We start from the raw sequence: 57,182 nt of genomic DNA on the forward strand, positions 1-57,182 counted from the left end.
GCTTTCGGCACGTGCGACGGCCACAGCACTCGGCGCGCTGAGCGATCCCGGGAGCAGCACCTGCCCCAGCGAACGCGCGTCGAGCCGGTCGCCGACGCGCGCGGCCAGGCGCTGCGCCACTTCGACGCGGCGCACCAGCGCATCGGGCGCGGCCCAGCTTGCAGCAATATCGTCGTAACCGGCAGGCGAGCCCGGCCGCCACACGGGTTGACCGAGCTGCGCCAGGATGGGCGCAGCCTGCTGATTACCAAGGTCTTGCCAGCCGAGCCCGCGCATCGAAGAGATCGCCCATTCCCACGGCGTCTTGAACTTGACAGCGACGGGCGACCACGCTTGCGGCATATCGAGCAATGCACGGTAGACGGACGGCAGATCGCCGCCGCTGCGCTCGAGAACGCCCGCAAGCCCCTCGCTCACGCCTGCCGGCGGATTGTCGGCAATGAAATGACGGGCCAGTTTCGAGCCGATGTGCTGCGCTGTTGCGGGCGCGCTGGCGAGATCATGCAAGATTGCAAGCGCCTGCTGTTCGCCAGGCTGATCGTAACGGCGGCCCATGATGGTTCGTGAGCCGGGTTCATGCAACGCGTCGCGAAACACGAAGCTGCCCGGCGCCGAGGCTTCTTGCATCGGACGGCTTGCCTGCATGCCTGCACTGGCTGAACTGCCGGCGTTGGCGATATTCCCGGGATTCCGAAATCCGGTAGCGAGACTCCAACCGGTCAGCGCGCGGGCGAATTCGGTCACGTCCTCCTGGTTATAGCCACTGCGCACACCTAGCGTATGTAGCTCCATGATTTCGCGCGCGAGATTTTCGTTGAGGCCGCGCTTGCTCTGGGGATTTCGCTGCGCCGCCCGCATCGCCGCGACGCTGTCCGGCCCTACCGAGCGCGTCTGATCGAGAAACAGCTGCATGGCCGGATGACGTTCGACCGCGACCAGCATGTCCTCGAAGCGGCCCAGCACATGTGGACGGATCGCTTCAGCTTCGAATGAGCCGGCGAGCGCCGCCACAGCGGGCTTTTCCGTCGACACTGCGAAATGGTTAGACCAGAAATGAACCAGCCGCTCGACAAAGGGCGTCTGTGTCGTCAGTGCGCTCACCACCCGCGCATTCACGGACGATCGATAGTTGTCGCGTATTTCCGCACGAATCGCCTTTCGTTCGGCTTCCTTATCTTTTTTCGTGTCGCTTTGCGATGCCGCCTGCTCGCTTGTCTGAGCATTTGTTTGTGCGGGCATGCTCGCGCCGCCCGGATTGCGCTGAGCCTGCATACGCAACTGCATGCGCTGCTGCTCCAGTTCGCCCGATATTGCCAGCGAATCCGGCTGGCTCGCCCACGCAGCCGGCTTCGCCTGATACTGATCGAACTGCGCGAGTAGCCAGGCCTTCGGATCGGCGGGCGGCGTATCGTCGGCGCGGGCGCCCAGGCCGAAGCGGTTCAGCGCAATTGCAGCGGCGGTAAGGTTCGGTTGCGCAGCCATGCGATCCTCTTCGGCGTTAGATACAGCTTGAACGTGCGGTGCGAGAGATATCCGTCGCGCCAGTCTGATTTTTAATCGCCCGAAGATGCCGGACTCGCCGGCCTCGCGACGCTGGCGCCGGGCTGCGGCTCGCGCCACTGTCCGCGCAAGCGGAGGCTGTCGGCAAACTTGACGCGCTCCTCAGGCGACAACCCCGACGCGAAATCCGCCACACTGCTTTCCACTTGCGCGCGCAGGTTGCTGTCGGCGGCGCGCGTGCGAGCGAGGGCGGCGTCGAGTGCCGGGCGATCGAGCTGCGGAGCGGCCAGCAGACGCAACACCTCGCGCCGCCCTTCACGTGCCTCGCGCGCGAACTGTCGCGCCTCGCGGCGCCCGTTCTTCAGGCTGTCAGCAAACTCTTTTTGCCGCTCGGTTGAAAGCGTCTGCGCGGCAAAGCGCAACGCGCGCTGTTGCGCGACGAGCGGCGTCGTGGCACCGCGCGCCGCAAACCACTGATAGGCGCCACCGGCAATCGCGCCCAGCAGGAACACATTGAGCACCAGCGAGGCCACCAGAACGATTTTCCATGTCCGGCTGTTCATTCGCCGCTCCAGTCGGCGGATGAACCACCGAAACTCGACGTTAGATATGACGACTCGTGCATCGGCGGAACCGTTTCGGTCAATACAAAAAACGACACGGCCAAAGCGCCGGCCGCGCCGCCGAGCAAGCCGACACCCGCGACCGCTGCGCCTGACCACCACCATGCGCGCCGCTGCGCAACAGGCCGCCGCCGCGGCGCGCTGCCGATAATGCGCTGCTGCAGTGCCGCGTCCGGCGGCGCAACGTGGTCGGCAGCGAGCCACGTGTCGAGCTCGGCGGCTTCAGCCAGGTACGCATCCGCTTGCGCGCGATGCGCGTCCGCCCAGCCCTGCGCCGCTGCCCGCTCCTGTTGCGGCCAGCGGCGCGGATCGGCGCCATAGGCTTCGACGATCTGGTGGAATCTTTCCGGCGTCATGACTTGTCCTTGCTAAGGCCGCTGTCGGCCAGTTGAGCGCGCAGATTGCGGCGTGCGCGGGCCAGCAGACTTTCCAGCGCATCGACGGTGACGCCCATCAGTGCTGCGGCGTCGGTGTTCGACATCTCCTGGTAATAAGTGAGCACCAGTGCCTCGCGTTGTCGCACGGGCAAGGCGGCGAGTGCTTCGCGAACGCGCTCGCCGCGGGCGCGCGCTTCGAGCCGTGCATCCGGCGGCGGGGCGGGATCGACCTCGTCGGGCAGGTCGTCGCCAGGATCTTCGCGCCGGCCGCGCAGGCGGTCATAGCAAAGATTGAGTGCGACGCGATGAATCCACGTGTCGAATTTCGCCTCGCCTTCTCGCCAGCGCGTGGCCTGTTTCCAGATCCGCACGAACACTTCCTGCGCGACGTCTTCCGCTTCCATGCGGTCGCCCAGCATGCGCGTGGCGACCGCGAGCAGACGCGGCAGCTTGCGTGCAACCAGCGTGCGCACGGCGGCCGGATCTTGCCGGCCGACCTGCTCCAGCAATTCCGCGTCGGGATCGCGTTCGCTCAAGAGGCCGCACCCTTCGACACACGTGCGATGCGCTTCACGTCGGCTTTATCCTCGTAGGTTCGTTGCGCGTGCATTATCCGGGCGCGGTTTTTCAAGCGGTCGTTCAAGCGGTCGTTCACGCCGTTGTTCAATACACGACGACTGCCGGACGATAGTAGACCGACCGCGCCGGGTAGACCACACAACCGCCGAGCGACGCCACGAGCAGCAATATCAACAGTGTTTTCATGGCAGCTTGCCTCCTTGAGTCATGTGAGGCCTTCACGCCCAATGGCCTTCGACCCAGCGCCAGTTCGGACCGCGCTGCACCCAATGTCCCGGCACCCAGTGATAACCGGCGCGAACCGGCTGCCAATGGCCCGGCGCCCACTCGTAACGACCGTGGTGCCAACGCCAGCGGCCCTGGTCCCACACATAGCCCGCTCGCGGCGCGGGCAAGACTTCGACGCGGGGCGGCGGTGGCGCGACAGGCGCGATGATCACGGCTTGGGCGATGGCAGGTGCCGCGGTCAGCGCGGCGGCGCAGGTCGCCGCGACGGCGAGCACGTTGCGTCCGAAGTGAAACGGCGTTTTCGATGTCATGTCGGTTTCTCCCATTCATTCAGTATCGAAGCGCGGCAGGGCTTCGTTTCTTCTTAAACGCGGCAGCGGGAAAAATCCGTCGAATGCTTCGAATATTTATTTGCTTCGCAGCGACAATCTTCGCTGCGACGGGCCGGAGCGGGTGCAAATCATGACTGTCCGTGCTGGTTGTTCTCCGCCCGACGCCAGTCGGCGGGCGTCATGCCCAGATGTTGGGTGAATGCCCGACGGAACGCCGCGACGGATTGATAGCCGACCGTCTCGGCTACGACTTCGGTGGACACGCCTGGCTTTTTCAACTCATTGGCGGCCAATGCCATCCGGACATCTGTCAGGAGTTCATTGGGCGAGCGTCCCACCTTGTCCTGAAAGTGGCGGAGCAACGTCGCGCGCGACATGCTGCAAAGTTCGGACAGTTCGGACAGGGTCCACGGATAGGCCGGATCGTTGAATATGGCTGCAAGCGCCGGGGCGAGGCGCGGATGTCCCGCGAGAGCCAGCAAGCCTGTCGGCGCCTCGTCAGACTCGCCGGACATACGCAGCGCAAGCGCGAACAACGCCGTAGACAACGCGTTCAGCATTGCATAGCCGCCCAGCCTGTCCGCACTCGATTCCGCCTGCATGAGCGCCATCAGCCCTTTCAGTTGTGCAAGCGTCTCAGCGCTGGACGAAGCCCCTGCGGCCGACGTCCGCACAACGAGCCGAGGAGGCAGATATGCGCGGATCAGGCGGTCATGCGGCGGCGCCAGCACGATTCGACCGCAAAGCATTTCAAGGCGCTGACCACTGCCTTTATTTTCGCTGACGGTCAGGTTCAACGTCTGGCGCTGGCGCGCAGGTTTCGGGCGCGCGCCGCTGCCGTCGTGAAGAATATGGGCCGAACCGTGCGTCAACATCACGATGTCGCCAGCACCCAGATCTTGCGGTTTGCCCTCGCCCGGCGTCTCCAGAATGGCCGATCCGCCAAGCACGATGTGATACGGCATTTCCCCGGCAGCGGAATCGTCGTAGATGACTTGCCACGGAGCGCCGTACGAGCATCGGAGTTCGAGCTGCCCGCGCACCGTCATCATGCCGAGCAGACGGCTCAGCCAATCGAGCGTGAGTGACATACCTACCTCGGTTGATACTTTTGAGCATGATATTGGCAATCCAGAGGCTCAACAAGATCATTTCGCGACCCTAAAGTGGAGGCTCCTAACCACCACCGCATGAGGTCGATCATGAGTCGCATTGCAATCCCCGCAGTTTCGAACGCCACGGGCGCCACCGCCGAAGTCTATGCACGGGTACGGAAGATCGCAGGCGGCAGCGTGCCGAACCTGTTCGCGACGGTCGGTCACCTCGCACCCGCGACATTGAACGCCGTGCTCGATGCGGAAGGCGCGCTCGCGTCCAGCAGTCTCAGCAAACAGGATCTGGAAACCATCAAGCTGCTCGTCAGCGAGCAGACGGGTTGTGATTACTGCGTGGCCGCTCACGTGATGTTGGGAAAGATGACCGGCCTCTCGCCCGAGACGCTCCGTCAGATTCGCGCGGGCAAGGCGACGGGCGATGCGAAGCGTGACGCCCTCGTCCACTTCGTGCTGACCCTGCAGAGCACGCGGGGCACGATCGATGAAAGCGAGTTCACCGCCATTCGCGCCGCCGGTTACAGCGACACGCAGCTGGCTGAGATTTCGCTGGCAATCGCCATGACGATCTTCACGAATACATTCAATCGCATTAACGACACTGACGTCGATTTCCCGCCGGTCAAATAACACGTGCGTAATCGGGCGGACTCGTCACGCGGTGACGTGCCGCTCGCCGCATCGTTGTGATCCGGCGGAAAGCCGGATCGCTGCCGCACTGGCCACACTCACTCGCAGGTGTACTGGAGGATTTCATGTCTCAAGTTGAACATTTCGATACGTTGATTCTCGGCAGCGGCCAGGGCGGCAAGCTTCTGGCGTGGCATCTGGGACGATCCGGACAACGGGTCGCCGTAGTCGAACGGCAGTGGGTCGGTGGGTCATGCCCCGCGGTGGCTTGCCTGCCGAGCAAGAATGAAATATGGAGCGCGCGGGTCGCGCATCTGGCGCGGCATGCCGGCGACTTCGGCACGACGACCGGTCCGATCGCCGTCGACATGGCGAAGGTCCGCGAACGCAAGCGCGGCATGATCGAGAGAGAGGCGGCGTTTCACGTTCAGGCGTATGCGTCGAGCGGCGCCGAGTTGATCATGGGCTCCGGCCGTTTCATCGGACCGAAGACGATCGCAGTGCAACTGAACGACGGCGGCACGCGCACGCTCGCCGGCGATCAGGTGGTCGTGAATGTCGGCACGCACGCTGCAATTCCCGATGTGCCCGGACTGCTGGCCGCCGGACCGCTGACGCATATCGGCGCGCTCGATCTCGACTACGCTCCAGCGCATCTGGTCGTGCTGGGCGGCGGTTATATCGGCATCGAGATGGCACAGGCTTATCGCCGCTTCGGAAGTCGCGTGACGATTGTCGAGCGCGGCGCCCGCCTGATGGCTCGCGAAGACGTGGACATCAGCGAAGAGATGCGTGGGATTCTGACCAACGAAGGAATCGATATCGTGACGAGTGCTGAAACGGTCCGTGTCGAAGGTCGCTCCGGTACGCAGGTTCGCGTCGTGCTGCGAACCGCTTCGGGGGAACGGGTGATTGAAGGCAGTGACATCCTCGTTGCGGCAGGACGGGTTCCCAATACGGCCGGCATTGGGCTGGAGCAGGCAGGCATCGAACTCGACGAACGCGGATACATTCGCGTCAACGACAGGTTGCAGGCATCGGCACCCGGCGTATGGGCAATCGGCGAAGTCGCGGGCAGTCCGCAGTTCACGCATGTTTCGGTAGACGATTTCAGGATAGTGCGCGACAACCTCGCGGGCACAGATCGAACGACAACCGGCCGCCTGGTTCCGTACACGCTATTCACTGATCCGCCGCTCGCACGCGTGGGTCTGAACGAACGCGATGCACTTCGCGACGGTATTGCGGTTCGCGTCGCGACACTCCCAATGAGCAATGTGCTGCGAACTGAAGCGACCGACGAAACTCAGGGATTCATGAAGGTTCTCGTCGACGCCAAAGACGATCGTATCCTGGGATTCTCGATGATCGGACCGGAGGCAGGAGAGGTCATGGCTTCGGTGCAGACGGCAATGATCGCAGAGCTTCCGTACCCGAAACTGCGCGATGCTGTCATCTCGCATCTGACGTTCGCCGAAGGTTTGGGGCCGCTTCTGTCGAAGGTTCCTGCAAGGGCGGCTTAACAGGCGACCGGCGCATGGGCGCGGACTGAGCGAGTCCGTTGAATCTGGCGGGCTCGCTCGTTACTTGCGCAATCTGCCCGCGCCCGGACATGGTCCATAGCCAGAGAAACGAGCGTTGCGGCAGTCTGTATTCCGGATGCCCCCTATCGGACCATTGCAAATGATTGTCCCGGTTCGTCCTTGCATCGACTGCTGTTGAATGACAATCAGCCGGACTGAGGTCGCTGGCACTCGGTCTGGAACCAGTAGTCGACGAGGCGCTGCGCCGCCTGGAGGTCGTCCGGATAGTACGGGTCATACCACGGGGACGGGTCGTAGCCCGCCTTTCTCAGAGCACCGAGTTCGCTCTGGTGCTGCGCCATGGTCGGCGGCGCGTTTGTTCTTAGTGCCGCGAGGTCGCGGCACTCTGTCGGGGTAAGGTGCGGTCCGGTGTACGGCATAACGGGAGCCACGCAACCGGCGACCAGAATCGTCACGGCGAAAAGCGTCGACCAGTTTGTCAGCAGTCTGCTCATGGTGAGTGTCCTTCGGTGCGAGCGAAACAGGGGCGACGCCATGCCGGCGCGGCTGGCGTGTTTCCTCGGGTTGTTCGTCTTTCGAGTGATGATTCCGTTGCTGTGCGATAACGCCTCCTCACGGAGGCGACAGAAACTACGAGCAATCCCCACGCCTGGTTTCTCAAGCTCCGCTCAGATTTCCCGCCGCAACAAACAAGTGTTCGTGTCATGCCGACTTTCGCATGAATCCGTGTTGGCGACGCGACGACAGTTTATCGAATTCGTCGCGCCCGGCAATGTCCGAATCACCGGTAAACAAGGCTTGCAGCGATATGGCATGGACTCTGCAATACACCGCGTCCAGCCGTAGCGCGAGCCACCGTGCATCCCACCGGATGCTGTTGCGTCGCGCCCCGTTCGCGCTGATACTGAATCGACCAGGTCGTCGACCGGAGGGCATCATGTTCATCTATCTGTTTCTCTTGCTGCAAGAGCTGCTCGACCGCGCTGAACACAGCCGTCGGGACGCGTACCTCGCATCTGCTGTGGACATGTGCGAGCTTGAACGTCGCATGCACTCGCTCGATATCGACGGCTGACCTCGCTCAACGCGGCACTGTCCGTCGATCAGTTCGGATGGCAGAGCAAATCTTCCGGCGTCTCGAGCATAGCCAGGCGGCGGCGTCGCACCGATAGTAGAGACTCCCCGGCACGGCGTCCGTGCTCCCGACTCCGCGACTACCCGACTCCTCAGGAACGACATGAATAACGCCATCGCATCGCGAATCTGCTCATCTCCAACGACCGTCATCGCTCTGCATTGCTCGGGCTCCGGTGCGACGCAATGGCGCAAGCTCGGCGAGGCGCTTGGATCGCACCATTCGTTCGTCGCGCCGGAGCACTACGGCTGCGACAGCACCGGCCCATGGAGCGGCGAGCGCGCGTTCACGCTTGCCGACGAGGCGGCGAGGACGGTCGGCATCATCGACGCCGCCTGTGGCAAGGTGCATCTCGTCGGCCACTCGTATGGCGGTGGCGTGGCGTTGCGCGCGGCTGTCGAGCGGCCCGAGCGCATTGCGAGCCTGACGCTGTACGAACCGTCGGCGTTTCACCTGCTGAAGGCGATGGGCACCTACGGAGTCGAAGCGCTTTCGGAAATCGTCGCGATCTCGAAGCGCACCGCCGACGGAGTCAGCTGCGGCGACTATCGCGGTGCGGCGGCTTCGTTCGTCGACTACTGGAGTGGACGCGGCGCATGGGAAGCGCTGCGGCCCTCGGTGCAGGCCGCGCTCACGCGCTGGGCGCCGAAGGCGCCGCTCGACTTTCGCGCGCTTCTCGATGAACGCACGCCCGCCAGCGCTTACACAAGCCTGCACGTGCCGGCGCTCATCATGCGCGGCGAACACGCGCCGGTTCCGACGCGGGCGATCGCCGAGCGGTTGCCCATGCTGCTGCCTGCCGCACGCCTTGCAATCGTCGAGGGCGCGGGACACATGGGGCCGCTCACGCACGCCGATCAGGTCAATGCGACGATCGCGCGGCATATCGCCGAGTCGGAAGCGGCGCATTGATGAGGCAATAGTCGAACGCAGTTAGTTTGGGAAATGCGGGTTACGCGAGCGTCATTCCATTGAAGCGACAACTTCGTCGGTGGTCACCACGCCGTGCGCGAGAAACGCGTAATTGACCATTGCCGCTTTATATCCATCGCCCCAAACGGGGTGACGTGGTCCCGCAGTCGCATCGCTCACGACGTGGACCTCGAATCCCTGTTCGAGCAGGTCGCGCAGATGCGATTCCACGCACATATTGGCGAGCATGCCGCCCAGTACCACCTTGCTCACGCCACGCTTGCGCAGTTGAAGGACGAGATCGTTGGTTTGCGGTCCGAAGACCTTATGTGGGCTCACAACAACCGTCTCGCCGTCGTTGATGTAGGGCTTGAATTCGTCGAGCCAGTCAGCGCCCGATCCGTCGAAACCTTCGAGATTCAACTGACCGCTACGCGCAAACGTCCCGGTAGCGAATTCATCGGACTCCAACGGTCCGTTGAATTTCCACAGGCGATCGGTCGGGAAAAAGTAATGTGGCGATATAAAGACGGGAAATTTCGCGGTCTTTGCCGCCTTGAAGATTCGCAGCATGTTTTCGACCGTCCTGTTCTCCGTCACGCTTGCTCCCACCGCGCCCCAATTCTTACCCGACTTGCTCAGGACATCGACTTGCGGGTCGATGAATACTACGGCTGTCTCCGTACGATCAAAGGACACTTCGGACCTCCAGGAAATCGCGTGACGGCTCACCGGCCTCTCCGACCGGAGCCTCCCGACCAGATTAGGAAACGAAGACCTGGAAAGCAACGACGCATTGATGCGGCATCCGGTTTTGCATGCGAGCGCCGGATGACAGGGCGCTGGATGCGTCCGCAGATCGACCCCGCGTGCATGCTTTTAACAAGGCGATGAGTAAGACTCCCACGCGCTTGTTGGAATTCGGCATGCAAATACGGTTTTCCCGACATGCCCGTGCGTTTGTTTTTGAACGTGCGCGGGTCGCTCAGGTCGGCGACACGGCGGCCAACGCCCGAGACGAGCGTGGCCGCGCTGCCTCACGGTTACATCGCTTTAGTTCCTGAACGCTGATCGACGTCTCCGATTCTCGCGCCTTCGTCAACCGTCGAAGGCGGTTCGGCCGACGTCTTGCTGTCGGACGCCTGAGCGCAGCTGAACAGCAGAACGCGAGGGTCATTGCGGTTGTCGTCGGCTTCGCGAACGCGGTCGATCCGTTCGATCGGCTGTACAGACTTGTCGCCGCAGATGTGTTGCGCCACTTTCGTGCAGGTCGCCGCGCTTTCCAGGAGGCCGTGGCACTCGGCCCGGTATGTCCTTACGCCGTTGCTTGCGTCGACGGAATAGGCGTTAAAGGATGGACCACTCGCTGCCGTGCATCCGCTCACGAGAAGGACGCCGGTCGTAAATAGGCTTGCAAGAAAAAGTCGGTTCATCAGGTGCTCCCATAGACTGTATGTGGCGGAAAACGCGGAATACGCAGAGAACGCGGGACACGCGGCTGCGGTCCCGTACTCACGACTTACCATTGCATTGCGGCGCCGACGCCGACGGTCGTGCCGCCTGGGCTCATGCCCACGCCGGCCTTCATTTTCAGATTCTCCGCGAGGCGCGCGGTACCGCCGATCGCGACCGCCTGGTAACCGCGGAAGCCCGCCGTGCCGATACCGAGCGACAAGGTCTTGTCCTTGTCCACTTCGGGAATCATCGTCAACGCAGTCGCTGCAGCGATGCCGGAGTACGCGTTGCGCGCCGTCGAATTGATGCCGTTCTGCAGTTCGTTCACGCGGGCGTCCGTGTATGCGTTTGCCTGCGACAACGCCGCGTTCAGTTGTTGAACGTTCACCGCGTCGGTAGGCGCGGTGCCGGCCGCCACGTTGATCACCTGCCGGGTGGACTCGCTGGAACCGACCGCCACCACATTCGCACGTCCGCCGTCGTTACTGTTCGCGCCGAGCGCCGTCGAGCCGCTGCCCGTGGATGTCGCGCCGGCTCCTACGGCTGTGGAACCGCTGCCCGACGCCGTCGAGCCGTTACCCACCGCCGAACTGTTGTTGCCCGAAGCCACGGCGCCCTGCCCGCCCGCCGACGAGTTCGATCCCGAAGGTGTCGGGGGCGTGGGCGTGCCGGGCGATGACGAGAAGCTGCCGCCGTTATTGGTGGTCTGCTGGTTGATGAGCGTCGTCAACCGGTTGGTCACTGCATCGAGCTGCGATACGTTCACGGCGTCCGTGCCGGCTTTGCCCGCAGCGAGACCGGTAATCTGCCGGTTGCCGACGTTGACCTCGCCCGCCGACGACTGCGGACTGCTCAGTCCGTAAGCGATGTAGTTGCTCAACGCGCCGACCGTCGTCACCGATCCGGCTCCGAGCGCCACACTGTTGGCGAACGTCGCGCTCGCGCCGGCCCCGAGCGAAAGCGCGTCGATTGCACTGCTGTGCGCGCCTGAACCGATTGCAACGGATCCGGCGTTTGCGGCACTCGCATTCGCGCCTTGAGCGATCGACTGCGCGCCGCTCGCCACAGAGCCGCTGCCCACCGCAATCGCGTCCGCCTGCGCGGAATTCGCGGCCTGGCCGATCGCGACGCCGCCGGGCGCGGTTGCGTCGACGATCGCCCCGTTACCCATGCCCACACCGTTGTCGCCGTTGACGACCGTGGTCGGTCCCACGGCGATCGACTCCGCGCCGACCGCGAGCGAGTCCGCCGCCGTCGAATTCGCATGGAAGTACATCTGGCCAGTCACCGCAAACGACGACAGTGCGCCTGCCAGCTGGCGGATGGTGACGGCGTCGTGCTGCTGCGTACCGTCGGCGACGTTCGTCAACTGCCGATAGGTGTTGCCGCTTGCGCTGCCGAAGGACACCGCGCCGAGCAACGTCTGATCGCTGGTATCGAACGGAATCGCATGCGAGCCGTTGGCGATCGAGCCGACGCCCGAGAGCACCGCCCGGTCGGACACCGAACCGGCACCGATTGCAACGGCACCCGCGACCGACGCACTCGACAGCGAACCTAGCGCAACGGCGTTATTGGCCAGTGCCGAAGCGCCGTTGCCGCCCGCGAAGCTGCTCGCGCCGCTCGCCGTCGCCGCGACGCCCGCGGCCAGCGCATTGAGGCCAGTGGCGCCGTCGTTGTTGTAGTTGCCGCCGTGCGTGCCGCCGTCGTTGACGCTGTAGTAGTGCTTCGCATTCGCCGTCACGACACTGGCGAGGTTATCCACTGCCTGATCGGTGGCGTAAAGCTGCGAGCCGTTCACTGCATCGGTACTGTTCGCGTTGACACGGCCCGCGGCCACGTTCGTCACGGTGCGCTCGTGACCGAGGCTGCCGACACTCACCGTGCTCGTGGGCGAAGTGCCGGCATACGCATATGCAGTGCCGTTGATGGTGTCGCCAGTGGTCGCCACGGCCACGTCGGTCGTCGAGCCGCTGCCGAGCGCCACGTCGTTTGCATTGTTCGCCGTCGCGCCCTGACCCATCGCGGTGCTGCCCGCGCCGGCAGCGACGGTTCCCACGCCTGCCGCCAACGCGTTGACGCCCGTGGCACCGTCGTTGTTGTAATTGCCGCCTTGCGTGCCGCCGTCGTTGACGCTGAAGTAGTGAGTCTTGTCAGTCGCGACGGTCGCCGCAAGAGCGTCGATCGCCTGATTGCTCTGGTACAACTGCGAACCGTTCACGGCGTCGGTGCTCGTCGCGCTAAGACGGCCCGCCGCCACGTTCTGGATCTGGCGCTCCGTGCCTGCCACGCCCACGCTCACCACGCTGGTCGGCGCGGTGCCGGCGAAGTTGTAGACCGTACCGTTGATGGTCGTGCTCGCGGTCGGCGTTGCGGTGCCGGTCTGGGAGCCCGAGCCGAGCGCCACGCTGTTCGCGTTGCCGGCCGACGCGCCGGCGCCGAGTGCAATCGCGCCGGCCTGGTTCGCGACTGCTGTATCGCCGAATGCGAGCGCACTCGCGCCGCTCGCGTTGCTGGCGTTGCCCAGGGCGACCGCACCCTGACCATTCGCGATGTTGCCGTTGCCTTGGGCGATCGCTCCGTTGCCGTTCGCCGTGTTATCCGCGCCGACCGCAATCGCGCCATTGCCGGTCGCGCTATTCGGGTCGCCGATGGCGACGGCGCCATTGCCGCTGACCGTCTGCGCCTGGCCGAGCGCGACAGCGCCCGTCCCGCTCAGCACCTGAGAGTTCTGGCCGCCCGCTATGGAACCGGCGCCGGCCGCTGCGGCAACCTTGTTGCTATCGCCGATCGCAACCGTCGATGCCGCGAGGGCTTGCGAAGAAGAGCCAACCGCCGTCGCGTTTGCGTTGCTCGCAACGGTCTGGTTGCCCAACGCGACAGCGCTGCTTCCCGAGGCCGTCGCCGTCGTGCCCATCGCAATGGCATTGGCATTGGTACCCGTCGAAGCCGAATCGCCTATCGCAATGGACGAGGCCCCGCCCGAACTCGCGCCTGAGCCGATCGCAACCGCACGAATGCCCGACGCTGCGGCGCCCGCGACTGCCGCCGGTGCGGACGACCCGCCTTCGGCGACGGAATCCGCTCCACCCAACGCGATCGAATTGGCGCCACTGGCGCTGGAGCCGTTCATCATGCCGAGCGAGTTGAGTCCCGACGCGGCGGCTCCCGCCCCCAAGGCCACGGCATTCTGGGCAGTGGCGGCGGCCACCGTGCCCGCAGCCAGCGAAGAGGGACCCGAAGCTCGCACATCGGTGCCGATACCAATCGCTCCCGCCGCCGTTGCGCCCGTGCCCGCGACGGTACGCGCTCCCAGATACACGGAGTTGAGGCCGCTCGCGATCGACTGAAAGCCGACGGCCACGGCATGCGTGCCCGAGCTGTCGGCGATATAGCCCATTGCAACAGCTGCGGCTCCGCTCCCCACCGACTGGAAGCCGAAGGCGGCAGCATAGTCGCCGGTAGCGGTGACGTCAGTACCGATCGCAATCGACGATTGTCCGGACGAACCGGTGCCCGCGGCGGTGCGCGAGCCCATGTAGATTGCATTGACGCCGGCAGCATTGGCTCCCGAACCAACGGCTACACCATTGGTTTGCGAACCGATGGCTCCGCTGCCCAATGCCACTGCGCCGGAAGCGGCTGCGCTGGAACTCGCGCCCATTGCAACCCCGTTGTCTCCGGTCGCCTTCGCCGACGGGCCGACGGCCGTCGACAGGTTGCCGCTGGAGACTGCGTCGACGCCGATACCAATGGCGGCCGATCCGCTAGCGGCAACATCGGTACCGATCGCAATCGCCGATTCAGCGGTCGCGCCGGTGCCCGGAGCATTGCGCGCCCCCAGATAAAGCGCATTCGTTGCATTGGCGATCGCCTGATAGCCGACGGCCGTGGCATTGATTCCTGTAGCGTTAGCGGCGTAACCCAGCGCAGTCGCCCCGCCGCCACTGGCCGTGGACAAAAAGCCCGCGCACGAATCGCTGCCGTTAAAGAAGTTATAAGGTGACGACGAGCAATTGACCTGTGCCTGCGCCTGCGTGCCCCATGCGCCGAGGGCCGCCAGCACGAGCGCTGGCAGGATGCGCAGAGTCGCTCCGTGCAACACCGTGCTGCGACGATCGCCGTCTCGTCCATCGACTACCGGGGCACAGGTTCCCAAATTCCCTTTGCCGCGCGTTTTGTCCCGTTCCGAGGCGGCCACAAAAGCCCCTAGTGAGGCGTTCCAGACTGTCCGATATGCCTTATTCATGGTTATTTTCCTGTAAGGATTCACAATTCGAATTGGAAAAGACAAGCGTGTTTGTTTACAGCCATTACATTTAGGATGACTATTTATATTGAATGGACGAAGAACTTCAGCCGTGTGTCTTTTGGACAGGCGCGACTAGCCCTTTTCCCCTTCAGGTGTTCACGGATAACGAGTTTTCCAGGGCGAGCGAAGCCGTCCTCGCCGTGCAGGAATTCAAGTTACGGGGTAATGGCTGAGCCTCGGCTAGAAAGCTGCTGAGCGGCTACGCAGCCGGCCGGCGGCCCTGCCAGGCATTGGTTTTACGAAGGTCCGAATGATTGCGGCATAAGGGGAGCAAAGGCAGGCATTAGCTGCAACGGGCGGCCTGGAAAAGGGTCTCCTTCGGCCAGACGCATGCCTGATCGTTTTTCGCTTCCCATATTCATTTGTATTGCCCCTTAATAGCCTGTTGGGACTTTTTCGTGGTGTGTTGCACTACAGCCGCTGCAGTGCAAATTCCAATGTAATGAAAAGAAAGTTGCAAATTCCGCGCAACTTTCTCATACGATTTTTCATTTGTCCACAGAAAGACGTGGCTATTGGGGCGTCTTGCAAGATTTAACAATCGCGCCGAATTCCCGTTTTAAATGCATTGCAGATAGTGGATGACATGTATGTGAAGACGACTGGCAAATTCCCAGCCAATGTTCCGAAATTCCCAGTGACTATTGGGCATTTGCCACCTAAAGCGGCCCGCCACGCCGAATACAATCTTGCCTCGCGAGGTCAAGGGCGAAGACTTAGGTGGTTCTTCCCACATACCGGATTGAGAACAAGGCCTATAAATCGTGGACGCAACTGCGGGGGTCACGTCTTCCCTTCCGCCATGACGGCATGGCCACCGGCGCAAAAAGAACTCTGGTTATAACAAACAGGCTACGAGGGTTGCCGATGAATGTCTTCGATACCGCAATCCAGACTTTCCTGACCGGCGTTGCTGCAGATCTGCCCATACTGAACCACCCGATCAGAGTCCTTGCGGCTCTATACACGTTCAAAGGTTTGGCGCTAGTGGCGGTGTTATGGTGGATCTGGTTCAAGCCCGGTCAGCGGGCGGAATGGGAACGAGAAATGGTCGTTGCGACGATCCTGAGCGCGTTGCTCGCGCTCGCAACGTTCAGAATCGTCGCTCACTTCTTGCCGTTCCGGATGCGTCCGGTTTATAACCCGGAGCTGCACCTGCAATTTCCATCGGACGATCTGGGCGCTGCCGTTTTGCCGACCTGGAGCTCGTTTCCGAGCGATCACGCCATGCTGTGGGTGTCGGTCGCCACCGGCATCTTTCTCGTCTGGCGCGCCGTCGGTGCACTTGCGCTACTGCACACGGCGATTTTCATATGCCTGCCGCGCGTCTATCTCGGCTGGCACTATCCGACAGACATACTGGCGGGCGCGGCTTTCGGGGCGGCGACCACGTGGACAATGACGCGAGACGCAGTCAGAACCCGTTTTGCAGTTCCAATCCTGCGATGGCTACGAAAATCTCCGGGCCCAGGTTATACGCTCCTATTTGCTTTATGTTTTGAGCTGGTCACTCAATTCGAAGAATTACTGATACTCGGGCGTTTGCTTCTGAAGTAGTTCGAACAGGTCGGGTTACCCAGATCGTCGCCTGGGTTAACCCTCCGAATAGCCAGAGCGAGCTCCTGCACATCATCCGGGCATTATCCATAGCTCAACTTTTCGCGCCCGAAGCCGTAAACCCATTAAGGCGCAGGAATAGACGCAGCGGCTGACGAAGACACAGCTTTGCCGGAGTTCCGGACCGTACATGAGTAAGCGGACTCAAGTTAAATCTTGCAAGCGCCAGTTTGGACTTCGCCCACGAAACAAACTTCATTTTCTGCATGACAAGCTTGATGCCGTTAGCAAATGCGCTCCAACGGATCGAAACCGGGAGCAGCGTCTGAAACGCCTCGAACCAAATTACCGGGAAGCGCGAATTCCCTGCACTGCTAATGGTGCAGGCTTTGGCGAGACACAGCCCGCTGAACAGAAACACCGTTACTTCAATAGCGCAGCCGACGCGGCCCCGAATAGCATATGAAAGTCCGTAACGCCCGTTGCTGGGCACCTCAAGGGAAACGGCGGTGGCTCGCCGTAGCTGCCGCGCTGGCCATCGCGAGCGCAGTACGCATGCTGCTCCATCCGTTGCTCGGGCCCGTCATGCCTGGCACCGCGTTCTGCATTGCGGCGGTGCTCGTTCAATACCACTTCGGCCTTGCTCCGGCGCTGACCGTGATGCTGGCGGGACTAGGCCTCGCCGACTATCTGTTCGTGCCGCCCTACGTGACCATCGCAGTCTTCGACCGGGCAGACCTGCTGTTGCTGGTGTCGTATCCAGTCGTCACGCTCGTGGTGATCACGTTGCTCGAAAAACTGCGGCGTGTACAGTTTCGCGCCGAACTGATCGCCGCAGTGGCGCAATCGCGCTACGAAATGCTGCTTCGCCATGACAACGAGCGCGCAATCGCCCGTCGTGCCATTGACGAAACGCACCGGCTTCTCAGGCATCTATCGCACCATCACAAGACGTTCATTCTGATTCAGGCACTCGAACGTGAGCCGCTGCGGCGCAACGGTGCCGGCACAGCGTCCGCGCTGGCCGTCGCATCGCACGCTTTCGCCGGATTGCCTGCCGATCTGGCGCCGGGGCCCCGCCTTTCCGAAGTCGATCCGGACGATATCCGACGGCTCTCGAATGGGCTCTCGGCCGGTTCACATCGCGTGCGATTCGCCGCCGGTTCGAACCTTGCCGGAGGCACTGCGCGCGTCGTCGACTGCATCTGCGAACAATTTACGACTCACGCAGGCGATTTCCTCGTGCTGCGCGTGGCGACCGACACATGAAATCATTAACGCAATCCATTTTTCTCGAAGGCGGCGGACACGCGGTGCTATTGCTGCACGGTCTGTCGAGCTCGCCGCTCGAAATGCGCTACCTCGGGCGGTTCCTGCGCGACGAGGGCTTCACGGTGTGCGCCCCGGTGCTCAACGGCTATAGCGCCGGCACGGGCGGCGAGACAATGGAACACTGGCTCGACGCCGCAACCAGCGAATTCGATGCGCTCGCCGCGCGATTCGACCGCGTGTCTATCTGTGGATTGTCGATGGGCGCGGCGCTCGCGCTCGCACTCGCCCATCGACGCCCGCAAGCGCAGGCGGTCGTGCTGCTGTCGCTTACACTCGCCTACAACGGTTGGGCCATTCCCTGGTACCGCTTTCTTCTTGGCTGGGCTTACTACACGCCCTTGCGTTCGCGCTGGCAGTATCGTGAGTCGGAACCGTACGGCCTGCGCAACGAAGCGCTGCGTGCAAAGATCGCTCGCTCGATGCAGCGCTCGAATTTCAGCGAAGTCGGTCCGTCGACGATTGCACTGCCCGCATTGCACGAAGCAAGCCGCCTTGCATCGCTCGTCCGCTCGCAGATTCGTGGTATCCGCAACGACTGCCTCGTCATCCACGCTATCGACGACGAAACGTCGAGCCCGCGTACCGCCCAATCCGCGGCATTGGCGCTCGGTTCGACCTTTCTGCGCACCATCTACCTCGACGATTCGTACCACATGATCACATCGGACAACGAACGCGAGATCGTTGCGCGCGAAACGGCGTCGTTCCTGCGCGAGAGCGAAGCGGCTTCGGGATCTGGAGAGCCGCGTAGCCCCGTTGTATCCAAAGCGCTCGCGCGCCGCTTGCGGCAGCTTGCTGCCATCGGCAAGGACGACGCATGAAAGCGCGGACGTTCACGCATCGAACCGTGGGCGCCGCGGCGCTCGCGATATCGCTGGCAGGTTTTCTGCCCGCTTCGACCGCGCGCGCGGCCGACGCAACAGCGGCCCCCGGTGACAGCAAATGGAAAGTGGCGGTCGGGCCCGGTGTCGTCGTAACGCCAGAGTCGCCCGGCTCGCGCCATACCACGGTGTTGCCATTCCCTTCGCTCGATATCTCCTACGATGACCGGGTCTTCTCGCAGGGGCCGGACGTGCTGGGCGTCAATGCGCTGCGCAGTACGAACTATCACGTCGGCGCGGCGCTGAGTTTCGATTTCCAGTCACGCAACGAGAAGGACGATCCGCACCTGCACGGTCTGGGCAACGTGCATGGTGGCCCAAAACTCAAACTGTTCGCCGACTACACGGTATGGATGTTCACGGGCTCCGTCGCCCTGTATCAGGACATTGCGGGGCACGGCCAGGGCAAAACCGTTCCGGTGGACCTGCTTGCGTCGGTGCCTGTGGGAAGCGGCCTTTTCTCTATTGGCCCGGGCTTCACATGGGCCGACGCGCTCTACACGCGGACCTTCTTCGGCGTGTCCAGCCAGCAGAGCGCGGCATCAGGACTGCCGGTCTATAGAACCGGTTCTGGCGTTCGGGATATTCATCTGAACGGCTACTTCAGCTACGACTTTTCGAAGCACTGGGTAGGCTCGGTCGCGGTCACTGTCGGGCGGCTGCAGCACTATGCGGCGGCGAGCCCGATCACCGAGCGCCGCAGCGAACTGAACACGCTGGCGTCTCTCAACTACCGCTTCTAGGTAGTGCGAGAGTCGAACCTCGGTGTGCGTGCCGCAAAGCCCGTTCTGCTCGCACGTGCGCTTCAGAACGTCTCCTGCTGCGGCTCGGGGCCACGCGTCGGCGCGGACGGTTGCGCAAGCTTGACCGCGCGCCCGGTGCGGGCGGATTCGTAGATCGCGTCGATAATGCGCTGGTCTTGCAAGCCCTCCTCGCCTGGCGTGTGCGGCTGGATGTCGTCCTTGACGCACACGGACATGTGATCGATCTCCCGCGCAAACTGGTTCTGCGGATCGATCTGCAACTCCGTCGTTGCGGACTTGCCCTCCACGAGCATGCCGTGGCGTAGCCGCAGGCCGTTGTAGCCAAATGCGGGATCCATTTCGACCCAGCCTTTCGAGCCTTGCAGCCGGAAGAAGCGCGACTCGTGACTCGCGTAGCTCGACATGCACGTTGCCGTGAATCCGCTCGGAAAGCGCAGGATGAAGTGCACCGATTCCTCCACTTCGACGAAGCGCGGATCGTTTTCCGGCCGGTGCACCGACGCAACCACCTCCAGCGGCTCCTCGCCGGACAGGAAGCGCGCCGCGTTGAGGCAATACAGTCCGATGTCGGGCATGGCGCCGCCACCCGCCAGCGACTTCTTCAACCGCCATTGCCCCGGATCGCCGACGTTTTGCGAATTTCCGGCGACGAACTCACGCAATGGCCCCAACTGCTTTTCCTTCACCATTTTCGCGATCATGCGGTCCATCGGCTCGTACTGGCTGCGGTACGCGATCATGAGTTTGCGGTTGGCGCGTTTCATCGCCCGGACCATTGCCTCGCAGTCCGCCGCGCTGTTTGCCATCGGCTTTTCGCACAAAACATGTTTGCCGATATTTGCGGAACGCAGCGTGAACTCTTTATGCATGCCGTTCGGCAGCACGATATATACGACCTGTACGCGCGGGTTGTCGGCGAGGCGCTCGAAATTCTGATAGTCGTAAATGTCCGCTTCCCGCACGCCGTACTGACGTGCGACGCGAAGTGCCTTGGCCCTGTCGCCGGAAACCAGCGCGGCGACCTTCGCGTACTTGCACTGCGCAAGCGCGGGCAGGATCTGGTCCAGCGACAGCCGGCCGAGTCCGACGATGGCATATCCCACCCGCTCATCAGGCGGCAAGTTCGCGTCTGGTGTTTCTTCCTTTTGCTCGGTGTCCGGGTCCTGAATGAGCGGCAGTTTCACCTGGTTCGTATCGGCACCGTTTGGACCTGCGGCCAACACGCTGCTGGCCGAGCCGACCGTGAGTGCGGCTGCGAGGCTCGCGCCGCCTCGCCTGAGAAAGAGGCGTCGCGCGGTCTCTGAAGGCGCAGTCGCTTCCGTCGGTACGTCGGACGTCGGCTGGTTGGAATGCGAAGTGCGGTTGCGAGTGGGCATTCAAGCTCCGGTACGAATGATGGGTCTCGTGCCATGAGACGATATGTTGATGCCTGTCGTCGCAGCGCACTTCGGCGTGTTCGAGCATGACGAGCGCCCCGGCCGAATGAAGGCGCGCCACGTTACCTGTGCATCAGCCGCCTGTGCCGGTCACACGCCAGATAGCGTTGCCGACGTCGTCGGCGATCAGGAGGCCACCGTCCCGATCCTGAGCGACGCCCACGGGCGCGCCATACAACTGCTTCTGGTCGGCGGATGTAAAACCCGTCACGACATCTTTGGGCGCACTCACCGGCTTGCCGTTCTCGAACGCCACGTACGAGACCACGTAGCCGCTCAACGGCGAGCGGTCCCAACTGCCGTGCTCGCCGATGAACGCGCCTCCGCGATACTGCGCCGGCAAGTTGTTGCCGGTATAGAACATCAGTCCCAGCGGCGCGACATGGGAGCCGATTGCGAAGTCCGGCGCAATCGCCTTGGCGACCAGGTCGGGGCGCTGCGGTTGAGCGCGAGGATCGACGTGCTGGCCGTAGTAGCTGTACGGCCAGCCGTAAAAGGCGTTCTCTTTCACCGACGTCAGATAATCCGGCACCAGGTCTGCGCCGATCTCGTCACGCTCGTTCGCGATGGCCCACAGTTGTCCCGTCTTCGGTTCCCACTGCAGCCCCGTCGGATTGCGAATGCCCGCTGCGTAAATGCGGCTTGCACCGGTAGCCGTATCGACTTCCAGTACGTCAGCGCGCCGGTACTCGACTTCCAGGCCGTTCTCTCCGACGTTGCTGTTAGAGCCGACGCCTACGTACAGCTTCTTGCCATCGCGACTGGCCAGCAACGATTTCGTCCAGTGGTGGTTGACCGTATTGGGAAGATCGGCAAGCTCGACACCGCGCTCACTAATGCTGGTTACGCCCGCCTTATACGGAAACTTCAGGATTGCATCGGTATCGGCAACGTAGAGCGTGTCGCCAACCAGTTGCATGCCGAATGGCGAGTGCAGATTGTCGATAAACACGTGGCGCTCCCATTCGCCACTGCCATTCGCAGACCTTCTCAGCAGCGTGATGCGATTCGCGCCTTTCGCCTTTTTCCCTGACTTGCTTTCGATAAGCCCCGCGATGACCTGCTTCGGCGTGGTAACAGCCTCTTCGTTCGGGCTATTGGATTCCGCCACGAGAATGTCGCCATTGGGCAGCGTATAGACCTGACGAGGGTGCTCGAGCCCCGAGGCGATCTTCTCGATCTTCAGGCCGTCAGCCACCTTGGGCGTGGCGCCGTTCTGCCAACCCACGTATTTTGGAACCTGCATTGGCGGCGCAAAGAAGTTGCGCGCCTCCGGCATCGGCGGATTGGCGCCGGCCTGATGCGACGCATCGTACTGCGCGTGTTCGTTGCACCCACTCATCAGCGCCGACATGGCGACGACGAGCGCGCTAGTTGTGGCGAGCTTATTCATGAGTCGCCTCCACGCGATGGAGCCTGTCTATTGCCATTGCAACGTGGGCGATGCTCAGCAGCACGACAGTGATAACGGACAGAATCACGTTCTCCGGAACCATCGCATAGGCGTCGCGGCTATGCACGAATGCATTGATGACTGCTGCGACGATCGCAAGCAGATTGAGCCAGAAGTCCAGCCGTTCGATGCGCGATACCCGGCGGCGTCGTTGCACCCATACGTGACCCAGATTGAGAAGGCGCGGCACGATCGCGATAATGAGGCCCACCGTCACGAGCCAGGCGGCGCCCTTGCCCCAGAACACATTACGCGTCGCCATGTAGATGACGTCGAAGATCAAGGTGCCGACGAACAGTCCGTAGGGTATGGGGTTGAACAGTTCGAAGATGGCGGGAGCGATCGTCGATGGACGTCTGGTGACGGCGTGCGTGGTGGACATGGCTTTCCATTTCTGTATCAGAACCGGTCTGGATGCCGTTGCATTAGCCATGCCCGGACCCTTCGTTTAGCTGTCGGTCTGATTGCCCGCGACGTCGGCAAGCGTCATGTGGAAAGCACGGATACGCATCTACTGATGCGCGTTGAATTGCCAGGCCATGTCATTGAGGCCCGCGGCGGCTCTTTGCTGAGCGCGCCGCGAGTACTATCGATACGTCATTTCACGGGCACGAGCACTGGCGCGTTCTGGTCCTTCAACAGCAGCACGAGAAACTTGGCTGGTTGTGTGGCACTGGCGTTGCGGCCGACCGTATGCACGTCGTTCGGGCCTTCATAGAAAGTCTGACCGGGTGTCAGCGTGACTTCCTTGCCGCCCTTCACAGCCATCACGATGGTGCCTTCGAGCACGTAGATAAAACCGTGCGCGCGGTGCACATGCACCGGATCGGCGGCGCCCGGCGGATACACAACGGTGATCATCAGCGCTTCCTTGCCCGGATAATCCGCTAGGGGCTTCTCCATCAAGGGCGTGACGACGGCGTCGGGCGCGGCGTGAGCCGCTTGCGCGAGACACGCCGCGGCGATCATCGCAAGCTTTCTGAATTCAGGCATGATGTCCTCCGTGTTGCTGAAGATGCGCGACTGGACTCGTCGCTCAGGACAGGTTCGCCTTGCCGAGTCCGAATGCCGCGTCTGCTGATCCTGGCACAGTCCTGAACGCCACGTTGACGCGGTTCCAGCCATTGATCGCCATTACGTGAAATGTCAGGTTCGACAGTTCCTGGTCCGTGAACTGAGTGCGAACGCGTTCGAAAATGTCATCCGGCACGCCGCCTTCCGGCAGTTTCGTCAGGATCTCCGTCCATGCGAGCGCTGCGCGTTCACGCGGAGAAAACAGCGTCGACTCGCGCCAGATGGCGACATGATGCAAACGCAGTTCGCGCTCGCCGTGAATCTTCGCCTCCTTCACGTGCATGTCGACGCAAAAGCCGCAGCCGTTCATTTGCGATGCACGCAGCGACACCAGTTCGCAGATCGACGTTTCAATGCCAGTCTCTTTCACCGCGAGGCCGAACGCGACGAACTTCTTGAACAGTTCCGGCGATTGCTGCATATAGTTGATGCGTTGAGTCATGGTTGCTCCAGCGAGGATAAAACCGGTGCACACGAGCCACGCACCGGCGCCGGCGAGATGCCGTACAGAACCATCGTAGTCCTGGCGGCAGACGGTCGGAAGCCATGCGAAGCGCCTCACTGTGTTGTCCGTGAGACACCAATCTAAAGTGCGATGACCTCGGGCGCCGCATGTTCGACCGGCTCCCCGAGCATCCAGCGCAGATCGCGCTCAATCGCGGCGCACAACGTGGAAATCGGGACGTCGTTCGCGCTTCCTTCGAAAGGGTTTTCCGTACTTTCGCCCACCTGTGCGAGCGACGTGTACATCCACGAAACCATGACGCTGCATGGCACGACGAGCCAGATCATGTTGCCGTGCATGAGTCCGCTTGCGCCGCTATTGAGTTTGTCGAATTCCTGCAGCAGACCGAACGGAAACAGAAAGCAGAAAAACCGCACGAACAACGCGCTGATGGTCGCGTACTGGCGAGGGTAAGGGAAGTTTTTCAAACGCTCGGCTTTCGCCTGAAGCGCGATGAAGTCGCCAGTCGCCCGCTGAAGTTCGAGATAGAACGACAGGTTCATATGCCCGGCGACGTGCAGTGACTTAAGGCAATCGCTTTGCATGCTCAATATCGCCGTTGTCGCCGACGGTGAGGCGAGCGCGTGCGTACTCTCGGTGCTGGAAAGATAGTTCGTCAGGACGTCTTCGATCGCTGTTTCCCATTCGGGAACATGATAGTGACGCCGATACTCGAGATTGAAGCGCCGGGTCATGCTTTCCCAGATTCGAGGGCTACGCAGTTCGTATCGCAATGCGGTTAGCCACGCGAGATGCCGAGAGATCAGTTCGTGGCTGAAATTCCGTTCAGACGGAAACGCGCACGACAGTTGTCCCCACTTGCGGCTCGCGCCGACAATCTCCGTCCAGACGTCCTGTGCTTCCATTGCACGGTTATACGTCTGCACGTTTTTGAAGCCCACGATGAACGACGTCGCCGTGCCGAGCAGTACGACGATAGTGAACGGCACCGAGAGCCACGTCATCGACGCGTACTTGTAGAGAATGACGGGCACCGAGCCACAAATAACGAGTGCATAGATCTGCCTTCGTGTCCAGATGAGGAACTCGGTGAGGCGATACGATTTACCAAGGTGCATGTCGTGTGTGAGACGTTCGATTAAATAAGGTCTGGTCGAATGACCGCACTCTCACAAGACGTTTGATCTTGCGCCGTGTGACACTGACACAAGAATTCCTGATTAGATGACTGAAGGCGCATGGCGGAAGACCGCATGACAACCTCCACTGAAAGGCGAAGTCACTCCACCGAACGGTGATATCGCGCGACAAAGCGCGCCTGCCCGATGACCTTTCCGTGCATCTGGTATGCGACGAGTGCCGGGCTCGACGCCGCTTTTACATCGATGCCCGGCACAGAGAGCGCGGAAACCGTGACGACATATCGATGCGACTCGCCTTGCGGCGGGCACGGTCCACCGTATTTCGAGTCGCCGAAGTCGGTCAGTGTTTCAACAGCACCCGCCGGCAGCAGGTTTGCATTTCCGGACGCGCCCTTTTCGATCGACGTCTGCGACGGCGCAATGTTGGCTACTTCCCAATGTGTCCAGCCGAGACCGCCGGTCGGCGCATCAGGGTCGTGAATAGTGACGACGATGCTTTTCGTTCCCGCCGGAACATGCGACCACGAGATGTGTGGAGAGACGTTCTCTCCTCGGCAGCCGAATCCGCCGTACACCTGTTCGTTCGCGAATTGCCCTCGACTCAAACCATCGACCTTCACTGAAAACGGCTCGGCAAACGCGGGGGCCGGCACGATCGCCAGCAAGGTTGTGGAACAGACGGTGGTTCGCAAAGCGGCACGCAATTTCATGCTCAACTCCGTTGTAAAGAAGACAAGTGAAGGGCTTGGTCGGCGCGTTCAGTCAGCCGAATGGTCATGCTCCGCTGGACTACTAATGAATCGAGACCGCGATTCTTCGTTATGGAGCCATGCATATCGGGGCCGCTCAGTCCAACGTTTAACTCGTTGCACGGAGTGCCTTTGTCGAAACGAATTGTAGGTTCGAGCTTTAGTTGTCAGTAGAGCCCTCGCGGCGATCACCGTGTTGTGCTTCAGACAACAATGTTCAGACTAAGGAATGTCTGGGGAATGCCATGGCGACGGACTTCGGGCCGCGCGGCAGATATATGAGCACGATCCACCCCAGAGCGGCCAAAACGCGGTATCCGTAAACGGATATGACAGATTGTTGACGAAGGCGGAATTGCGGCATTTGCGCAGGCTAACCTCGCCTCTCTCCCGCTCGGCTGGAGCCAATGAAGACAAGCCACCGACCGCCTTCCGCGAACCATGCAACCAAATTAGCCGATATCTCTACGATTTGCGCCACTAGCTTTCGAGAGGCCTTCTCCGGGCTATGCTGAACCACCCCGCTGCTTTGGCTACTGCACGAGCGGGCGGGCAGGCGGGCGTTTGAGTATGACAATTAGATGCCAGGACACCTAATCCATTGCTGACCGCCAGAAACCTGGCGAAGCAATGGACATATCGCGCGCGGCCGACCCCAACGAAACGGTCGGTTCGCGCGTGCGACAGGTCGCGTCCACTGACCGACCTGTCGCGATGGTTCATAACTGAGTGCCCTCTATTCGGAGACAGACCATGTGGCAGCCGTCCAGTGCGATCCTTCAGCTGGTGAAGGACAACGCAAAACAGTTGCTTCCAGATGCGCTGTTCCTCAGCCTTCTGCATCGGAAGCACATCGGGCGCTTTCCGAGATTGCTTCGTCCCACGACATTCAACGAGAAAATCCTGCAGCGCAGCCTGCGGCCAGACCCGCGATATGCCGCGTTGACCGATAAATTGACCGTGAGAGACTATGTCAAGGCGAAAGTTGGCGAACAACATCTGGTCCCGCTGATTTCGTCGCCCGACGTTTTCACGCAGTCGGTCTTCGATGCGCTACCCAACGCCTTTGTGATGAAGGCGAATCATGGCAGTAGCTTTGTGGAGATCGTGCAGGACAAGTCGAAAGTCACTTTCGACGGGTTGCGGACTATGGCCAATCGCTGGATGTCTACGGACTTCTACCTGATTGCACGGGAGCGTCACTACCGGCAGATTCGGCCACGGATTTTCTTCGAAGAACTTCTTCTCGACGAGCATCGCCAGATTCCCGCTGACTACAAGGTTCATTGCTTCGGCGGAAAGTCGGGACGACCGATGATGTATATCGTCGTCATCTCGGACCGGTTCGGCAATAACACGCATGGCGATGTATTCGACGTTCACTGGAATCATCTCGACGTGGGCATTGGCCCGTATGCCCGCAGCACGACGCCGCCACCGCCTCCGGAGAATCTGAATTCGATACTGGACATGGCCGCTGTACTGGCCGAAGACTTCAACTATGTTCGCGTCGACTTGTATGCACCGGGCAATGCCGTGTACTTCGGCGAACTCACGTTCACGCCAGGCGCAGGCGTGGTCCCTATGAGGCCCGATCGCGTCGATTTCGAGTGGGGCAGGCTGCTAACGTAACGCTTCCTTACTCCGAAGAAGCGGTCGCACGATCGATCCAGATTCATTGCTGGTCGTCGAATGTGTTCCGAGCCTGAGTGAGCGGAACCCTTGCACGCTCGGACGGCGAGGAATTCCTGTGATGAGCCCACTCGCGCAGTCTGTCCACTGTGCCTCCCGAGTGCGGGTTGGCAAAATGAAACAGGACCGTGGATCTCACGCTGTGCGGCAGGCACGCCTGGTTCGCGTGGAGCGATCGCATTCCCCAGAAAAAATACAGATTGCCCGGCTCCAGCGGCAAGATGCGTGCGCCGAGCGCACGCTGCACCGTTTCTCGCGCGAGCACCGAGCGCGTCAGTGAATTTTGCACCAGTGCTTTTTCGGCCAGATTAATCACCGATGAAGACCGCACCCGGCGCAGGTTCGGATACATCACGAGATCGCCGCGCGGCTCGTTGGGGGCGTTCGGAATGATCAGCGGCAACAGGGCGGTGACGACATAAGTGTCGTAGTGGAACAGGTTCGATGCCTTGAGTCCCAGGTCGCCCGACAGCACGCGAAGCGCGGCGACAATGTCGATATCGGGTGCGGCTCGCCCGGTGCCTCGCCGGTACAGCCCCGCGAGTATGCGCCGCAGATGCGGAGATTGCCCGAACGTCGCGAGCGGTGAGGCATCGAGCCACGGGCGTCCGGCGTAAATAAAGTGCTGGCGCTCATGCTTGTCCAGCTCGCGCTGAACGTAGTTGCCCGCCATTGCGATTTCAGCCGGCGAAAGGACGTCCCGAAGTGCGCTTATACCGACTGTGTCCATCTCCTCGCTCAATGCGTCGAGCCTTTCGTCGGTCACCTGCTTCAATACGGAGTCCAAAGCTTGATCAGAGGCACTTTCCATAGCTCCTCATGCAGTATGGGCGCAGAGTGGATGGTGGTTTCGTCCTGGGAATCGCCAGCTTCTGCCTTACAGTTTGTCATGGGCCAATTGCCGCGTTATGTGCGCTAGACCATATGGCGGTTCAATGGTCGTCTGATTTCAGCGCAACCGGGAACCGCGCCCCGCGCAATCCAGGCTCCCGTCTATTCCATCTGTCGTCATTTGCTTACGGCGAAAGATCGGTTCGTCAACTTCGCGCCCGCAGGTAGGATGGCTCGCCAGATGCATCCCTAACCTTCCCGACTGCCATGGCCACGACAACGACACGACCCGATCGCCGCGCCTTTCTCAAGCTTTCCACCGGCGCTGCCGTAGCCGCGGTGGCCGCACCGCTCGCTCTTGCGCAAGCGCCGGCGCCAGGGGCACCAGCGCGCGGGCCACGCGCTTTGCGGATCGGCAACCAGAAGGGTTATCTGAATCTGCTGAAGGGGCGCGGCACCCTCGAAAAACGGCTGGCGCCGCTGAACGTATCGGTGAGCTGGACCGAGTTCGCCGCGGGCCCCGTGCAACTGGAGGCGCTAAATGTAGGCTCGATTGACTTCGGCGATGTCGGCGAAGCACCGCCGATCTTCGCGCAAGCGGCCGGCGCGCCGCTCGCCTATGTCGCAGCGACGGTTCCGCGACCGCAATCCGAAGCCGTGCTCGTGCCGCCTGGTTCGCCAATCCGTTCAATAGCGGATTTGAAGGGCAAAAAGATTGCGCTGAATCGCGGCAGCAATGTTCACTATTTTCTCGTCAAGCTGCTGCGTCAGCATGGCTTGCAGTATGCAGACGTGAACGTCGCCTTTCTCGCTCCCGCCGACGCACGCGCTGCGTTCGAGCGCGCGTCCATCGACGCATGGGTGATCTGGGACCCGTTCTTTGCGGCCGCGCAGAAATCGCTCGGTGCGCGGGTACTGGCGGATGCCAGCGGCATCGTGGGCAATCGCGGCTACTACTTCTCGTCGCAGAGTTATGCAGCCAAGAACCCCGACGTGATACGGATCGTGATTGAAGAGATCGAGAAAGTCGATCAATGGGGCAGCCTCAACAAGGATCAGATGTCGAGCGAACTGGCGCAGTTGTGGGGCTTGCCGAAACCGGTCGTGGATGTCGTCGTGGCGCGTCAGCAGTTCGGCACCGAGCGGATCACTCGCGCCATTCTCGCCGAGCAGCAGCAGATCGCGGACGCGTTTCTCGACCTTGGATTGATCCCCAAACACGTCGACGTGCTGAGGGCCGGCCCGCCGAACCTCGCGTAAAGACGCCAGCGCGGACGCCCGATGGCGGCCGACGGAGCGCTTAAGGCGCTGCGACGCACGACGCTGGCAAGATCGGCGCCAGCAAGCTTCATGAAAGTTCCGGTTGCTCTCGGCGCCGCCGTGAACTACATCTAAAGCCGGAGCGCGCTCGGCGCCAAGCCCGCGCGCGGTCAGACAGAGGAGAGCCGTCATGGGTATGCGCCCGGATCCTACGTTCCACGCGTCGCCAAAACTTGCAATGGATGCGCCCGCTGAAGAATACGCGTACACGCTCCTGCTCAGCCCCGATTTTTCGCAGCCCGACGCGCTCGCCGTTATCGACGTCAAGCCCGGCTCGCCGACCTACAGCCAGGTCGTCCACACAGTGCCGGTGCCGAACAAGGGCGACGAATTTCATCATTTCGGCTGGAACGCGTGTTCGTCGGCGCTGTCGCCGCTGACCGGTCACGCGTTCCTCGAGCGGCGCTTCCTGATTATTCCGGGTATGCGCTCGTCGCGTATTTACATCGTCGATACGAAGCCGCATCCGACGCAGGCGCGGATTCACAAAATCATCGAGCCCGAGGAAATTTTTCGCAAGACAGGTTACTCGCGTCCGCACACGGTTCATTGCGGCCCCGAGGGCATTTACGTCAGTACGCTCGGTGGCGCGGGGCCGGATGGGACCGACGGGCCGCCGGGCATCTTCATCATGGACTGTGAAACGTTCGACGTGCTCGGCCGCTGGGAAATCGATCGCGGACCGCAGGAGAAACACTACGATTTCTGGTGGAATCTGCCGCGCGACTATATGGTGTCGAGCGAGTGGGCGTTGCCGCCGCAGTTCGAGAACGGCATCGTGCCCGAGGATCTGCTGTCGAACAAATACGGACACGCAGTCCACTTCTGGGATCTGCGCGCCCGGCGCAATGTCCAGACCATAGACCTCGGTGCGAATCATCAAATGGCGCTGGAAGTACGTCCCGCTCACGATCCGAGCCGCGAATATGGCTTCATCGGCGTGGTGGTCGACACGACCAACCTGGAAGGCTCGATCTGGACATGGTGGCGCGAGGGCGGCCAGTTCCACATCGAGAAGACGGCGACCATTCCGCCCGAGCCGGCCGACGCGGCGTCGCTGCCGCCGTTGCTGCAGGGCTTCGGCGCGGTACCGCCGCTCGTCACCGACATCGATCTTTCCATCGACGACAAATTTCTTTACGTCGCCTGCTGGGGCACCGGCGAAATGCGCCAGTACGACGTGACCGAGCCGCGCAAGCCGAAGCTCGCCGGTTCGGTTCGTCTCGGCGGAATCGTGCGTCGCACGCCGCATCCGAACGGCGAGGCGTTTGCAGGCGGCCCGCAGATGGTCGAGATCAGCCGCGACGGCAAGCGCGTGTACTGGACCAACTCGCTCTACTCGACGTGGGACAACCAGTTCTATCCGAACGGCGTGCCTGCGGCGCAGGTCATGGCGCACGCCGATCCTGGCGGCGGCCTGACGCTCGCCGACGACTTCTGGGTGAAGTTTCCCGATGGCTACCGCGCGCACCAGATTCGTCTCGAAGGGGGGGACTGCTCGACGGATTCGTTTTGCTACCCGTCGGTGGGCATTTGAGCGGCGGCTGGTCGCAGACCGGCCTCTGGCTCGCGGTCGTCGCAAGCGGTTGCTATCACGGCGCCAATCCGGCGATGGGATGGCCGCTTGCGGTGTCGAACGCCCTGATGCAAAGGCGTTCGCGTGCGCTCTTCACCGCTCTTTTCTATCTCGCGGCAGGACATGTGCTGGCCATTTTTCTGATGGTGATGCCGTTTGCCATGCTCGCCGTCGTGTTTGCATGGCAGCGCGAAATCCAGACTGGCGCGAGCGTGCTCGTGATCGGGTTCGGCGTTGTCCTGCTGCTCTGGCGACGGCATCCGCGCGTGCTCGCCCGGATCGCGCCATCGCGGCTCGCGCTGTGGTCGTTCGCGATCGCAGTTGCACACGGCGCCGGGCTGATGCTCGTGCCGATCTATCTGGGCCTTTGCCGCGCCGACGATACCGACCGGGCGCACCAGGCGGCGCAGACATTGATGGAAGCGCGACTCGGCATGGCGCTGCTGGTCTCCGGCGTGCATGCCGCGGCCATGGTGCTCGCCGGCGGACTGATCGCGTGGCTCGTGTATCGCTATCTAGGGCTCAAGTTCGTGTCGCGCAGCTGGTTCAACCTTGACGCCTTGTGGGCGTTCAGTTTCATCCTCGTCGGCACGCTTGCGCTGGTGCTCAATTCTGGCGATTTACGCGGGTCTTGATTGCCCCGGGCTTCGACATCGCAAAGTCCTGTCAGGCTTTTCAGGTCATTGCACGCGAGGCCTGAACGCGCCGCCGCAATCTTTAAAGACATGCAGCGCTACTCCACGTTCGATGCCTCGCGAACGACAGCTGAGATGCTGTCGAAATGGCGGTCACCGATTCTCCTAAGCACAGCTAGCACCTCGCCGTCGGCGCCCTGGCGCTCTGCAAACTCGACCAGTTTGTCGCGCGTGGAAGGAAACGCGGCGCCTTCGAGCGCACGCGTAATTTCTTCCATTCGCGGTTGGTCCGGATGGCGGTGGTTCTGCGAACGAGCCGGATGCTGAGCCATTTTCATCTCCTTGCCGGTTGAGAAAGCTTCTTCCGATCATTGGCATAACGTGTGCCGCGCTCGTCAATCTGCATCAAGTTGTTTTGTAAGCTGCCGTTAATCTTGATGACGTTCCAAACAGATTCACGAGAAGCTGAGAGACAACAATGCATTTTCCGCGCGCTTCGGGCGCTTTTACCGCCCTCCTCACCCTGCTCCCACTACTGCCAGTTTCCCTTGCGGGCTGCGGCGGTACTGCCAGCCCGCAGCCTTCGATCAGCGGCAGTGTCTATCTCGGGACGGTCTCGGGCGCGACGGTTTCCGCCTATGCCGTCGACCCAAACGGGCATGTGGCAGCGACACCGCTCGCGACCGTCGTGACCGACGCCGATGGCCACTTCGTGTTGCCGCGCGCCTCGCACTGGCCGCTGCTCGTGCAATCAACGGGCGGCAGCTATACCGAGGAAGCGACCGGCGTGCGCGCACCGGTCGGACAATCCGTGTTGTCTGCGGTGTATCTCGCCGAGCCGTCGACGATGGTCATCACGCCGTATTCGAGCGCGGTGGTCGTCGATGCGCAGACGGCGGGCGGGCTCACGGCGTCGAATGTCGCGGCCGCGGCCACACGAGTCTCCGCGTTCCTCGGCGGCATCGATCCGCAGCAGACGCCGCCCGCCTTCATGGCAACTAGCACCACGGCCAGCACTAGCAGCACGGTCGCTGACGGCAACCGCATGGCGTTCGCGCTCGGCGCCGAATCGCAAAGCCGTGTCGATAACGACCTGACCGTGGTTGCGAGCGTGCAGAGCATCGTCGCGCAGTCCGCGAATGGCGACACGCTCGCGGCCTGCCACGCCGGGGCGGGCAATATCGCCGCGGACGGCTCGCTCGTCGCGCCCGCGGACGACGCCTGCTACGTCACCACCGGCGCCGCCAACTTTGCGACGAACCCGCTGAACCACTCGGGCGTCACCGCGCTCTCGATGCTTGGGACCACGCGGGCTTCAGACCACCAGACCGCGAGCGCGTCGGCGAGTGCGTGCGGCGACCGTGTGGCGTTGCTCAATGAGAACCTGTGGCTTTTCCAGGGACGCAAGAACAGTGTGCAGGCGTCGCTCGTGCCGGGCATGACGAGCACGAACTGGTCGACCTACCCGACCACGAGCACGTGGGGACCGCACGCGGCGATTTATGGCGCGATCTCGGCGCCGCCTGCCTGCACGGACATCGATACGTTCAGGCGCGAACTCGTGATGGCGATCGAAAACTACTGGGTCGATCAGAACCTCAATTACTGCCACCATCACGTTCCGGGCTGGACGCCGCCGGAGAACACCGCAAGCATCGACTATCGCGATTCGTCGGCGGGCAGCACCAGCGGCGGTTCGGCCGATCCGCATTCGCCGAAAATGACCTGCACCGCGCAGCGCGGGGCGGACGGCTCGCAGAGTGTTCAGACCTCCACGGCGCAAACGCCGCCCGCCATCACGTCGGCGCTGATGTGGAACGGCGCGGACTGCTCCAACTTCACGTCGTGGGTCTACAACTTCGCGGGACTGGCGACGAATCAGTTGTCTGGAGCGATCGGCGTGCAGGCGTGCAGCACGCCGTCTTCGGGTGTGGATCCGCTGACGGGCGTACTGCTCGACATCAACCGCGGCAATCTTGCGACGATGGAGCAATACCTGCTGCCCGGCGATCTGCTTTATGTGACGCAAAAGGACACGGTAGGCAGTGGCACGTTCGCCGCCGATTACAAGCTCGCACACGTCATCACGTGGACGGGTAAGCGCTTCAGCGATCTGCAGGCCGGTGCCGACCGCGCGAAGTATGACCTGAGCCGCATCGGCCAGCCGGATTCGCGGCTTGGAGGCGACTTCCTGGCGCTGCTGGGCCCGACCGACACCGCCGCGAACCTGGGACAGCCCGGACACGATCCGTGGATGATCATCGACAGCCATTACGCCGGTCCCGCATATCGTCCGTTTCTCGGCTGGTATGCGGAGCGCCTGTCGCATGTGCGGCGCATTGTCGGGGCCGACGCGGCCACAACCGATCCGCACCTCGCCGCCTATGTGATCAAGCCTTTGCCGCAGACGAGGAAAGGCTGGCTGACGCTTGCCTCCAGGCAAGCGGGTTCGACGGCTACGAGCGGCTATCGGCTTATCTATCAGACGAGCGGCACGCAGTCGTGCTATCAGGCTGGGACGCCGTGAGGTTGCGAGGGGTTGGCGGGGTTTGGCGGGTTTGCTCGTAAGGGCGTTGTGATGGTGGTGCGGGGTGTGTCGGTACTGTGGACTGGATGCGGGGACTCCGTGGAAGATTTTAAGGTGTGTCGTGCCGCGGGTGCGGAGTGGGCGGGTTGTTTCTGTTGATGTCGGGCGCGAGGGTTCGGGCCGGTTTGGTCAACTTGCGGCGCGGTTGATTGCTCTTCGGCGGCTGTCGCATGGATCTTCCATGCGCGTCCTCAGTCCAGCATCTTCAGTCGGGCAACAGGTATCGCCTTTGCGCGCGACGCTCTCACCGCCAAATGTATAGGACGAGTCAGTAACGATAACCGCACCGCAACTCGTCAGGATGCCTATACGAGCGACAGCGCGGCCGTTGACCGTAACACTGCTCGTACAGGTTCGTATTCATTTCGGTGGTGTAGACGCGCCAGCTACACAATGCTGGAAACCAGGCTGCATCCACAGGTGGCATGGTGGCCCTGCCGTGCAACCGGCACGCCGTGGTCGGTGATCTTTTCGTCACCTTCGATGATGACATTCGGCTGCACGTCGGGATGCTGCGGACATGTCACACGGTCGCCCTTGCGGGCAACGCGCCGCCCGCGGCATCGCATCGTGTCTGAGGCGGTGACGACTTCGCCGCCGTGGTCGGTGGTGTCATTGAGCCGGATCAGATCGATCATGGATTAGCACTTTTACTGGTTTCAGCGGGCGTATCGGTGAACTCGACGCTTTTAAGAATTCGAAGTGCATAAGGAAGCATGTCACTTTTGGCATCGGCAAGTCGCCTTACGTCACCAAGCCCGCAGATAGCTTTTGTTTCATGAAACAGACAGTACGAGAAATGTCGTACGCGGCGATCTGGCTCTCCAACCGTCTCATCCTGAATCATGTAGAATCCGTGGCCGTTCTTTGAATCAAGTGAAAATATTTTTGTCACCTTTCTTAGCCGCGAAATTTCGTCAGCAGAAGCGCCAGGAAAGAATGGAACCCATTTATTCGTCACAGGCTCAAAATGCCCACCATAGTCTTCCGAAATTTCATTTACATTCTTAAATTTCGAATGGCATAAAAAATTAAAACCGAAAGATTTCTCCGAACCAAAGACGCGTATCGTTGCAGAATAACCACCGGACTCAAAATTATTTTCTTGGCTGGGCTTACTTATAGAACCATGCAACGCATCGGTAAGCAAGAAATTGCATGACTGGACCTGCACTCTTAGTGCGGAATGGTGCATATCCCGAGGTCGCGCCGTGCAAGGTGCAATTGCAACCGCCAAAAATGCGCAAATCGCAAATTTACGTATCATTTTAATCCCGTCTAGGTTGATAGCCTTCAGGAAAATCCCGCAGAGTGCCGTGCCCGTCAGGAAATAAGTATTCACTTGTTACCGCCAGAACCTGTCCAAATCCCACGCAACGCGCGACATATCCGTTGAAAGGATGATTTGGATGTCCGACGGCGGCAGGAAGATTCACGATCGCCGATGCATCCCGAAAGTTGCCGCTGTGGTAATAAATTTTTGTTACTGATATCGCACCATTTCCCGGATGTTGAGGATTCGGAGGAGGCGTTGCTGATACCGCTCTTCGTTCCAATCTGATACTTTGATCGGCATAACGTACCATACCCGTTTTGGACCAGTAGAAACCAGCACTGTCCGCAGGAGCTATCAAATCAAAATTTATATCGTGATCTCCGACTTGATTTCGATATTGAATCACTAGCGGAGTAGCTCCATTAACGCTGTCCGAGTTGTATTGTTGCGCTTGAGGACGATGCGAGTTCGCCAGTGAATGTGCCTGCAAAATTCGGTGCCGAGTTTCCGTGGAAATTTGACCTCCGATTCCTTTGAAGTCCCAATAACCTAAATAATTCTCCGGGTGCGTGAGCTGGAGAAATCCTCTTCCGTCCCACGGGAAGTACCACATTTGTGGGTTGTTTTCATGCAAAGCGCTGAGCCAAATTGTTTCCTGCATAGCGTTGCCAAAAAAAGACGAAACTCTTTCTGGAGAATTAATTGAATATTTCCGAAGCATTTTATTCAGTGACGGCCCATGCGCGCGGATTAAAGATTGTCGAGGGACCGTCCAATCGACATTCTCATAATAGACAGCATGATGAGGACCTTCACGCAAGACCTGTCGAGGGACAAACTGCTTGAACTCGGCTGCGCTAAACCATCCGCACGTCCTGAAATGCCGCACAAACGCCGTCGGCGGGAAATGCCACACCTCATTGGCATGCGGAAAATCCGGATCGCTGACATCCTCCCAGAACGCGAGATCGCGCGCATGATCGATTAGCTTCGTGAAAGCTTCGTCCGCTAACGGATTGGTCAATGCCTCATGTGGACTCTTAAGCCAGTTGTATCGCGCCTCCAGGCCGTCGCGACTCCACTCCGATGGAAACTTGCAAATCGCACGCGCCATGCGCTGCCGGATCGCATCTGTGCCCAGCACAGTCACGGCATCGGCATGGCTCACGTGTCCCGCATGATTGACGTCCAGCCAGCGTTTCACCGTGGGCGAATCGCACAGGCTGTCGGGCGTGGGGTCATCGTTAATGAAACTCCACCCGGCCCACTCAGGGAAATCAGCATCGCTATAGGCCCGCACGCCGGCTTTCGACAGGTTGATCCAGCCGTCACCGTCCGGTGTCTTCACTTTCCGCCAGTGATTGAAGCGCGCGCCGGCGGGAAGTTGGTCGTTGATGCAGCGCCCGAAACGGATCATCTCGAAGATGGCACTCGGCGATGGCACTGGCATACCCGCTGCCGGGCTCGCGAGACTGCTGTCGGTATAGCGGCCGTTCAGGGCGGTGGCCCGTTCGTACAAGTTATATTCGGCGTCCCTTTCCCCAGGCATTGCACCGTACACGGACCAGCTCAGGTCCGCATTCTGCCGGTAGGTTGTCAGCGTGCAGTCCTTCTCATAGTGCATGCGGATGACAAGGTCGCAACTGGACCCGGCCGCGACAAGAGGCGATTGCGGCTGCAATGTCGCGACAGGTGGCGCGCTGTCATCATCACGGAACGGATGCGGCTCACTGGCAAAGAGTTTCGCGCCGCGAGGAACGAAGAACCACATGTCGCCGTACACCGCGTCCCTGCGCGCCGGAGTATTGCCCAGCGGCGCCGGCGCACGGCCGATCATCTTTTTCAGGTTCGCCTCGCTGCAGATGATCTCGAAGTGAATCTGCGGGTACTGTCCGAATATCTGGCCGGGTGTGCCGACCACATCCTTGCGGTAGATCCGGTTGCCGGCTGCGAGCGTCGGCATTACCTGCTGCAGGTGCAGGTACACGGAGTAATAGGTGATTTTCGCGTTCTCGCCTTCACCGATCTCGGTGTCGTGGCGAATCACCACGCACCCGTCGTCTGTACGCACGTTGCGGTACTGGAGCGTTGGCTTGTGGGTCGTGTCGGTTTTGCGCACGTACACGATCCTGCCGTCCGCGATGGCTCGCACAGGAAGCGCATCGCCGCCTTCTGTTGGTGCTCTGAGGTGTGCGCCACCATGCCAGCCGAGGTTGAAGCTGACCGGATAGGCGCCGTTTCCCGGCGCGCATTCCAGCATGCTGGCCGTGCATACGTCACCGTCGGGCACGACCGTGTTGCCCGCATCCGCTGTGGGCATTGCATCGTTCCGCTGCGGATGGGCGGCTGAAAGAAAGGGGGGGCTGATAATCATGAGTCTGTCAGGAGGGGGAAGGTCACAGCGAATCAGAAATTTTGGAATCCTACTAAATGTCTCTACGACGCCCCCCTTTCCAGTGTTGGCTCGCCTTTGCATGTTTGAATCGACCCCGGCCTTTACCGCTTAGCAGCCACCAGCAGAAGGCAACATCAACCCAAACGCTCGCCCACAAAAAACGACCCGTGGACGCAGCCGCTCACCCATTCGCGCCCGAATCACTCTAGAACAGATCCGATCCCATCCGCACGCTGAAGCCACCCACCCCTGCAAATTCAGAAAATTCGCCACGACATCATCCGAAGATCTGACGCCACAGAAGACTGATCGCCATCAACCACCGCTACACGACGACCCACGACACATTGCGCACCACTCCAGCGCAAAGCGCCTAAACCCTCGCGACCGAAAAACAGCGCCCACCGCCGCCAAAATTTCAAACCTTACAAAGCGCAACTACAAGCCGCGCCCCGGCTGACAAGCGAAAACGGCTGACAGCAGCGCCCGCCGCGCCATGGAATGCCACTTGCATCCGCATATACCCACTGACAGTCGCACGGACCACCATGAGTGAACCTGACCCGATAGAATCCGATCTGCTCGATGCGCCGTCGCCGTCGCGAGACACCGCCGACGCGCCGCCCGCCGTCCCGAACGGCGAGGTGATGGACACCCGCTCGACCTGCGAATGGATTCTGAAGGCGCACCGCGCGAGCGTGTTGATCGACGCCGCCTCCTACTACGCGGTGTTGCGCGAGATGATTCCGCGCGCACGTCATTCGATTTTCATCCTGGGATGGGATATCGACAGCCGCATCGAACTCGTCCCCGGCGGCGTCGACGACGGCTTTCCGCCTAAACTCTCCGAGTTCCTGTGCGCCGTGCTCGACGCGAATCCGCAGTTGCGCATCTATCTGCTCGGCTGGGATTTCGCGATGCTGTACGCATTCGAGCGCGAGTGGCTGCCGTCCTACAAGCCCGCGTGGCACGCGCATCGACGCCTCTGGTTCCGGCTGGATGGGCGTCATCCGCTGGGTGCGTCGCATCATCAGAAAATCGTCGTGATCGACGACAGCCTCGCGTTCACCGGCGGCATCGACCTCACCGGTTCGCGTTGGGACACGCCCGAACATCGGCCCGACGACCCGCTGCGCAAAAATCTCGGCAAGACGAGTTACGAGCCGATGCACGACGCGCAACTGATGTTCGACGGCCCCGCTGCCGCCGCCATCGCGCATCTGGCCCGCGAACGCTGGCGCCGCTCGCGCCGCAGCAGCAAGGCCGGCCGGCCGTTCAACGGCAAGCCGCCGCCGCGAACCGATTTGTGGCCGTCGCGCATCGAACCCGATTTCGCCGATATCGACCTGGGCATTTCGCTCACCGAGCCTGCGTACGACGGCAGACCCGCGATCCAGCAGGTGAAGGCGTTGCATCTGGCTACCGTGGCCGCCGCGCGCCGCAATATTTATGTCGAGAATCAGTATTTCACGGCCAATTCGGTCGGCTCGGCGCTGCAAAAACGTATCGCTGAAGAGAACGGCCCCGACCTTGCGGTTGTCTGCCCTTACCGGCAAAGCGGCTGGCTCCAGGAAGCGACAATGGGCGTTCTGCGTGCGCGTCTGCACAAGCTGCTTGAGGCCGCGGACCGCAACGGCCGCTATGCCATGTATGCGCCGGCCGTTGATGCCCCGAACGGCCGGTTCATCAACGTGCACAGCAAGATCATGATCGCCGACGACCGTTTGCTCGTGATTGGCAGTGCCAATCTGAACAACCGGTCGATGGTGCTCGACTCCGAGTGCTGCATCGTGATCGACGCGCGCGACAATCCGCTCAGGCAAGCAGCGATTGCACGCATTCGCAACCGATTGCTCGCCGAACATCTCGATTCGAGCGAGGCAGACGTGGAGCAGGCGCTCGCGCGCCATGGACGTCTCAACGCGGCCATCGCGAGCCTGAAAGGACATTCGGCGCGCACGCTTGTACCGCTGGCGCCGGAGGTGCCGCCCGAGCTGCGCGACATCGCCGATCGGGTTCATGTTCTCGATCCCGAAGCGCCGATCGAGGCCAATGAACTGCTCGCGCAATTCCTGCCCGAGCCCACGCGTCGTCCCGTCATCGCGAAGCTGCTGGTGCTCGGCGCGCTCGCGCTCGGCGTCGTCGCGCTGACCATTGCCTGGCGCTTCACGCCGTTCGGTCATGAGTTGACCTTCGCCAAACTGACCGCCGACGCACAACGGCTCGCCGCAACGCATTTCGGTCCGATTGCCGTAGTCGCGATGTACGCAGTGGCCGCTCTGCTGTCGGTGCCGGTTACGTTGCTGATCGCCGTAACCGGGCTGGTGTTCGGCGCGATAGCCGGGGCCGCCTACGCGCTCGCCGGGACGCTGATCGCCGCGGCGGCGGGCTGGGCCGCAGGCGCCTGGCTCGGTCGCGACGCCGTGCGCGAACTGGCTGGCGAACGCCTGAATCAGCTCAGCGAACGGCTGCGCAGCAAAGGGCTGGTCGCAATGATCCTGCTGCGGCTCGTGCCGGTGGCGCCGTTTTCGATCGTGAATCTCGCGGCGGGCGCATCGCATATCCGCTTCTGGGACTTCATGGCGGGCACCGCGATCGGCATGGCGCCAGGCGTGGTGCTCGCGACGTCGTTCGCCCGTCAACTGGTGACAGCGCTCACGCATCCAACGCCGCTTTCCTTGCTGCTCGTCGCCGCGATCGGCGTCGCACTCGTCTCGATGTCGCTTGTCCTGCGGCGCGTGCTGATGAGGCGCCAATGACCGGCCGCGCGAACGATACAGTGACGCTCGACGAAGCGCAGCCGGCGCCGCGTGTGCGAACGATGCCGGCACATTCGAGCGATGCGGGCGAGCCGCTGCGCATCGCCACGTACAACATTCACGGGGCCGTGGGCACGGACGGCAAACGCTCGGCGGCCCGTATCGCGGAAGTGATCACGGCTTTGAAGGCCGATGTGGTCGCGTTGCAGGAAGTGCCGCTCGGCGGCGCGGCGAGCATCGACGTGCTCCGCGAACTGCAGGATCTGACCGGCATGCACGCGGTGCCGGGGCCGACGCTCGACGGTCCCGACCGGCGCTTCGGCAACGCGGTGCTGACGAATCTCCCGGTACGAGCCGTGCGCACGCTGGACCTGTCGTTCGGCAGCCGGGAAGCGCGCGGCGCGCTCGACGTCGACATAGAAACCGGCCATGGCGTGATGCGCATTGTCGCGACGCATCTGGGCCTCTCTGCGCGCGAACGCCGCGCGCAGGTGCGGCTGCTGCTGGAAGCGTTCGATACGCCCGATCTCCCCGTCATCCTGCTCGGCGATCTGAATGAATGGTTCGTTTGGGGATGGCCGCTGCGCGCGCTTCTCACGCGTTTCGGGCGGGTGGCCGCGCCGCGCACGTTTCCTTCGCGCTTTCCGACTTTTGCACTGGACCGTGTGTGGGTGCATCCGGCCGCGCGTCTCGTCGATATCGAGGTGGATCGGAGCAAGCCCGCGCGAATCGCGTCGGATCATCTGCCGCTCGTCGCGCGCGTGCTGCGCTGAGCCGGTCCCCCGTTCGCAACGGTTGCAGGCGAGGCCCGATGGAACGGCGCGTGCTGCGTCTGCGGTACGCATTGCACGCAAATGTCGTTCGTGCGCCGTTCGGAACGACCCCAGCCAAGGAGATGACCCCATGACCGACCACCAGGACACTTCTTCCTCTTCTTCGAACAACGACCCCGCCACGCCGCCCTCGCCGAACACGCCTTCGCAAGAGGGGTTGTCGGGGCCGGGGCCGGCTCAGCCACGAGCGGTGCCGACGCCCGCGCCGGGCACGCCGCGCACGCCGGGCGGCAATCGGCTCAACGCAATCGACGAAGCCGATGCCGACAAGGTCGTGCCAAAAAATCCAGAAGAGACGCAACTGCGCGACACGACCTCGTCGCCGGGCGCGGGCAGTCACAGCGTCGACGACGAAGGCTCGCCGCCCAAGCCGTTATAAGCACGCGGCCCTGCCTGGCGCGCCGACGCCCCGACGCCCCGACGCGTCAGGCTTCGATCTTCGATATGACGGCGGTTGCCGGATCGTACCGATAGCCCTTCTGTTCGAGGCGCTCGGCGAGCGTCGCGCTGATGAGCTTTTGCTGCGCGTCGCGCGACACCAGATCGTGGTCCGGCTTCAGCCGTTCAAGCTCGGACGACAGCCGTCGTAGAAGCGCGACTTCCGCCGCGCTGCGCGCGTCGAGGAAGGTCACCTTCTGATTCGTTGCGCTGAGCCGCTGCTTGAGTTCCTTGGCATGCGCGACCCACTGCTCGGCCAGCGTACGAAGTTCGCTGTACGCCTTCTCGTGGGCCTTCGCCTGAGTGGACATCTGACGGCGCAGCGACGCGATTTCGTCGGCCATCACCGCTTCCTTCGATTCGGAGACCGGCGACGGGCTATCCGGCGACGGGCTATCCGGCGACAGGGGCTGTTGCTGGGCCTGTTCCAGTCGTTGCGCATGTGCTGTTTCGAGTTCGGCAAGCTGGCGCTCGAGGTCTGCGGCGCGCTGTTCGGCCGCCTCTGCGCGGCTCGCCGCCGACGATGCCTGCTCCGCCAGCCGGCTAGTCTCCGCCGTCGCGGTCGCATTGGCTTCGTTCAGGGCGACGAGCTGTTCACGGGCAGCATCGAGTTCCTGCTGCACACGTTCGACCTCGGCACGCTGGGCGGCTGCTTCGTCGCCGTGAGCCGAGTTCGCCTCGCGGTGTGCCGCCAGTTCGGCGCGGGCCTGATCCAGTTCGGTCTGCAACGCGGCAAGCTGCGCGAGGCTTTCGCTTGCCTGTAACGCGGCGTCCTGCGCACGCGACGACGCCGCGCTGGATTCGTCCGCCCATTTCTGCACTTCGCGTGCGTGTGTCTGACCGGCTTCACCGAGCGTGGCCGCCTCGTGGCGCGCGGCATCGCGCTCTTCAATAAGACGCGCGATCTCCTCGTCCTTGGCGACAGTGGCGTTACTCAACGCTTCGCGCGCCTGACGTTCTTCGTTCAGGGATGTTTCGACGGCTTGCAGCCTGGCTTGGGCTGCCGACGCGCGTTCTTCCGCCTCTGCAATGCGTGCTTGCGCCGCCGAAGCGTGTTCCTCGGCGCTTTCTTCAGCGTGGGCAATGCGCGCTTGCGCTGTCGACGCACTCTCTTCGGCTTCTGCGGCTCGCGCCGCCGCACCGGCTGCACGCTCCTCTGCCTCTGCAATGCGCGCCTCTGCTGCCGAGGCGCGTTCCTCGGCCTGCGCGATGCCCGCTTGCGCCGCTAATGCCCGTTCGTCAGCCTCTGCCACGCGCGCTTGCGCGGTCGTTGCGCGCTCTTCGGCTTGCGCGACACGCGTCTCTGCCGTCGCTGCCAGCTCGTCTGCCTGTGCAACACGCGCCTCTGCTGCCGCTGCACGTTCTTCCACTTCCCTGATGCGCCGTTCGGCGTCCGCTGCCCGCTCTTCGGCCTGGGCGACCTGCGCCTCTGCATTCGAAGACCGCTCCTCGGCCTCTACAACCCGCACCTCCGCAGTCGAAGCCCGCTCCTCAGCCTGTGCAACCCGCGCCTCCGCAGTCGAAGCCCGTTCCTCGGCCTGTGCCACACGCGCCTCCGCGGTCGAAGCCCGCTCCTCGGCCTCCATGACACGCGCCTCCGCAGCCGCCGCACGCTGCTCGGCCTCCGCGATGCGCGCCTCGGCCGCCGCTTCGCGCTCCTCGGTCTGGGCCACGCGCGCTTCCGCCTCCGCGGTGCGGTCCTCGAGTTCGGCGACGCGTTCCTCGGCAGCTTTCGCCCGGTCCCTCAACCCCGACAGTTCGGTCGCGAGGCGATTCACCGCGTCTTCCGAAATGCTCAGCGCGTTCGTGAGCGTCGCGACGCGCTCGCGCGCCAACTCGGCTTCGGCCAGCGTGTTCTGATATTCGACTAGCGCCTCGTCACGCTCCGCGGCAATCGCACGGGCGTGCTCACTTGCCACGGCAAGACGCTGATTGACGACGCGCTCGGCTTCCTCGCGGGCGCTCGCCCACACATTGCCTGCGGCGTTCAGCATGGTTTGGGCAACGTCTTCGGGCAAGCCGGCCGCGACAGGCGCAGCCTCCGGTGCGGGTTGCCGCGCCGCGCGCCAGCGCTCCAGAGCCGCGGACACGGCGACGATCGAGCCGCTGCGCACCTCTGTCCAGACCGCCAGCGCCGAAACTTTCTTGCCTTCGCCAACCATGCGGTCTGCAATGTGAGCCACCCGTTCATCGGTGACGGTGTCTGTTTCCATGGACATGAACGCCTCGAAATTCAAAGTAAGCAGGCGGAGATCAGGCTTTCCGCGCCGTCGGTAGTGGGCGGTATTTTACCGGGCAATTCCGGCAGGCCCCGAATGCGGCGCCGCCGTGTTGCGTTCGCGCTTCATCGTCAGTTGCCGCTATAAACGACTTTCCAAACGACGTTACCGACATCGTCGGCAACATACAACGCGCCGGCCTTGTCGACGGCCACACCGACCGGCCGCCCCAACGCATGCCCGTCCGCGCTCAGGAAGCCGCTCAGAAAAGTCTCCGGCATCCCTGCTGGCCGCCCGTCGGCGAACGGCACGAAAATGACCTTATAGCCGCTATGCTGCTTGCGATTCCATGACCCATGCTGGCCGACAAATGCGCCGCCCCAGTAGTGCCGGGGAAAACTTTTACCGGTATAGAACGCCAGTCCGAGCGACGCGGTGTGGTTGCCAAGCGCATAGTCCGGCGTGAGCGCGCTCGCCACCTTGTCGGGGCGCTGCTCCTTCACGCGCGTATCGACATGTTGCCCATAGTAGCTATAGGGAAATCCGTAGAAGCCGCCGTCTTTCACCGCGGTCATGTAGTCGGGCACGAGGTCGTCGCCCAGTTCGTCGCGCTCGTTGACCGCGGCCCACAGGGCGCCGCTATCGGGTTGCCAGTCCATTCCGTTCGGATTGCGAAGGCCTGACGCGAATACGCGCGACTGCCCGCTCGCAAGCGTCAGTTCCAGGATGAGCGCTCGGCCCTCTTCGGCCTGAATGCCGTTCTCCGCGACGTTGCTATTCGAGCCGACCGTGACATACAGGCGCTGTCCGTCGCGGCTCGCCACGACATTCTTGGTCCAGTGATGATTGATCGGCCCCGCCGGCAGGTCCGCGACCTTCTCGGGCGCCGCAGTGATCTGCGTGTCGCCGGCGTGGTACGGAAAGCGCAGCAGCGCGTCGGTATCGGCGACGTAAAGGTAGTCGCCGACGAGCGCCATGCCGAACGGCGAGTGAAGCCCCGAGAGAAACACGCTGCGGCTTTGTGCGCTGTCGCCCTCGCCGTGCAGCAGTACGATCCGATCGGGGCTCGGCACGCCCGCGCCCGCGCGCTTCATCACCTGCTTCATCACCTGTTTGCGGATCCAGCCGACAATGCCCTGATCCTCGTCGTGCTGAGCCGGTGCATTGCTCTCGGCGACCAGCAGATCGCCGTTCGGCAGCGGATACACCCAGCGCGGATGGTCGAGCCCGCTCGCGAACGCCGTCACCTTGAAGCCTTGCGGCGCAACGGGCACGCTTTGGCTGTCGCGCGCCTGAACGGGCGCGATGTTCACTGTCGGGAACAGCGACGTTTGCGGTGTGGGCAGTGGCGGATGCGGGCCCAGCCCGGTGTCGCCGATATCGACCGCACCGGACGCACAGGCCGCGAGACTTAAAGTGAGAGTCAGCGAGAGACCCAGTGCGAGCATCCCCGCAGACCGGCCCAGGCGCGCTTTGCTACATCCGGCGTCGTGATTATTCATTGCATTCGCCTTGCATGTTGCGGACTCCGTAACTGTGTCTAGATCTCGCTGCGCCTCAACAGATAATCGAGCCCGCCGACCCGATACCATCGGTAGCCATACGGTTCGAGTACGACCGCGTGACGGCCGTCGTCCTGCTCTTCGCTGTGCTCGTCGGAGAGAAGGTTGATGAGCCGGTTCTGGCCCGGCTCGTTGCAGCCGGAGCGGAATTTCACCGTGCAGGCTTCTGCGCCGAAGTTGTGCAGGCACAGAACCGAGTTGTTGCGCCAGTCGAAACGAAGCGCAAGTACGTCGCTTCGCGACGTGCGCAGCACGTCGAAGTCGCCCCAACTGATTTCGGGCACTTCGCGGCGCATGCGGATCATGCGTTCCATCCAGTTCAGAAACGAGTTCGGATCGCGCCGCTGGCTCGCCACATTCACACGTTCAAAGCCGTAAGCGCCGCCGGTTATCACGCGGCAAGGCGGCTTCGCATGCTTGGTGAAGCCGCCTTCCGGTTCCGTCGACCATTGCATTGGCGTGCGCGCGCACTCGCGCTCGGGTAGCCGCAAGTCGTCGCCCATCCCGATCTCGTCGCCGTAACGGAAAACGGGCGTGCCGGGCAAGGTCAGCATCAGGCTGTAGGCGAGCTCGAGCCGCCGCCTGTCGCCCGCGAGCATCGGCGCGAGCCTGCGGCGGATGCCGCGCTCGTACAGTTGCATGTCGGGCTCGGGCGCGAACGCCGCGAACACGGCTTCGCGTTGTTCGGGCGTGAGACGGCCGAGATCGAGCTCGTCGTGATTGCGCAGGAACACGCCCCACTGCGCGGTCGCCGGGCGTGGTCTGGTCGCCGTGAGCGCCTTTTTCAACGGTGCAGTGTCGCCGGTCGCAAGCGCGTAGAACGTGTTCTGATTGAGCTGGAAGTTGAACATCATCTGCAGGCGTTCGCCTTCGTCGCCGAAATACTCAAGATCGGTATCCGGCAGCACGTTGGCTTCCGCGAGGATGATCGCATCGCCCTGACGCCATTGCAGGAACTCGCGAAACTCACGCAACATGTCGTATTGCTCGACGGGCTCGCGCACCTTCGGGCCTTTCGTGGCGATGACGAAAGGCACGGCGTCCATGCGGAATCCCGACACGCCGAGCTGAATCCAGAAGCCCATGATCTTCAGCAATTCGGCTCGCACATACGGATTCGCGGTGTTCAGGTCAGGCTGGAATTCGTAGAAGCGATGGAAATACCAGCGCTTCGCCTGCTTGTCGAAAGTCCACGTCGATTTCTGCACGCCGGGAAACACTACGCCGTCTTTCGCATTCGGCGGCTGCTTGTCGGACCAGACATACCAGTCGCGATACTGCGAATCGGGATCGCTGCGTGCTTCCCGGAACCAGGGGTGCTGATCGGACGTGTGATTGACCACGAGGTCGATCATCACGCGCAAGCCGCGCTCGCGGCACGCATGCGTGAACTCGGAAAAGTCGCCAAGCGTGCCGTACTTCGGATCGACGTTGTAATAGTCGGAGATGTCGTAGCCATTGTCGCGGCCCGGCGAAGGCTGGAAAGGCATCAGCCAGATCGTCGTGACTCCAAGCCCTTGCAGGTAGTCGAGCCGGCGCAGAAGGCCCTGGAAATCGCCGACGCCGTCGCCGTTCGCGTCCATGAACGTGCCCACCGAAAGGCAATAGACGATGGCGTTCTTGTACCAGAGATCGTTGAGCATGCGGTCTTTGAGTGGCACCAAAACAATCGATCGTTGAGGGGGAATTGCAATGTCGGAACTGGCATGGTGGCAACGCGGGGTGATCTATCAGGTCTATCCGCGCTCGTTTCAGGACAGCAACGGCGACGGCATCGGCGATCTCGCCGGCATCACTTCGCGTCTTCCGTATCTTGCCGGGCTGGGCGTCGACGCAGTCTGGCTTTCGCCGATCTACCCGTCGCCCATGGCCGACTTCGGTTACGACGTCGCCGACTACTGCGATATCGACCCGATGTTCGGCACCCTCGGCGACTTCAAGCAATTCGCGGACCGGGCTCACGAACTGGGCCTGAAGGTGCTGCTCGACTTCGTGCCGAACCATTCGTCGGACCGGCACCCATGGTTCGAGGAAAGCCGCTCGTCACGCGAGAACCCCAAGCGCGACTGGTATTTGTGGCGCGATCCCGCGCCCGATGGCGGCCCGCCGAACAACTGGCTAAGCCGCATGGGCGGCTCCGCGTGGGAGTGGGACGAGCGCACCGGCCAGTACTACTACCACGCGTTTCTGCGCGAGCAGCCGGATCTGAACTGGCGCAACCCGCAGGTGCGCCGGGCCATGAACGACGTGTTGCGGTTCTGGCTCGATCGCGGCGTGGACGGTTTTCGCGTCGACGTGCTGTGGCTGCTGATCAAGGACGCGCAGTTTCGCGACAACCCGCCAAATCCCGCGTATGAGCCGGGCCAGCCGGAGCATCATCGGCAATTGCAGACCTACACCGAAGACCAGCCCGAAGTGCATGAGATCGTACGTTCCATGCGTGCGACGCTCGACGAGTACGGAGAGCGCGTATTGATCGGCGAAATCTATCTGCCCGTTCCACAACTGGTCAGGTATTACGGCGCAAACGGCGATGGCGCGGACATGCCGTTCAACTTCCAGTTGCTGAATGCGGCGTGGAATGCGGGCGAAATCGCACGCATGATCCGCGATTACGACAGCGCATTGCCCGTACATGCCTGGCCCAACTGGGTGCTGGGCAACCACGACAATCCGCGCGTGGCGTCGCGCGTAGGAGCGGCGCAGGCACGCGTGGCGGCCGTACTGCTGCTGACGCTACGAGGCACGCCGACGCTCTACTACGGCGATGAAATTGGCATGACAGACGGCGAGATTCCGCCCGATCAGGTGCAGGACCCGGCCGAAATCCGGCAGCCCGGTATCGGCCAGGGACGCGATCCGGAGCGCACGCCGATGCAATGGGATGCCGTGCTGCCGGGTGCCGGTTTTACAAACGGCAGGTCATGGTTACCGATCTTAACAGACACCAGCGTGCGCGCGCAGGACGGCGACCCATCGAGCATGCTGTCGCTCTATCGCCGGTTACTCGAGTTGCGGCGCAGCAATGCGGCGCTCGTGCGGGGCGCGATTGAAAACGTCGCCGCTTCGGGCGATGTGCTCACTTTTGAGCGTCACTATCGCGGTCAGCGGTTATTTATCGCGCTGAATATGGGTGCAGCGGATGCGGTAATGCAGCCGCGTCCAGGTGTGGTGCTGTTATCGACGCTCGCTGGCCGCGAGGGGCAGGCACTCCCTGAAAGCGGCTATCGTCTGGCCGGTTCGGAGGCGATCATTGCCGCTATCTGAGCTTCTCGTTGACTCGCCCGCGCGCACCCTCTTTCGCTGCAGGCCGAAGGGTCGTTAGGGCTTCATCCATCTCCGCTCTAATGCCCTGCACCGCCCGCCATGCGCTTTGACTCAGGGTAAATACCGCTTAGTCCCGGCGCCATACGCTCCGTTAATTCACTCATGGCAGCGACGCCGGTCTTCAGAGCATGAGCGCTTGACGGGCTTGCGAACACACGTTGCCGGCGTTGTCATTCACGGGCCTTCTCGGTGAAAACGAATCTGTCGGAAGCCATTGTCGAGCGGATCAATAGCGGTGTTTTTTCGGTAGACCGCGAGTTGCGTATCCTGACATGGAATCGCTTCATGCAATCGCACAGCGGACGTTCAGCGCAGTCCGTGGTCGGCGAAAACCTGCTCGACACTTTCCCGGAATTGCCGCGGCAGTGGCTTCAAAGAAAAATCGAGGGCGTGTTCGTATTAGGCACGCCCGCTTATTCGTCGTGGGAGCATAGGCCGTATCTGTTCCGCTTCGAGCACTCGCGCCCGATCACCGGCACGATCGACGCAATGCGCCAGAACTGCAGCTTCATTCCAATCGAGGATGAGCACGGCGAAGTGGTCGCGGTCGGCGTCGCGATTGTCGATACGACCGACGTCTGCATCGCGTACGGCGAGCTTCAGGATCGCGAGAAAGCGGTCACCAGCGCACTCGCCGAATTGACCGAGCGCAACGAACAGCTCACCTCGCTCAACGAGGAACTGGAGCACGCGCACCAGCAATTGCTGCAATCGGAAAAACTCGCCGCGATTGGTCAACTCGCGGCGGGTGTCGCGCATGAGATCAACAATCCGGTCGGCTTCGTGCTGTCGAATCTGAACACGCTCGACGGTTATGTGAAGACGCTGATCCGCTATGCAGCGGATATCGAGCGCATGGTAAGCGAGACTGCGCCCGCACTGAAGAACGACATGTGCGCGCTCGCGGAACAGGCGGACCTCGACTATTTGCTCGGCGATGCGCCGACGCTCGTACAGGAGTCGAGAGAAGGACTCGCACGCGTGCGCACGATAGTGGTCGATCTGCGCGACTTCTCGCGCATCGACAGCACGCACGTGTGGGAACGCGCCGACATTCACCGCTGCATCGAATCGACGCTCAACATCGTCCATAACGAAGTGAAGTACTGCGCGCATCTCGTCCGCGACTATGCGCAGATTCCGCTCGTGCACTGCATCCCCTCGCAGATCAGCCAGGTGGTGCTCAATCTCGTGGTGAACGCCGCGCAGGCATACGGCAGCAATCACGAGCAGCACGGCGCGCCGCTCGGCACGATCACGGTACGCACCGGCGTCGATCCAGCCGATGCGTCACGCGTGTGGTTCGAAGTCGCCGACGCGGGATGCGGAATTCCGCCTGAACACCTGAAACGAATCTTCGACCCGTTCTTTACGACGAAGCCCGTTGGTCAGGGGACCGGCCTCGGTTTATCGGTGACCTATGGAATCGTCAACGCGCATCGCGGCACGATTTCGGTGGCCAGCACCGTGGGCCGGGGCACGACGTTTCGCGTGACGCTGCCGGTCGATGGCGCCGTGCGCGAAGAAGCCGCCAATCCCGATGTGCTTGCGCAAGCCGGTCCGGTGAAGCAAATCGCGCCGACAGCGCAGTTACCGGCAGCCACGTGAGGTGATTCCATGCCATTGCCCGTCCTCGTAGTCGACGATTCGACGCTCGCCCGCAAGCTATTGATCCGCTCGCTGCCCGAGGGCTGGGACATCGAAATTACTCAGGCATCCGATGGAGCGGCCGCCCTCGACCTTTATCGCGCGGGCAAGGCCGCGGTGATGTTTCTCGATCTGACCATGCCGGTAATGAACGGCTTCCAGGTGCTCGAAGCGATCCAGCACGAGGGACTCGACACATTCGTGATCGTCGTGTCGGCGGACGTGCAGTCCGGCGCTGTCGAGCGCGCAAAGGCGCTCGGCGCGATCGGCTTTGTTGCCAAGCCGGTATCGCCCGAGGCGATCCGGCCGATTCTCGCGGAGTACGGTCTCCATGAATGAACAGACTCTGAACGAAGACCAGCGCTACGCGTTGCAGGAAATCTGCAACGTCGGCATGGGCAAGGCCGCCGCTGCGCTGGCACAACTGCTCGGCGCGTTCGTTACGCTTGCGGTGCCTGATATCCGGCTCGTCGGCGTCGACCAGTTGCGCGTCTTGCTGAGCCCACAGGGCGACGGCGAATTGCCGCCCGTGCGCCAGGCGTTCCAGTCCGACATATCCGGCGAAGCGATCGTGCTCGTCGGCAAAGACGGTCAGCGCGAACTGCGGCAACTGATGGGACATGACGCCGGCGATCCCGACACCCAGGTTGAAGTGTTGTGCGACATCACGAACCTGCTGGTCGGCGCATGTGTGCGAAGCGTCTTCGAGCAGCTGGGGTGGCATATCTGCTTCTCGCAACCCACGTTGTTGCCGCCTTCCGGGAACAAACAAGGCGGACTGGTACCTGGCGGCCGGTGGCAGATGGCGCTGTTGCTGGAGATTCACTTCGCGATGGAGGAAGGCGGCTTCGGCGCGCGCATGGTGCTGCTGCTGCCGGATGCGGCCATTCGCGGAATGATGGAAGCGCTCGACCACTTTCTCGAAGCGCTGTAGTTCGGGCTAATGATGCAATGCGCGCTGCGACGCGAAAATAATCGATGAGGATGACCATGTCTGACCTACAGGCAACCGGCAATTGGACGATCCCCGCCGACCCGTGCATTCAAGCTCTCAAGGCCGATACCTCGCCCGTGCCCACGCTGTTGCTGGTGGACGACGAGCCCGGCGTGATTTCGTCACTCAAACGCTTGCTGCGGCCACTCAAATACGAGGTGCTCAGCGCCAGCAGCGGCGCGGAAGCGCTTACCCTGCTCGAATCCGCGCAGGTCGACGTGATCATCTCCGACATGCGCATGCCGAACATGGACGGCGCCGAATTCCTGTCGCGCTCGCGAGCCGTTGCGCCAGATACGATCCGCATCCTGCTTACCGGCTATTCAGAAGTCGAGGCGGTCGTGCGCGCTGTCAACGAAGGTCATGTCTATCACTATCTGCACAAGCCCTGGGACGATCAGGACCTGCTGCTCACGGTTCAGCGCGCGCTGGAACAACTCGCTTTGCAACGCAAGGCCGAGCGGCTAACGCTGCTGTTGCAGGAGCAGAACGACAAGCTGTCGTCGTTCAACATGGAACTCGAACGCGAGGTTCACGCGCGCACTGAAGAGATCCGTCAGACCGTGATGTTTCTCGAAGGTGCCGAGCACGATCTGAAAAGCAACTTCCTGACGATGGTGAAGGTGTGCGCGAACATGGTCGAAATGCGCTGCGGCCTGCCCGGCCATTCGGCACGGATCGGAGAGACAGCAAGGCAGATCGGCGCCGCACTCGGCCTGAGCGACTACGCATGCAACGAACTGCTCATGGCGGGGTTGCTGCACGGCATCGGCAAGCTATTTCTGCCCGACGCGTTGCTGAAAACGCCGATCGCGAAGCTGCAACCGCAGGAAGCGAAGCTGTACCAGCTTCATCCGCTGCATGGCCAGATGGCGCTCACGCCTGTTTCGCAATTGAGCGCGGTGCAAACCATGATCCGCCACCAGTACGAGCGTTACGATGGACGCGGTACGCCCGATGGCCTCGTCGGCGGATTGATCCCGTTGGGCGCGCGCGTGCTTGCTTTGGCGCGCGACGCCGAAGACTTGCGCATCGGCGTCATCGCGCCGCAAAAGATGAGCGACGCGCAGATCATTTCCACAGTGCGCGCGCAGACGGGTATTCGCTACGACCCCGCGATTGCGGAGAAGTACATCGAGTTGCTGATGCAGCATGCCGAATTGACGCCCGAAGGCGTTCCCGACCGCGTGGATGCCTCGAATCTGAAAGAAGGGATGAAACTCGCCGACGATTTGCGCACGTCGCGCGGCACGCTGCTGATGACAAAAGGCAAAGTACTTTCCGCCGACCAGGTCGCGCAAATCCGGCGCTTTGAAATACACGAGGGTGAGCCTTTCGTGATTCTCGTCGAACGCGCGACGGATGCACGCAAGGCGCAAGCCGCGTGAACTTTCGCCCCGTCGCGCGGTGCAGCGAATATCACCTCATTCGTCGCGACTTCCGCGGCACAGCGCGGCGGCGGAAAAGCCCGCAGCGAGCGCGGCGTACACGTAAAACATCGAGCGTTTCGACAGATGCGCCTCGAATCCGGGCGTGAGCCGGCTCGGCACCGCGTGGTAGTCGACGGCATAGGCAATGGCCGCCGTGGTCGCAGCAGTAGCGGCGACTTCCACGACGCGAGGTTTGCGATTGACGTGGCATTGCCAGCGATCGAGCAGTCCTTCGAACAGCACGCCCCAGAAGATTGCCGACGCCTGATGAATCGTCAGGCCCGTAAGCGTGAATCTTGCACTCAAGCCGGTTTCAGTGAACGCGCGGCGCGGCCACAAGCAATGAGTGACCGCGTTCAGCGGCGCGTACGGCGTGCTGCCGTCGTTGGTGGCGCGTGCGGCTGCCGTGATGGCGGCGGCGCTGCCCGCCGCGGTGCCCGACACCGTCGCGCGGCATACGAGGTTGGCAAGGCGGTTCATCAGCTTTCTCCCGATCCGTGCGCGGAGTCTTCAAGGCCGCGACCGGCGCTGCTTCGATCGACGAGGTAGCAGCCGCGCTCGACCCCGTCGCGCAGTGCCTCGGCTTGTGTCGTCCATTCCGGCGTAACCGGTTCGACATCGGGTAATGCAAACGGCTTTCCGTCGACGGACGCGCCGATTTGCGCGACCCATGCGCCGCGATCGTTCTGCTTCGCACTGACGACGATCTGCACGCCGCGATGCGTCACACGCAGGGTGCCGTCGCTTTGCGTCTCGATGTCCGTGCTGCGGGAACCGGTGCCATCCATGCGTGCCTCCGAGTGTGTTTGCCAGATCTGTTCAAGCTACACGGTATCGCCAAATGTGCTGCTCAGTATGTCTATGCAGCAACGCATGTGCCGCGCGATGGCACGACCGTTGCTCGCCCGTATTCGGCAGACTCAAGTCCAGACCCAAGACCCTTCGAGTATTTGACGTGAAAAGCACCACAGGCGAGGTTCACATAGGCATTTCCGGCTGGCGCTATAAAGGATGGCGCGGCACCTTCTATCCCGAAGGGCTGAAACAGGCCACCGAATTGCAGTACGCGTCGGGACTGATGCAGACGATCGAGATCAATGGCACGCACTACAGCCTGCAATCGCTCGACAGTTGGCAGCACTGGTACGACGAAACTCCGCCGGGTTTTGTTTTCAGCGTGAAAGGCGCGCGTTATCTGACTCATCTTTTGCGGTTTCGCGACGAAACGGCAACCGTCGCGTGCGCGAATTTTTTCGCGCAAGGACTGCTCGCGCTGAAAGACAAGCTCGGGCCGATACTGTGGCAATTTCCGCCCTCGTTGCGTTTCGATCCGCAGCACATGGAACGTTTCCTGACGCTGCTGCCTCGCGACACGGAAGCGGCGCTGTCGCTCGCGCAGCAGCACGATCAGCGTGTCAAGACGCCGTACCTGGAAATCGACCGCAAGCGCAAACTGCGTCATGCGGTGGAAGTGCGTCATGAGAGCTTCGTCGACCCTGCGTTCATCAAGCTGCTTCGCCGTCATAAGGTCGCGCTCGTCGTGTCGGATTCGACCGAAGCATGGCCGCAGTTCGAAGACCTGAGCGCCGGTTTCGTCTATATCCGGCTGCATGGCACCGAAACCAAATATTCGGGCGAATACTCGGATGCATCGCTTGAACGGTGGGCGCGGAGAATCGAGTCGTGGAGCCGCGGCACTCAGCCCGCCGATGCCCGCCTCGCCGCACCGGATCTGCAGCCGCCACGCGCGGCAACGCGCGACGTGTATTGCTACTTCGACAACGACGCGAAGACGAATGCGCCCTTCGACGCGCAACGGTTGATGGAGCGCCTGGGCCTGCACGCACACCAGGGCGACGGAATGAAGGCCGCGTGACGGGCGGCGGCGTCAGAGCGACATGGCGCGGCCAGACCCTGCGGCGCGCGTTTACCTGTGCCGTTGCGAGAGTTTCCTCGCGTCCTGTAGCGCGGCGACAATCGCCGCATAGGCGCGGTGTCGCGTCTCGGGATCGGGCGCACGCAGTGCAAACGACGGGTGATACGTTGCGATCACCAAACGGCCGCCATGTTCGATCACTTTGCCGATCGCATCCTGCAAGCGCGATTTGGGATCTTCGAGCACGGCCCTCAACGCGGTCGCGCCTAGCGCGACAATCACGTGAGCGCCCACGCTCTCCAGTTCCCGATCGAGCCAGTAACGGCATGCATCCACTTCGCGTTGCGCCGGCGTTTTGTGCATGCGGCGCTTGCCGCGCGGCGTCCACTTGAAATGCTTGACCGCATTAGTGACATAGACTTCTTTCCTGCCGACGCGGGCCTCAACGAGCGCGTCGTCGAGTAATGCTCCGGCGGGTCCGACGAAGGGCAAGCCTTGCAGATCTTCCTTATCGCCGGGCTGTTCGCCGACCATCATGATCGGCGCGCGGCGCGGGCCGGCGCCGGGCACGCCTTGCGTGGCGTTGGCCCAAAGCGGACAGCGGCGGCATTCGTCGAGCGTCGCCGGCTGCTGGTCGGGATCGACTTTGGGCTGCGCCGATGTTTCGTCCTCCGCTGCCGGCGTGCGTCGGGTTGTTCGCTTGGTCGTGACCATGGTTCAATCCATCGCGCTGTTGTGCTGCTGACACCGTGGCGAAGCAAACCGCATTCCGGTCGTAGTGGAGCACTGCGGGAGCACTGCGGGAGCACTGCGCCGAGGGCAGGCGCGCAATGTGCTTGGAGTTAGTCCCGCTGATCGCATGGCGGCGGTAGCGTTTCTGCATACCCGCCCGCCGTGTCAGGCGATGCCAGCGGCTCATCGGCGCGCACGGTAAATTCTGCAACGCAGACGACCGGCGCCATCGGCCGAAAATTACAAGGAGAAATGATGACTCTGCTTATCTACCTCGTCGGATGGATCATTTTCATTGGCGGCGTCGCGTGGGGCTTGACGGCGCTGCATGTCGCGCAGCACGTGATCGCGATCGTGGCCGTGATTCTTCTCGGTATCGCCGTGATCACCGGCGCGACGCGAGCGCGGAATCGGGATCGGTCGTAGCGTTTTGAGCCGGCCCGCTCGCGCGGGCCGCGAGTGCGCGGGCGACCCGGCGCGCTCGAATCGCCAGCCATCCCCAGTGCGAGTTGACGATCTGCGTGGTCCATGCCGTCGACGCTTCGCCGCGCGCCCAATAGGCCTTGAAGCGCTCCGCGCCGACGCCGAAGTCAAGATCGAAGCCGTTGTTGAACGCCCACTTCACGCATTCTTCGACCGCGATCAGACCGGGACAGCATTTGCCATAGTAGGGATCGTAGCCGGCAAAAATCGCGCTTGCCCAAGAATTGCCGAGACTCACGATAATGCCCGCCACCGGTACCTCGTTCAGCGTGACGACGATCAGGCGCGCCATCGAAGGCACGTCGGGCGAATAAATCAGCTTGCCCAGAAAGCGCTCGAATTCCGGCGAGTCGAGCCACACGCTGCGTTTGCCGACGCGGTCGCTCCAGCTGCGCTTGCAGTTGAACATCCATTCGATGATCGACGCGGTCTCGCCCTCGTCGGCCGGATCGACGACGCGCACGGCCACGGTGCCTTCTTTCGAAAGACGCTTGACGAAGCCGCCCGGCCGTTTGCCGAATAGCGTGCCAAGCGACCGGCAATACTCGTCCCACGTGCCCTGCCCGCGCAATCGCGCAGCGGACGCCTGGTGAGGCTCGCAGAACAACACCCGGCGTTCGCGCGACACGAGCTTGTGAAGATCGAGCGTCTCGCGAACATACGGCATATGAATGAAGTCCGCGCCACAGCGGCGGCGCGCCATGTTCCATGCGCATTCGATCAACGCCGGGGCCGATGCGTCGTCCGTAACCAGCACGCTCGTGTAGTCGCCGCCTTCGGGTCCGAGCGGCACGAGGTACGTCCATAACGCACGCTTGACTGTTTCGAGCGGCCAGATCATGACGAGCTGCCCGTCTTCGCGGCAGACGATGCATTTGAGCATGCGTCCGTGCGGCTTCGACACATGCTGCCATGCGAGCCAGCAGTAACTGAACGATTGATAGTAGTAGCCTTGCGCACGCGTCCACAGCGCGTCC

52 protein-coding genes (2 of these 52 cut by a window edge) are annotated in these 57,182 nt (G+C 62.2%); 23 read left to right on the forward strand and 29 right to left on the reverse strand.

Annotated features, from left to right (window positions below; all coding sequences use genetic code 11):
• From J2W46_RS00515 to J2W46_RS00540, 6 genes are all read right to left on the reverse strand, one after another.
• On the reverse strand, positions 1 to 1,482 hold the 5' portion of the coding sequence (locus J2W46_RS00515; protein WP_310350416.1) for a DUF1800 domain-containing protein. It extends 54 nt beyond the left edge of the window; 1,482 of the gene's 1,536 nt are visible here — the first part of the coding sequence; the start codon lies at positions 1,480 to 1,482; the stop codon falls past the left edge of the window.
• A gap of 71 nt (positions 1,483 to 1,553) precedes the next feature.
• Positions 1,554 to 2,063 (reverse strand): periplasmic heavy metal sensor, encoded by a 510-nt coding sequence (locus J2W46_RS00520; protein ID WP_020067761.1) that lies wholly within the window; start codon positions 2,061 to 2,063, stop codon positions 1,554 to 1,556.
• Complete coding sequence (locus J2W46_RS00525) at positions 2,060 to 2,479, reverse strand: hypothetical protein (protein WP_020067762.1); 420 nt, start codon at positions 2,477 to 2,479, stop codon at positions 2,060 to 2,062. The genes J2W46_RS00520 and J2W46_RS00525 overlap by 4 nt, the downstream gene beginning before the upstream one ends.
• Positions 2,476 to 3,036, reverse strand: coding sequence for an RNA polymerase sigma factor (locus J2W46_RS00530; protein ID WP_310350420.1), 561 nt, complete (start codon positions 3,034 to 3,036; stop codon positions 2,476 to 2,478). Before J2W46_RS00530 ends, J2W46_RS00525 begins: the two co-directional genes overlap by 4 nt.
• A 261-nt stretch (positions 3,037 to 3,297) precedes the next feature.
• Complete coding sequence (locus tag J2W46_RS00535) at positions 3,298 to 3,618, reverse strand: YXWGXW repeat-containing protein (RefSeq protein WP_020067765.1); 321 nt, start codon at positions 3,616 to 3,618, stop codon at positions 3,298 to 3,300.
• 149 nt (positions 3,619 to 3,767) lie between these two features.
• Positions 3,768 to 4,730 carry a cupin domain-containing protein gene (locus J2W46_RS00540; protein ID WP_310350421.1) on the reverse strand — a complete coding sequence of 321 codons (963 nt, stop codon included), beginning with the start codon at positions 4,728 to 4,730 and terminating at the stop codon, positions 3,768 to 3,770.
• Between the two features lie 111 nt (positions 4,731 to 4,841).
• Between J2W46_RS00540 and J2W46_RS00545 the strand changes: the two genes are divergently transcribed.
• Positions 4,842 to 5,381, forward strand: coding sequence for a carboxymuconolactone decarboxylase family protein (locus J2W46_RS00545; RefSeq protein ID WP_020067767.1), 540 nt, complete (start codon positions 4,842 to 4,844; stop codon positions 5,379 to 5,381).
• Between the two features lie 125 nt (positions 5,382 to 5,506).
• Entirely contained in the window at positions 5,507 to 6,904 is a 1,398-nt protein-coding gene (locus J2W46_RS00550; RefSeq protein WP_204521445.1) for a mercuric reductase, read from the forward strand.
• A 206-nt stretch (positions 6,905 to 7,110) separates the two neighbouring features.
• Here the strand turns inward: J2W46_RS00550 and J2W46_RS00555 are convergent, their stop codons facing one another.
• Positions 7,111 to 7,419 carry a DUF4148 domain-containing protein gene (locus J2W46_RS00555; RefSeq protein WP_204521451.1) on the reverse strand — a complete coding sequence of 103 codons (309 nt, stop codon included), beginning with the start codon at positions 7,417 to 7,419 and terminating at the stop codon, positions 7,111 to 7,113.
• 443 nt (positions 7,420 to 7,862) lie between these two features.
• Here J2W46_RS00555 and J2W46_RS00560 point away from each other — a divergent pair, with 443 nt between their 5' ends.
• On the forward strand, positions 7,863 to 8,000 hold the full coding sequence (locus J2W46_RS00560; protein WP_310350426.1) for a DUF3563 family protein: 138 nt from the start codon (positions 7,863 to 7,865) through the stop codon (positions 7,998 to 8,000).
• A 162-nt stretch (positions 8,001 to 8,162) separates the two neighbouring features.
• Complete coding sequence (locus J2W46_RS00565; protein ID WP_310350429.1) at positions 8,163 to 8,972, forward strand: alpha/beta fold hydrolase; 810 nt, start codon at positions 8,163 to 8,165, stop codon at positions 8,970 to 8,972.
• Between the two features lie 51 nt (positions 8,973 to 9,023).
• Here the strand turns inward: J2W46_RS00565 and J2W46_RS00570 are convergent, their stop codons facing one another.
• Positions 9,024 to 9,671, reverse strand: a complete 648-nt coding sequence (locus J2W46_RS00570) for a cysteine hydrolase (protein WP_310350432.1) — start codon at positions 9,669 to 9,671, stop codon at positions 9,024 to 9,026.
• 820 nt (positions 9,672 to 10,491) lie between these two features.
• Positions 10,492 to 14,676, reverse strand: a complete 4,185-nt coding sequence (locus J2W46_RS00575; RefSeq protein ID WP_310350434.1) for a YadA-like family protein — start codon at positions 14,674 to 14,676, stop codon at positions 10,492 to 10,494.
• 930 nt (positions 14,677 to 15,606) lie between these two features.
• On the opposite strand from J2W46_RS00575, the gene J2W46_RS00580 reads away from it, so the two are divergent.
• On the forward strand, positions 15,607 to 16,296 hold the full coding sequence (locus J2W46_RS00580) for a phosphatase PAP2 family protein (RefSeq protein ID WP_310350437.1): 690 nt from the start codon (positions 15,607 to 15,609) through the stop codon (positions 16,294 to 16,296).
• Between the two features lie 94 nt (positions 16,297 to 16,390).
• Here J2W46_RS00580 and J2W46_RS00585 read toward each other — a convergent pair whose 3' ends face one another.
• Positions 16,391 to 16,717, reverse strand: a complete 327-nt coding sequence (locus tag J2W46_RS00585; RefSeq protein WP_310350439.1) for a hypothetical protein — start codon at positions 16,715 to 16,717, stop codon at positions 16,391 to 16,393.
• 41 nt (positions 16,718 to 16,758) lie between these two features.
• Between J2W46_RS00585 and J2W46_RS00590 the strand changes: the two genes are divergently transcribed.
• The 3 genes from J2W46_RS00590 to J2W46_RS00600 are packed head-to-tail and all read left to right on the forward strand — an operon-like array spanning position 16,759 to position 19,252.
• Positions 16,759 to 17,565: a DUF4118 domain-containing protein gene (locus tag J2W46_RS00590; RefSeq protein ID WP_027804591.1), complete on the forward strand. Its 807-nt coding sequence runs from the start codon at positions 16,759 to 16,761 to the stop codon at positions 17,563 to 17,565.
• Entirely contained in the window at positions 17,562 to 18,449 is an 888-nt protein-coding gene (locus tag J2W46_RS00595) for an alpha/beta hydrolase (RefSeq protein ID WP_020067782.1), read from the forward strand. The genes J2W46_RS00590 and J2W46_RS00595 overlap by 4 nt, the downstream gene beginning before the upstream one ends.
• Complete coding sequence (locus J2W46_RS00600; RefSeq protein WP_310350443.1) at positions 18,446 to 19,252, forward strand: MipA/OmpV family protein; 807 nt, start codon at positions 18,446 to 18,448, stop codon at positions 19,250 to 19,252. Before J2W46_RS00595 ends, J2W46_RS00600 begins: the two co-directional genes overlap by 4 nt.
• A gap of 62 nt (positions 19,253 to 19,314) precedes the next feature.
• Here the strand turns inward: J2W46_RS00600 and J2W46_RS00605 are convergent, their stop codons facing one another.
• The 7 genes from J2W46_RS00605 to J2W46_RS00635 form a co-directional block, all read right to left on the reverse strand.
• Positions 19,315 to 20,649, reverse strand: coding sequence for a Gfo/Idh/MocA family protein (locus tag J2W46_RS00605; RefSeq protein WP_310350448.1), 1,335 nt, complete (start codon positions 20,647 to 20,649; stop codon positions 19,315 to 19,317).
• Positions 20,650 to 20,782: 133 nt separating this feature from the next.
• The gene (locus tag J2W46_RS00610) at positions 20,783 to 22,102 is read right to left on the reverse strand and encodes a PQQ-dependent sugar dehydrogenase (RefSeq protein ID WP_310350450.1); all 1,320 of its coding nucleotides are present in this window, start codon (positions 22,100 to 22,102) and stop codon (positions 20,783 to 20,785) included.
• Entirely contained in the window at positions 22,095 to 22,544 is a 450-nt protein-coding gene (locus J2W46_RS00615; RefSeq protein ID WP_310350451.1) for a DUF2231 domain-containing protein, read from the reverse strand. Before J2W46_RS00615 ends, J2W46_RS00610 begins: the two co-directional genes overlap by 8 nt.
• 215 nt (positions 22,545 to 22,759) lie before the next feature.
• Complete coding sequence (locus J2W46_RS00620) at positions 22,760 to 23,155, reverse strand: cupin domain-containing protein (protein WP_131315625.1); 396 nt, start codon at positions 23,153 to 23,155, stop codon at positions 22,760 to 22,762.
• A gap of 43 nt (positions 23,156 to 23,198) precedes the next feature.
• A complete protein-coding gene (locus J2W46_RS00625) occupies positions 23,199 to 23,678 on the reverse strand; it encodes a carboxymuconolactone decarboxylase family protein (RefSeq protein ID WP_088176349.1) in 480 nt (159 codons plus the stop codon).
• Between the two features lie 143 nt (positions 23,679 to 23,821).
• Positions 23,822 to 24,820 carry a bestrophin family protein gene (locus J2W46_RS00630; RefSeq protein ID WP_310350454.1) on the reverse strand — a complete coding sequence of 333 codons (999 nt, stop codon included), beginning with the start codon at positions 24,818 to 24,820 and terminating at the stop codon, positions 23,822 to 23,824.
• 161 nt (positions 24,821 to 24,981) lie between these two features.
• A complete protein-coding gene (locus tag J2W46_RS00635) occupies positions 24,982 to 25,554 on the reverse strand; it encodes a YbhB/YbcL family Raf kinase inhibitor-like protein (protein WP_310350457.1) in 573 nt (190 codons plus the stop codon).
• A 792-nt stretch (positions 25,555 to 26,346) separates the two neighbouring features.
• On the opposite strand from J2W46_RS00635, the gene J2W46_RS00640 reads away from it, so the two are divergent.
• Positions 26,347 to 27,225, forward strand: a complete 879-nt coding sequence (locus tag J2W46_RS00640; protein ID WP_310350460.1) for an ATP-grasp fold amidoligase family protein — start codon at positions 26,347 to 26,349, stop codon at positions 27,223 to 27,225.
• A 43-nt stretch (positions 27,226 to 27,268) separates the two neighbouring features.
• Here the strand turns inward: J2W46_RS00640 and J2W46_RS00645 are convergent, their stop codons facing one another.
• Entirely contained in the window at positions 27,269 to 28,096 is an 828-nt protein-coding gene (locus J2W46_RS00645) for a hypothetical protein (RefSeq protein WP_310350462.1), read from the reverse strand.
• A 287-nt stretch (positions 28,097 to 28,383) separates the two neighbouring features.
• Between J2W46_RS00645 and J2W46_RS00650 the strand changes: the two genes are divergently transcribed.
• From J2W46_RS00650 to J2W46_RS00660, 3 genes are all read left to right on the forward strand, one after another.
• Positions 28,384 to 29,376, forward strand: coding sequence for a sulfonate ABC transporter substrate-binding protein (locus tag J2W46_RS00650; protein ID WP_310350464.1), 993 nt, complete (start codon positions 28,384 to 28,386; stop codon positions 29,374 to 29,376).
• A gap of 190 nt (positions 29,377 to 29,566) precedes the next feature.
• The gene (locus tag J2W46_RS00655) at positions 29,567 to 30,973 is read left to right on the forward strand and encodes a selenium-binding protein SBP56-related protein (protein WP_310350466.1); all 1,407 of its coding nucleotides are present in this window, start codon (positions 29,567 to 29,569) and stop codon (positions 30,971 to 30,973) included.
• A complete protein-coding gene (locus J2W46_RS00660; protein ID WP_310351974.1) occupies positions 30,970 to 31,647 on the forward strand; it encodes a hypothetical protein in 678 nt (225 codons plus the stop codon). Before J2W46_RS00655 ends, J2W46_RS00660 begins: the two co-directional genes overlap by 4 nt.
• 98 nt (positions 31,648 to 31,745) lie before the next feature.
• Here J2W46_RS00660 and J2W46_RS00665 read toward each other — a convergent pair whose 3' ends face one another.
• Positions 31,746 to 31,979, reverse strand: coding sequence for a DUF2795 domain-containing protein (locus J2W46_RS00665; RefSeq protein WP_310350469.1), 234 nt, complete (start codon positions 31,977 to 31,979; stop codon positions 31,746 to 31,748).
• Positions 31,980 to 32,125: 146 nt separating this feature from the next.
• On the opposite strand from J2W46_RS00665, the gene J2W46_RS00670 reads away from it, so the two are divergent.
• Positions 32,126 to 34,174: a hypothetical protein gene (locus J2W46_RS00670; RefSeq protein WP_310350471.1), complete on the forward strand. Its 2,049-nt coding sequence runs from the start codon at positions 32,126 to 32,128 to the stop codon at positions 34,172 to 34,174.
• A 446-nt stretch (positions 34,175 to 34,620) separates the two neighbouring features.
• On the opposite strand, the gene J2W46_RS00675 is transcribed toward J2W46_RS00670, so the two are convergent.
• Genes J2W46_RS00675 through J2W46_RS00685 form a run of 3 tightly spaced genes read right to left on the reverse strand, consistent with a single transcriptional unit; the run spans position 34,621 to position 37,884 of the window.
• The gene (locus J2W46_RS00675; protein WP_204521465.1) at positions 34,621 to 34,872 is read right to left on the reverse strand and encodes a PAAR domain-containing protein; all 252 of its coding nucleotides are present in this window, start codon (positions 34,870 to 34,872) and stop codon (positions 34,621 to 34,623) included.
• Entirely contained in the window at positions 34,869 to 35,576 is a 708-nt protein-coding gene (locus J2W46_RS00680) for a hypothetical protein (RefSeq protein ID WP_204521466.1), read from the reverse strand. The genes J2W46_RS00675 and J2W46_RS00680 overlap by 4 nt, the downstream gene beginning before the upstream one ends.
• Positions 35,503 to 37,884, reverse strand: a complete 2,382-nt coding sequence (locus tag J2W46_RS00685) for a M23 family metallopeptidase (protein WP_310350475.1) — start codon at positions 37,882 to 37,884, stop codon at positions 35,503 to 35,505. The genes J2W46_RS00680 and J2W46_RS00685 overlap by 74 nt, the downstream gene beginning before the upstream one ends.
• 569 nt (positions 37,885 to 38,453) lie before the next feature.
• Between J2W46_RS00685 and J2W46_RS00690 the strand changes: the two genes are divergently transcribed.
• From J2W46_RS00690 to J2W46_RS00700, 3 genes are all read left to right on the forward strand, one after another.
• Complete coding sequence (locus J2W46_RS00690) at positions 38,454 to 40,664, forward strand: VTT domain-containing protein (protein ID WP_310350477.1); 2,211 nt, start codon at positions 38,454 to 38,456, stop codon at positions 40,662 to 40,664.
• The gene (locus J2W46_RS00695; protein ID WP_310350481.1) at positions 40,661 to 41,437 is read left to right on the forward strand and encodes an endonuclease/exonuclease/phosphatase family protein; all 777 of its coding nucleotides are present in this window, start codon (positions 40,661 to 40,663) and stop codon (positions 41,435 to 41,437) included. The genes J2W46_RS00690 and J2W46_RS00695 overlap by 4 nt, the downstream gene beginning before the upstream one ends.
• A 130-nt stretch (positions 41,438 to 41,567) precedes the next feature.
• Complete coding sequence (locus J2W46_RS00700) at positions 41,568 to 41,876, forward strand: hypothetical protein (protein WP_310350483.1); 309 nt, start codon at positions 41,568 to 41,570, stop codon at positions 41,874 to 41,876.
• Between the two features lie 46 nt (positions 41,877 to 41,922).
• Here J2W46_RS00700 and J2W46_RS00705 read toward each other — a convergent pair whose 3' ends face one another.
• From J2W46_RS00705 to J2W46_RS00715, 3 genes are all read right to left on the reverse strand, one after another.
• Positions 41,923 to 44,154 (reverse strand): DNA-binding protein, encoded by a 2,232-nt coding sequence (locus J2W46_RS00705; protein WP_310350487.1) that lies wholly within the window; start codon positions 44,152 to 44,154, stop codon positions 41,923 to 41,925.
• Between the two features lie 131 nt (positions 44,155 to 44,285).
• Positions 44,286 to 45,656: a PQQ-dependent sugar dehydrogenase gene (locus J2W46_RS00710; RefSeq protein WP_374726793.1), complete on the reverse strand. Its 1,371-nt coding sequence runs from the start codon at positions 45,654 to 45,656 to the stop codon at positions 44,286 to 44,288.
• A gap of 38 nt (positions 45,657 to 45,694) precedes the next feature.
• On the reverse strand, positions 45,695 to 47,359 hold the full coding sequence (locus tag J2W46_RS00715; protein WP_020067808.1) for an alpha-amylase family protein: 1,665 nt from the start codon (positions 47,357 to 47,359) through the stop codon (positions 45,695 to 45,697).
• A gap of 49 nt (positions 47,360 to 47,408) precedes the next feature.
• On the opposite strand from J2W46_RS00715, the gene J2W46_RS00720 reads away from it, so the two are divergent.
• From J2W46_RS00720 to J2W46_RS00740, 5 genes are all read left to right on the forward strand, one after another.
• Positions 47,409 to 48,983, forward strand: coding sequence for an alpha-amylase family glycosyl hydrolase (locus tag J2W46_RS00720; protein ID WP_310350489.1), 1,575 nt, complete (start codon positions 47,409 to 47,411; stop codon positions 48,981 to 48,983).
• 249 nt (positions 48,984 to 49,232) lie between these two features.
• Positions 49,233 to 50,651: an ATP-binding protein gene (locus J2W46_RS00725; RefSeq protein WP_310350492.1), complete on the forward strand. Its 1,419-nt coding sequence runs from the start codon at positions 49,233 to 49,235 to the stop codon at positions 50,649 to 50,651.
• A 9-nt stretch (positions 50,652 to 50,660) separates the two neighbouring features.
• Positions 50,661 to 51,029 (forward strand): response regulator, encoded by a 369-nt coding sequence (locus J2W46_RS00730; RefSeq protein ID WP_020067811.1) that lies wholly within the window; start codon positions 50,661 to 50,663, stop codon positions 51,027 to 51,029.
• Positions 51,022 to 51,624 carry a chemotaxis protein CheC gene (locus tag J2W46_RS00735; RefSeq protein ID WP_310350495.1) on the forward strand — a complete coding sequence of 201 codons (603 nt, stop codon included), beginning with the start codon at positions 51,022 to 51,024 and terminating at the stop codon, positions 51,622 to 51,624. The genes J2W46_RS00730 and J2W46_RS00735 overlap by 8 nt, the downstream gene beginning before the upstream one ends.
• Positions 51,625 to 51,680: 56 nt before the next feature.
• Positions 51,681 to 53,072 (forward strand): HD domain-containing phosphohydrolase, encoded by a 1,392-nt coding sequence (locus tag J2W46_RS00740; RefSeq protein ID WP_310350498.1) that lies wholly within the window; start codon positions 51,681 to 51,683, stop codon positions 53,070 to 53,072.
• 36 nt (positions 53,073 to 53,108) lie between these two features.
• Here J2W46_RS00740 and J2W46_RS00745 read toward each other — a convergent pair whose 3' ends face one another.
• The gene (locus tag J2W46_RS00745; protein WP_310350500.1) at positions 53,109 to 53,594 is read right to left on the reverse strand and encodes a hypothetical protein; all 486 of its coding nucleotides are present in this window, start codon (positions 53,592 to 53,594) and stop codon (positions 53,109 to 53,111) included.
• Positions 53,594 to 53,902: a DUF6566 family protein gene (locus J2W46_RS00750; RefSeq protein ID WP_088173672.1), complete on the reverse strand. Its 309-nt coding sequence runs from the start codon at positions 53,900 to 53,902 to the stop codon at positions 53,594 to 53,596. Before J2W46_RS00750 ends, J2W46_RS00745 begins: the two co-directional genes overlap by 1 nt.
• Positions 53,903 to 54,069: 167 nt before the next feature.
• Between J2W46_RS00750 and J2W46_RS00755 the strand changes: the two genes are divergently transcribed.
• Positions 54,070 to 54,990, forward strand: a complete 921-nt coding sequence (locus J2W46_RS00755; RefSeq protein ID WP_310350503.1) for a DUF72 domain-containing protein — start codon at positions 54,070 to 54,072, stop codon at positions 54,988 to 54,990.
• Positions 54,991 to 55,041: 51 nt separating this feature from the next.
• Here the strand turns inward: J2W46_RS00755 and J2W46_RS00760 are convergent, their stop codons facing one another.
• Positions 55,042 to 55,704 (reverse strand): UdgX family uracil-DNA binding protein, encoded by a 663-nt coding sequence (locus tag J2W46_RS00760; protein ID WP_310350506.1) that lies wholly within the window; start codon positions 55,702 to 55,704, stop codon positions 55,042 to 55,044.
• 273 nt (positions 55,705 to 55,977) lie between these two features.
• Between J2W46_RS00760 and J2W46_RS00765 the strand changes: the two genes are divergently transcribed.
• On the forward strand, positions 55,978 to 56,148 hold the full coding sequence (locus J2W46_RS00765) for a hypothetical protein (RefSeq protein WP_020067818.1): 171 nt from the start codon (positions 55,978 to 55,980) through the stop codon (positions 56,146 to 56,148).
• Here J2W46_RS00765 and J2W46_RS00770 read toward each other — a convergent pair.
• Positions 56,108 to 57,182, reverse strand: the 3' portion of a protein-coding gene (locus J2W46_RS00770) for a GNAT family N-acetyltransferase (RefSeq protein WP_310350507.1). 80 nt of this gene lie beyond the right edge of the window; the window shows 1,075 of its 1,155 coding nt (coding positions 81–1,155); the start codon falls outside the window, past its right edge; it ends in the stop codon at positions 56,108 to 56,110. The genes J2W46_RS00765 and J2W46_RS00770 overlap by 41 nt on opposite strands.

The sequence above is a fragment of the Paraburkholderia strydomiana genome (assembly GCF_031456815.1).
Classification (GTDB): Bacteria; Pseudomonadota; Gammaproteobacteria; order Burkholderiales; family Burkholderiaceae; genus Paraburkholderia; species Paraburkholderia caledonica.

Coding starts and splice junctions, on each gene's coding strand:
- J2W46_RS00610 (WP_310350450.1), bottom strand. CDS start 22,102: ATGAATAAGCTCGCCACAACTAGCGCGCTCGTCGTCGCCATGTCGGCG.
- J2W46_RS00590 (WP_027804591.1), top strand. CDS start 16,759: ATGAAAGTCCGTAACGCCCGTTGCTGGGCACCTCAAGGGAAACGGCGG.
- J2W46_RS00640 (WP_310350460.1), top strand. CDS start 26,347: ATGTGGCAGCCGTCCAGTGCGATCCTTCAGCTGGTGAAGGACAACGCA.
- J2W46_RS00715 (WP_020067808.1), bottom strand. CDS start 47,359: ATGCTCAACGATCTCTGGTACAAGAACGCCATCGTCTATTGCCTTTCG.
- J2W46_RS00760 (WP_310350506.1), bottom strand. CDS start 55,704: ATGGTCACGACCAAGCGAACAACCCGACGCACGCCGGCAGCGGAGGAC.
- J2W46_RS00600 (WP_310350443.1), top strand. CDS start 18,446: ATGAAAGCGCGGACGTTCACGCATCGAACCGTGGGCGCCGCGGCGCTC.
- J2W46_RS00575 (WP_310350434.1), bottom strand. CDS start 14,676: ATGAATAAGGCATATCGGACAGTCTGGAACGCCTCACTAGGGGCTTTT.
- J2W46_RS00690 (WP_310350477.1), top strand. CDS start 38,454: ATGAGTGAACCTGACCCGATAGAATCCGATCTGCTCGATGCGCCGTCG.
- J2W46_RS00545 (WP_020067767.1), top strand. CDS start 4,842: ATGAGTCGCATTGCAATCCCCGCAGTTTCGAACGCCACGGGCGCCACC.
- J2W46_RS00730 (WP_020067811.1), top strand. CDS start 50,661: ATGCCATTGCCCGTCCTCGTAGTCGACGATTCGACGCTCGCCCGCAAG.
- J2W46_RS00520 (WP_020067761.1), bottom strand. CDS start 2,063: ATGAACAGCCGGACATGGAAAATCGTTCTGGTGGCCTCGCTGGTGCTC.
- J2W46_RS00720 (WP_310350489.1), top strand. CDS start 47,409: ATGTCGGAACTGGCATGGTGGCAACGCGGGGTGATCTATCAGGTCTAT.
- J2W46_RS00595 (WP_020067782.1), top strand. CDS start 17,562: ATGAAATCATTAACGCAATCCATTTTTCTCGAAGGCGGCGGACACGCG.
- J2W46_RS00555 (WP_204521451.1), bottom strand. CDS start 7,419: ATGAGCAGACTGCTGACAAACTGGTCGACGCTTTTCGCCGTGACGATT.
- J2W46_RS00710 (WP_374726793.1), bottom strand. CDS start 45,656: ATGAATAATCACGACGCCGGATGTAGCAAAGCGCGCCTGGGCCGGTCT.
- J2W46_RS00565 (WP_310350429.1), top strand. CDS start 8,163: ATGAATAACGCCATCGCATCGCGAATCTGCTCATCTCCAACGACCGTC.
- J2W46_RS00735 (WP_310350495.1), top strand. CDS start 51,022: ATGAATGAACAGACTCTGAACGAAGACCAGCGCTACGCGTTGCAGGAA.
- J2W46_RS00560 (WP_310350426.1), top strand. CDS start 7,863: ATGTTCATCTATCTGTTTCTCTTGCTGCAAGAGCTGCTCGACCGCGCT.
- J2W46_RS00665 (WP_310350469.1), bottom strand. CDS start 31,979: ATGGCTCAGCATCCGGCTCGTTCGCAGAACCACCGCCATCCGGACCAA.
- J2W46_RS00645 (WP_310350462.1), bottom strand. CDS start 28,096: ATGGAAAGTGCCTCTGATCAAGCTTTGGACTCCGTATTGAAGCAGGTG.
- J2W46_RS00700 (WP_310350483.1), top strand. CDS start 41,568: ATGACCGACCACCAGGACACTTCTTCCTCTTCTTCGAACAACGACCCC.
- J2W46_RS00655 (WP_310350466.1), top strand. CDS start 29,567: ATGGGTATGCGCCCGGATCCTACGTTCCACGCGTCGCCAAAACTTGCA.
- J2W46_RS00745 (WP_310350500.1), bottom strand. CDS start 53,594: ATGAACCGCCTTGCCAACCTCGTATGCCGCGCGACGGTGTCGGGCACC.
- J2W46_RS00675 (WP_204521465.1), bottom strand. CDS start 34,872: ATGATCGATCTGATCCGGCTCAATGACACCACCGACCACGGCGGCGAA.
- J2W46_RS00670 (WP_310350471.1), top strand. CDS start 32,126: ATGCATTTTCCGCGCGCTTCGGGCGCTTTTACCGCCCTCCTCACCCTG.
- J2W46_RS00630 (WP_310350454.1), bottom strand. CDS start 24,820: ATGCACCTTGGTAAATCGTATCGCCTCACCGAGTTCCTCATCTGGACA.
- J2W46_RS00635 (WP_310350457.1), bottom strand. CDS start 25,554: ATGAAATTGCGTGCCGCTTTGCGAACCACCGTCTGTTCCACAACCTTG.
- J2W46_RS00740 (WP_310350498.1), top strand. CDS start 51,681: ATGTCTGACCTACAGGCAACCGGCAATTGGACGATCCCCGCCGACCCG.
- J2W46_RS00525 (WP_020067762.1), bottom strand. CDS start 2,479: ATGACGCCGGAAAGATTCCACCAGATCGTCGAAGCCTATGGCGCCGAT.
- J2W46_RS00625 (WP_088176349.1), bottom strand. CDS start 23,678: ATGACTCAACGCATCAACTATATGCAGCAATCGCCGGAACTGTTCAAG.
- J2W46_RS00615 (WP_310350451.1), bottom strand. CDS start 22,544: ATGTCCACCACGCACGCCGTCACCAGACGTCCATCGACGATCGCTCCC.
- J2W46_RS00535 (WP_020067765.1), bottom strand. CDS start 3,618: ATGACATCGAAAACGCCGTTTCACTTCGGACGCAACGTGCTCGCCGTC.
- J2W46_RS00580 (WP_310350437.1), top strand. CDS start 15,607: ATGAATGTCTTCGATACCGCAATCCAGACTTTCCTGACCGGCGTTGCT.
- J2W46_RS00540 (WP_310350421.1), bottom strand. CDS start 4,730: ATGTCACTCACGCTCGATTGGCTGAGCCGTCTGCTCGGCATGATGACG.
- J2W46_RS00765 (WP_020067818.1), top strand. CDS start 55,978: ATGACTCTGCTTATCTACCTCGTCGGATGGATCATTTTCATTGGCGGC.
- J2W46_RS00550 (WP_204521445.1), top strand. CDS start 5,507: ATGTCTCAAGTTGAACATTTCGATACGTTGATTCTCGGCAGCGGCCAG.
- J2W46_RS00650 (WP_310350464.1), top strand. CDS start 28,384: ATGGCCACGACAACGACACGACCCGATCGCCGCGCCTTTCTCAAGCTT.
- J2W46_RS00750 (WP_088173672.1), bottom strand. CDS start 53,902: ATGGATGGCACCGGTTCCCGCAGCACGGACATCGAGACGCAAAGCGAC.
- J2W46_RS00705 (WP_310350487.1), bottom strand. CDS start 44,154: ATGTCCATGGAAACAGACACCGTCACCGATGAACGGGTGGCTCACATT.
- J2W46_RS00695 (WP_310350481.1), top strand. CDS start 40,661: ATGACCGGCCGCGCGAACGATACAGTGACGCTCGACGAAGCGCAGCCG.
- J2W46_RS00685 (WP_310350475.1), bottom strand. CDS start 37,884: ATGATTATCAGCCCCCCCTTTCTTTCAGCCGCCCATCCGCAGCGGAAC.
- J2W46_RS00605 (WP_310350448.1), bottom strand. CDS start 20,649: ATGCCCACTCGCAACCGCACTTCGCATTCCAACCAGCCGACGTCCGAC.
- J2W46_RS00620 (WP_131315625.1), bottom strand. CDS start 23,155: ATGCCTGAATTCAGAAAGCTTGCGATGATCGCCGCGGCGTGTCTCGCG.